The sequence below is a fragment of the Mesorhizobium sp. STM 4661 genome (assembly GCF_000359125.1).
In the GTDB taxonomy this organism is placed as follows: domain Bacteria; phylum Pseudomonadota; class Alphaproteobacteria; order Rhizobiales; family Rhizobiaceae; genus Mesorhizobium.
Genome location: NZ_CAAF010000070.1, coordinates 56600 through 102046, shown reverse-complemented (window position 1 = coordinate 102046; position 45447 = coordinate 56600). Strand labels below are relative to the sequence as shown.

Here is a 45447-nt window from a genome sequence, read left to right as displayed (position 1 = left end):
TGATTGCAGGCCGGAGGGACAGCGCCCCCCTCTGTCCTGCCGGACATCTCCCCCACGAGGGGGGAGATTGGCAGTTTCAACGAGGCAGAACATGAGCGATTCCCGTGCCCGCGATATCCTGTCGCGACAGGCCGAACTCGAGAGCGAGCGCAGCCAGTATGAACATGTCTGGGAGGCCGTGTCCGAATTCTGCGACCCCGACGCGCCCGATGTCTGGAGCGGCCGTCGCGCCGGCGGCCCGGACTCGCAGGCCGAGCGGCAGGAGCGGCGCGGCGCCCGGGTCTACGCCAACACCATCAACTCGGCCGCCAACCGGCTGGCCGCGGGGCTGGAAAGCCTGATCATCCCGCAGTCGGAAAAGTGGCATGGCCTGACGACCGCCGAAATGAACGACGAGGAGAGCGACGAGGAAAAGGAATGGGCGGAAAGCCTGCGTGATTTCCTGTTTGCGCTGCGTTATTCCGCCAATTCCAACTTCGTGCCGGCAACGCAGGCCTGCCTGCGCAATGTCGTGCGCTACGGCCCGGCCTATCTCTATGCCGAGGAGGGGTTCGGCGGCACGCTGATCCGCTATGCCTCGATCCCCGTGGTCGAGGGTTTTCTCTCGCGCAATCGCTGGGGCCAGGTCGATATTTTCCACCGCCGCTATGAGCGCACCGCGCGGCAGGCGGCGCAATTGCTCGGCTATGAGAAGCTGCCGGCGCGCATCAAAATGCTGGTCGATGATCCCGCCAAATGCGAGACCAAGATCTCGGTGATCCAGTGCATCCAGCCGCGCGACGAGCGCAGGATGTATAGGCTGGGCGGTGCCTACCAATATCTCGATACGGCCTTCGCCTCCTATCACGTCATCGAGGACGAGGAGGTCATCGTCAGGGAAAGCGGTTTCCGCTCCTTCCCGGTGTCGACCTTCAACTGGCGCCGCTACGAGGGCGACCCCTATGGCATCTCGCCGACCATCGAGGCGCTGACCACGGTGCGCGAGGAAAACGCCGTGCGCCGCTCGGGGCTGAGGGCATTGCAGCAGGTCACCGATCCGGCGACCGCCTCGAAGGCCCGGCTCGACTATGTGCCGGTGCTCAATCCCGGCGAGAACTATCCCGGCCTGATCGACGACAATGGCCGGCCGCTGATCGCGCCGATCGCCACCGGGCAGAACCCGACCTATGCGTTCAACTACGCGGAGAGCCGGGCCGAGGAGATCCGCGACATGATGTTCGTCAATCTGTTCCAGACGCTGGTGCAGAACCCGCAGATGACGGCGACCGAAGCGCTGATCCGGCAGGAGGAAAAGGGCGCATTGCTCGGGCCGTCCGGCTCGATCATCCAGGCGGGTTTTGCCAGCAATCTCGACCGCGAGCTCGGCATTCTCGAGGACAAGGGGCTTTACGACGAGGACAGCCGCTTCCTGCCGCCGGCGAGCCTCGCCGGCAAGGCGGTGCGGCCGACCTTCACCGGCCCGCTCGACGTACTGCGCCGCTCGGCCGAGGCCCGCGACACCATCCAGGTGGTGACGACGGCCATGCAGATGGCGCAGTTCGATCCCGGCGTGATGGACAATATCGACGGCGACGAGGCGATCAAGATCGTGCAGAGCGCCGGCCGCAGCCCGCAGCGTATCTTTCGCCGGCAGGATGAAGTGGCCGGCATCCGCGATGCCCGTGCCAAGGCGCAACAGGCGCAGGCCGGCATGGCGGCGATCGCCACCGCCGGCAAGGCTGCCAAGGATGCGGTGCCGGCGGCGGTGCAGGCACGCGACAGCGGCTTGCTCGATGGCCTGCAAGGCATGCTGCAGGGCGGGCAGGCTGACATGCCGGGTGGTCCGGCTGTGCCGGGCGCCGGCGCATGAGCCGCAAACGCTTCGCCCATTCCGGGCAGGCCGGCGGTCCGGCCAAGGCACGGGAAGCGCTGACCAAGGCGTATCTGCGGGCGTTCTCAGGTCAGGATGGCGAGATGGTGCTGGCCGACCTCGCCGCAACGACCGGCTATTACCGCCGCCCGTCCTATGGCGAGTGGCTGGCCAGGACCAGGACGCCGAACGGCTTCGAACTGCACAGTGCGCTCAGCAATGCGCGGGCTGAGGTGGTGCAGCACATTATGGGGTTTTTGACGTTGGACGAGGCGCAACTGGCGGCGCTGGAGAAGGCGGCGCGGGCGGAGGGGTAGGGGACTTTAGGAGCGCCGGCCTCACCGTGGTCACGGCCCGCTCCGGCCCATCATTCATGCGAGTCCGCGAACCCGCCCAGCTCACAACAGGATCACAATAGGGTCGCTGAAGGCCCTGTTTAGCCAACGGCGCCGTCATTGGCGACCTCCCCAAAATTCATGACCCGGCGAAGGCGGCGGCACCCGGCCGGATCGCCGGCGCAGCGCCGCGATCTCCGGCGTGGCGCCACGGCAGGGAACAATTACATGGCGACCATTCCTCTCCAACTGGCCCAGCGCCGGCTCGATACCGGCACTGTGGTGCAATACCCCAACGGCTCGCCGATCGGCGCGGCGATGCAGGGTTTTGGCGACGAGCTTTCCGCTGTCGCCGAGCGCTACCAGCAGATGAAAGAGCAGCAGGAGGCTTTCGACGCCGAACTGGCGCGCCGCCGGTTCAACAGCCAGATCGCGCAGGCGGAAGATGAGGTGACGGCGACTGCGCCGGCCGACGGCGGCGGCCTGCATGAGGCCATGTACGGCCAGGTCGATCCGCGCAACGGGCAGGCGGTCAAGCCCGGTCTGTTCGACAAGCTGTTCGATGCTGCCCTGCCCAACATGCCCGAGAGCCAGCGCGCCAATTTTGCCAGGCAGAAGGAAGCGCTGCGCGCGGTTGGCGCGCGGCGCATGGCGGTGCGGCAATACCAGCGCCGCCAGGACTACGAGCAGGCGCAGGTCGACACGGTGCTTAAGACCAGCGCCATCGCCATCGGCAACGCCAACCCTGACGATCCCGTCACCTTCGAAGCGGCCCGCCAGGAAGGGCTCGACCTGATCGACAAGATGGGGCTCGACCCGGGGATCAGACAACAGAAGGTGAAGGACTGGTTCAACACCGCGGCCAAGGCACGCTTCGAGGCGCTGATCGCCAAGGACCCGCAGCGTGCCCTGGAGATGTTTGGTGTCGGGACGCCGGCGGAATCCTCCGGCGGAGATGCCGCCAGCGATACGACCCAAGCGGCAGGCAGCTTTGTCTCGGGCAGCTCAAAGGCAGCTGCCGGGAAAGATGACCGCGTTGGAAAGCGGACGCCTGATGAAATGCTGGCGCAGGCGTTCAGGGACGACCTTCCGGAACAGGAACAGGCAGCGCTGGTTCGACAGGCGGAGGCGGCCAAAACGGCTCAGCAGGTTGAGATTCGCACCAACATCGGTCTCGCCGAGCAGAACGCGCCGGACGCCATAGCACGGACCGGCGCCTATTCCGGCAAGATGCCTGGCCTGGATGCCTTCAGGATCGTCTATGGGCTCGACGAGGGCGACAAACGCTTCCGGGATTTCGACTGGCGGGCCGATGTCGGCAGGCAGGTTTTCGGCATGCGCACCATGCCGAACCAGGCGATCCATGCGGCACTTCGCGATGCCGATTCCGGGCCGAACGGTTCGCAGGAAGACCCGGCGCGCCGTGAGGCGACCGCCGCCGCGGTAGGGCTGGTCATGAATCACAGACGAGCCGATGCCGGGGGCTATGTCAGCGAAGTGTTCTCCAATGTCGCCGCCGCCTGGAAAGCCGTGATTGGTGGCGGACTTGAGGATCCAGACGGCTATGACAAGGACGCCTATGACAAAGCGATAGCCATGTCTGTCGCCGCACAGGAACAACTGGGTATCGAGAACATCCAGCCCGTACCGCTGTCCGTTATCCGTGATCTCTCCGATAATTATGACAGCCGCATTGCGTACCAGCAGGACAAAAATGCGAAGCTAGGCGCACTGCTTGCGGGAACGCCCGGCCCTGTCGCCCGGGCGACCGTGGCTCGGCAACTGGCCGATGCCGGTCTGGGCTGGATCATTCCAGATGCATCCGGGTACAAGGCCCCGTCGACACTTTCGGTGTTGGCATCAGAGGGGAAAGCCCTTGGCAAGGTAGCTGCCAATGCAGGCATCCGCGCAGTCGAACTCGCGGCCAAGGTGGTCACCATGGCTGCTGACGGCAATACCCAGGCAACGCTCAGCCCGCCTGATTTCTCGGGTGCTTACTACAAGCCGTCGAATCGTGTTGAAAATCTGATGATGCATCAGGGATATGATGCATTGGGCTGGTCGATACCGTGGCCGGCGTTTGGTCGAACTGTTGCCGCCGAGAAAGGGATTGCGCGAGCAGTTGAATCGGTCGGTTCTGGAGCGGCAGGGCGAACAGAACGATCCATCGGCAGTTCGGGAGCGGCAAATACTCCAACTTCCGAGGTCGCCCCCGGTCGGGTTGAGAAGATAGGTGCTGGCGAAGACACAGCGGCAGGCATACCGGTAAAGCCGCAGTCGGGGGATTTCTCCAAGCAGCCCACTGCCTCGCTTGATGATCTCTATTCAGTCTCGTCCAAATGGCAGGCAGATCTTGAGGGGGCTGGCCACGAAATTGCTGATTCCGTCGGCGCTGAGTTCGTGACGAAAGGCATCAAGAATAAGGGAGAAGCGGCTAAAAAGATTGGGCGTAAGGGCTACGAAGATGCGTCTGAACTGACTGACGTTGTCAGAGCCGGCTTCGTGGTCAAGACACCGGCGCAGGCCGATGAGATCGTTGCCGGTCTCGCGCAACGCTATGAAATTCTGGACGAAAAGTGGTTTGGGAAGAAAAATGATTACTTCGACCGAAAGGTAACGGTGCGCTTCGAGGACGGCACGCTGGGCGAAGTCCAAGTATGGGAACAGAATATGTACAAGGCCAAGTTCGAATTTGGCGGTCATGATCAGTACAAGCTTAGAAGAAGTCTAGAAGAAGGCAGCCCGGAACACATTGATCTTGAGGCGCAGGAGGCGGCGCTTTACGCTGCGGCCCGTCGTGATGCGGATCCAATCTGGAGGGAGGTGTTCGCCAGATTGAAAGATGGGTCAAAGTCGAAATAGTTGCGTCAATCCGCTCTACCGAACAATGCGCCGAAAATTTCCCACATTGGAGCCAGCAGCAGCCCCACCGTCCGCGCTCAGGAAATCATGGCCTGCGCTCGTCGTCGTCTCATTCTGGGCATGAAATATTTGGGTAGTCTGTGCTATACTGCAGAAACATCAATTCAGGGATTCAAATATGAGCACCGAATCAGATACGGCTAGTTTCGTTGATTGGGACCATCGCCCCGCAATTATTGGTATCGGAGGCGCATATGCCGTGCTTAAGCCCAATTCTCCCTGGGTCCGGGTTAGTTCTGCCGATGTCGCAAATTCCGCCAATGTGCTTCACGAACATGTATGGCGCGATCAGTTCAAAGAGAAGTACGGCGAACTAGACCCGCCCTTGGAACTCGCTAATACACGATCTGATGTTCGGTGGCATTGGCAGGACGGTCAGAAGTAAGGGCCGGCGCGACGCTTTTAGCTTAGGCGACCGATGTATCTGAGCGAAGACGAACGCTCACGCCCCAGCAATTTGCCGGGATGTTCGTGGACAACAACTTCGGGGATTGAGCGTTCGTCCCCGATTGGAATTACGGTGATGGCGTAGCTTATCCTGCCCGCCATTCACCCTTGGTTGGCTGAAAGATGGTGCCTTCGCTGCCGCGAGATGCACCGAAAATACCTCGCCGCCTAAATCTTGCTCAAATCCACGGTGATCCGCATCGGGCTGGTTTTGACGCCTGGCGGCCAACACCTCTGGATCGATTTCGTAAGTTGCTGGGCCGCTTTCGCCGCTGCTTCCGAATGAGGTCCGTAGGATACGACAGTAACCGACTTGACCTTGCCGGCCTTGTCCAATGTCACCTCGAAAATGGCTTTGACGTGATTGTCGACAGCGGCCACCGGCAAGACCAGGCAACCGCCGATCCGCTCGACACTGACAGCCTGTCTGGCGTGTGCGGAAACCGAGCAAACAACCAGCAGCGAAGTCATCAGGAATCGCATCGTCGCCCCCTTGGATAGCAGACGATAGCGTCTAACCGCGTTGAGGGTAAGGATCAAAACTATCGGGTAGATGATATCGCGCCGACGCTGAAACTGCGTCCCTCGCCCCGTTCACGGGGAGACGATGCCGGCAGGCAGGTGAGGAGCGGTGCCAGCATCTCGGAATGTCGCGCTGCCCGTCCTTCGGACCCCCTACCGGGACCTTCTCCCCGTGAACGGGGAGAAGGGGACTAACACTCAATAATCGCCGTTGTAGTAGCGGTCGTCGCAGGGCGCGGTGTAGATGCGGCCGTCGCGGTCCTGGTAGCGGCAGAGCTGTTCGCCACGGCGCTGCGGCGTGGTGGCGCTGCCGACGACCGCGCCCAAAAGGGCGCCGCTAGCGGCACCGATGACCGTGCTCTTGGTGTTGCCGCCGATGGCCTGGCCGACGAGAGCGCCGCCGGCGCCGCCGATCAGTGCGCCGGTTCCGGCCCGCTGCTGCCCCTCGGTCTGCGCGCACCCTGCCAGCGCGGCAGTCACGAGCACGGCGGCAATGGCTTTGTAGATGGTCATTTGCGGTACTCCTTTGAAGTCAATGAATTAATACACTGGCTGATTTTGCCAAGTGCGGTGGCAATGCGGCGGAACAGCGGCATCGGTTCTCACGAAATGAGACATGGTTTCTTCCGTCTTGACGATCGAAGCCTTCGGTTCCGAAAGAACGTGGTCAAACAAGACGATAGAGACGGGCTCGGTCGGAATGAATCAGGGGTCCGGCCGCAGCCGTCTTGCCCGATCTTAAACCTCTCAAAATTTCACAAGAATGGAGATACCAGATGACCCGAGGTCTTCCCCGGACGCTTGTCCGCGCCGCCGCTCGCGAGGCCGGCCTTGCCCCGCCCAAGCTCGGCCTGAAAGCCGTCACCACGGGGCAGGGCGGCGCCTTCCGCACCGTCTTTTCGTTCAATGCCATGCAGGTGCCGGTTGCCGATGCGCAGGCCTATGCCAGCCAGAAGCTTTTCGATTTCCTCGACGGCAAGGTGCGCATCAAGGGCGGCACCGCCAGATTGCAGTTCGCGGTGCTGACCACCCGCGCCTCGACCATCAACGACAATGCAGCACTGACCTGGTCGCTCGGCTCGGCGGTGGCGTCGAGTGCGACGCTGGCCTCCACCATGGTCAATGTGCTGGCTTCGACCGCCCGCACGCTGGACGGGGCGGGTGCCGCGCTATCAACCGCCTCGACAGCCGATGTCGCCCCGGCCGTGACTCTCGACGGGACGACGACGCCTGTCGATCTTTATCTCAACCTCGCCTTCGCCACCGGAACCGACATCGACGCCGACGGCACGCTTGCCGTGACCGGCACGATCACGCTGCTGTGGGAGAACTGGGGCGATAATATCTAGGCGCTAATCTCCCCCCTCGAGGGGGAGATGTCGCCGAAGGCGACAGAGGGGGTCGGTTCGTCCGGGCGTGACCTCCGGCGACAGATGAGGTCGGCGCTCCACGCGCGGCTACCCCCTCTGGCCTGCCGGCCATCTCCCCCTCGAGGGGGGAGATACCAGGCTTCGCCGCCGGTGCGCTCATCACCGGCCTTTAATTCTCAACACAAAGGAAATCTCACATGACAGATCTGGCAGACGCCGGGTCCGTGGCGGCGCACGTGCCGCCAGCGGGCAACCCAGTACGGCCACCGGCCAACGGGGACAATGGGTCCGCCCCGCCGGCCGCCAAGAGTTGGTTTGACGGTCTTTCCGAAGGCAACCGCAAGCTTGCTGAAGCCAAGGGCTGGACCAAGCCGGAGAACCTCGATCGGGTTTTCACATCCTATGCCGAGCTGGAGCGGCAACAGGGCGAGAGCCTGCGCGTTCCCGCTCCGGACGCACCTGGGGAAGACTGGGACAGGTTCCATGCCCGGCTGCCCGAGGCGATGCGTCCGCTGACATCGCCCGACAAGGTCGAGTACAGGCGCCCCGACGGGTTGCCCGAAAACTTCGCCTATTCGGACGAGCTCGCCGATGCGTCCAAGGCCTGGGCGGTCGAAGCCGGCGCCACGCCGAAGGTGGCGCAGGCCTATCACGACCGCTTCGTCGGCTACATGGCCGAGCAGGCCGCGCGCCAAGAGATCGCGCTTGCCCGCTCGGTGGAAGTCACTCACGACGATCTTGTGAGGGACTGGGGGCCGACCGACAGCGACGGCTTTCGCCAGAAGCTGGAAGTCGCCAACCGGGCGATGAAGAAGCTCGGCCTGGTCGATGCCTACAAGGCGAAGGGCATCCTTCTGCCTGACGGGGCCTTGACCGATCCGCGGATCGCCAAGGCGTTCCACGCCATTGGCGAGGCGATGTTCAGGGAGGACACGATCGATGCCGACGGCGCGCCAAGGGGGCAAAATCCCTTCAAGCGCAACGCCGCCGGCGAACGCAACATTTCGGCGATTTCAGCCCTCGTCAAGAGCGACCCCGCCCGCGCCCGGCGGCTGGCACGCGAGGCCGGCGAAAACCCCGACCTCTGGATGTCCAACAACCCCCTGTAGTCCGTTTGGAAACTCTACTCCGGCGGCCATCTGGCTCGCCGGAGCGAGTTTCGAAACGGCTAAAAGTTCGCCGCCAATCAACCCCTGAAGGAAAGACAAAATGGCAGACGCCTATACCCGTATCGCGGACGCGATCGTACCGTCCGTTTATGCACAATACTCGTTCGAGGAGCATGTCCAGTCTCTCGAGATCTACCAGGCCGGGATCCTGTTTTCCGACCCGTCCATCGCTTCGAAACTTTCGATGGGCGGCCGCTCGGTCGACATGCCCGGCTGGAAGGATCTGGGCAACGACCCGTCCGAACCGGTCAATGACGACCCGGCCGATTCCATCGAGATGAAGAAGATCGGCTCGCGCCGCGAGGTTGCCGCCCGCAATGTCCGCGCCCAGGCCTGGGGCGTTCCCGACCTGACCTCGATCCTGGCCGGCGACGATCCGCAGAAGCTGATCGTGCGACGCCAGACGGAATATTGGCAGCGCGCCAACAAGCTGACGCTGCTCGGCATCCTGAAAGGCGTCGTCGCCGACAACATCGCCAATGATGGCGGCGATCTGGTGCGCACCACCGGCGCCTCCATCGTCGACACCGACATCATCGAGGCCGCCTATCTGATGGGCGACCGCGCCGACAAGTTCAAAACGATCTGGATGCACTCCAAGCAGATGAAGGCGCTGAAGCTCGCCGACCTTATCGACTATGTGCCGTCGTCGGAGCAGGGTGGGCCGCTGATCCCCTATTATATGGGGCTCAGGGCCGTCGTCGACGACGACATTCCGGTGGCGGCGGGCGTCTATACGGCGTTCATGTTCAAGGACAAGGCAATCCTGTGGAACGAGCTTCCGGTGAACACGGAAGGCGGGCCGCTGGAGTTCGACCGCAAGCCGCGCCAGGGCCATGGCGGCGGCGTCACCGAAATGGTCGGCCGCCGGCACTTCGTGCCGCATGTGCCGGGCACCCGCTTCCTCGACGCCTCCTCGGCCGGCGAATTCGCCACCGATGCGGAACTGGCGCAGGCGGCGAACTGGGACCGCACGGCCTCCAGCGTCAAGAACATGACGTTCATCGCACTGAGGACGACCGAGGCCTGAGCGGGCGAAAGCGGGCGGGGAGCTGTCGGCACTCCGCCCCGCGCATAGGCAGTTGCAATGCCTTTCAAAAAGAAAAAGGCGGACCCGAGGGACAGTGGGCCCGCCTTTGTTTACCGACCGGCGTCGGGGTTTGGACAAATGCCGGCAAACAAGTCGAAGCAATATCAGCAGGCGTTCGCTGGGCTTCGGTAAGTGACAGTGTGGACATGTTTGGCTCCCCTTTCAATTAGCTCGGTGGACCTAGGCCAGTCGATGTGGCGAATCCCAAACCCACTCGGCCGCCCGCTCCAGAGTGAAACGAACTTTGGAGTTTGCCACATTATTCCTGTTGCACATTGATCAATTGCCGGCACCGGCCAGTTACAGAGAACGGCGATGCTGCCTTGTCTGGCAAGGGGGAGGCAGCAATGAGTCTGAAGTACAAGGCCGTTCAGGGAACGCTTCGAAAGGTGGGCATCGTCATCAGCAAGAAGGGGGAAATCCACCGCATAAACTTCCTCAACGGTCCGGAAAACACCGCCTACTACACGACAAGCCTTCAGGAGGCGCTGGACAAGGGTTTGGCGATGGCGAGACGTGCCGAAGGGCCGCAATCAGGCGCCCCAGCCAAACCCAGGGAAAAGCGGCGGACTTCGACGGGCCCACGCGTCGGCTGATGCCGCAGCGGGCAATCCGCAAGCCATCGCCGCGTTGCCAGACAATGTTGTAAAACTCCAATAAATCAGATCGTTATCGTCTTCCCTTCTCGAATGGATAGCAGCGCGCCACCGCCCGTTTCCCGATAGCCGTCGGCGCCGTGACAGGTTCCGCGCACGAGATGTGCGTACCCTTCCGCCAAAGATAAATCACCAAATCCCGGCCGCTTCGAAGCGGCTTTTTGCCGTGGAGGCACCATGCCCTGCTTTGCCCGATCAACCGCGCCGACGGAGGCCTGACGCCATGGCCATCACTCCGCTCGACATTGCCAACATGGCGCTCGCCGTCCTCGACGAGGCGCCGATCGACTCGCTCGACCAGGACGTCAAGGCAGCGCGGCTGCTCAATCTGCATTTCGACCTGACGCGCGAAGCGGAATTGACCAAACATGCCTGGGTCTTCGCCATACTGTCGGCACCCGTCGCCGGCGCCGACACCGGCAGCAGTGCGGGCACCTTGAGCTTCGCCTATGAACTGCCCGTGGACTGCCTGCGGCCGCTGCCGCTGACGCACAATGGCGAGCCGGACGGCGTGCCGATCTCCTGGCGGCAGGAGGCCGGGCTGATCTATTCAGACCAGCCGGGTCCGCGCCTTATCCGCTACATCGCCAACCTCACCGATCCCAACGACTGGGACGCGCTGTTCACGGAGGTGCTGGTTGCAGCACTCGCCATCAAGATCGCACATCCGCTGACCCACAAGGCCGGCATGATCGATATTGCCCGCTCGGCCTATGACCGGGCGCTGGACGCCGCCTTCTCGGCAAACGCCATCCAGCGTGGCGGCCGGTTCTACACCGCCTCCTGGTCGCAGCAGCGCGGCGACTTTCGTTTTTGATTTCGCGTGTCCTTGTCCCGAAGCCGCTGCGCACGGGGAGACATGCTTTGAGGGCCTTTCGCTGATGACGACGCTCTATCCGGTCCAGGATGTCTTCACCCGTGGCGAGATCTCGCCACGCCTGCACGCGCGCGCCTCGCTCGATCTCTATCGGGCGGCGCTCGCCAAATGCGAGAATTTCGTAACGCTGCCGCATGGCGGCATCAGGAAGCGCGGCGGCACCATCTTCGTCGGCGAAGTGAAGAACGCGGCCAGAAAGACGCGCGGCATCCCGTTCATCTTTTCCTCCGAACAGGCCTACTGTCTGGAGTTCGGCGACCTCTATATCCGCGTCCATGCCTATGGCGCCCGGGTCGGCACGGTGGAGGTGGCATCGCCCTATCTGGAGGCGGATCTTTTTCAGCTCCAATACGTGCAGTCGGCCGATCAGATGTGGATCACCCACCGGAACCACCCACCGAAGGTGCTGACGCGCAGCGCGCATACGACATGGACGCTTGAGGATTTCGAATTCCTCGATGGTCCCTATGACAAGATCAACGATACCGCCACGACACTGACGCCGGCCGCCTATGGCGCGTTCGTCCCGAAGATGACCGGGCTGACGTCGCCGAGCGGAACGGTTTCTAGCGAGAATTCAACCGCGGACGCGTGGCGGCTCTTCGACAAGAACAGCAAGACCGACAGCGAACTGAGCGCAGGCACCGGGGCATGGGTGCAGTACCAGCAGGCCGGCGGCGCACAGAAAATCTGCAACGCCTATTGGGTACAGGCCATCGGCCGGAACAATTCGGCGCTGGACATGCCGACCCAGTGGGAGATCCAGGGATCGAATGACGGTTCGACCTGGACGACCATCGATACACGGCAGGGCGAAACAGGATGGAGCGCTTCCGAACGCCGGTTCTACGAGTTCTTCAACAAGACCCCGTTCGAATATCTGCGCATGGACATGGAAGGTGGCGGCGGGCCGGACAGTTCGCACACCCAATTGGCTGAATGGGCGCCCAACGAAGCCGGCGCCGGGCAGACGCCGTTCAATCTGACCGCGTCCTCCGTCGTCGGCATCAATGACGGCGCCGGCTTCCAGGCCAGCGATGTCGGGCGGACTATACGGCTCCTGGGCTCGGACGGCATATGGCGCTGGGCCAAGATCATCGCCCGGATGAACCCAACGCTCGTCACCATCCAGTTGTACGGCCACGCTCTGCCCGATCTCAACCCGATCACGCGCTGGCGGCTCGGCACTTTCGTCCCCGGCAAATATGTCGAGACCGGCTCGCTCTACGAGGAGCGGCTGGCCTTCAGCCGCAAATTCTCGGTCTACGCTTCGGCGACCGGCGACTTCGACAATTTCGCACTGGGCGAGAAGGACGACGATGCGCTGGAGTTCGTCCAGGCCGGCGGCGGGCAGGCCAACGACATCGTCTGGATCGCCGATTCCGACGGCGCGCTGCTGATCGGCACCTCGGGCGGCATCAGGGCGCTGTCCGGCTCCGGCATCGACGAGGCGCTGACGCCATCCTCGTTCAAGAACCGGCGCTCGCGCACCTTCGGCTGCGCCCGCATTCGCCCCGTCGATGCCGGGCAGTCATTCCTCTATGTCACACGCTCGCGCCGCTCGATCGCCGAGTTGACGCAGACCTCGGCCGGCAAGTTCTCGTCCGACGACATTGGCCAGATCTCGGAACACATCCCCAAGCAGGGCGTGGTCGAACTGGCCTTTCAGACCGATCCCGATCCGGTTCTGTGGTTCCCGCTCGAGAATGGCGAGCTCGGCGGCTACACCCACCAGCCAAGCCAAGAGGTGCGCGGCATGCATCGCCATCGCCTCGGCGGCGGCTTCGCCGGTTCAGGGTGGGCGATCGTCGAAAGCGTCGTCGTCACGCCCGGCCAGAATGGTGTCGACGACATCTGGTTGTTCGTCAAACGAACCATCGCCGGCGTGACGAAACGCATGATCGAGATCATGACACCGCCTTTCGAATATGGCGGCCTCGACGATGCCTTTCAGGTCGATTGCGGGCTCTCCTATTCGGGCGCCGCCGTCAACGTCGTTTCGGGGCTCGACCATCTCGACGGCGAGAGCGTCGACGCGCTGGCCGGCGGCAAGGTCTACAAGGGCCTCGTCGTGACCTCCGGCCAGGTGACGCTGCCCGGCTGCGCCATCGCCGCCAGATGGCGGGTCGGGCTTCCGTATCAGGCGCAAGCCGACACGCTGGAGCTCGATGTCGGCGGCCGCGACGGCTCCATCATCGGCCGCCGCAAGAAGGTGGCCAGGGTGATGATGTCGCTGCTCGAGACCGACACGACCGGGCTCGAAGTGCAGTCCCTCCTGCGGGGGCGCTGGGAGAAGGTGCGCATGCCCAGCATCGTCGCGCCCGACGGCAAGGCTGATCTCTTCACCGGCAATGTCGAGGTGCCGATCGACGACAGCTGGGAAGGGCAGGGCAGGGTGAGAATCCGCCACGTCAACCCGACGCCGTGTACGATCCGGGCGTTTACGCCGGTTTTTGATGCGGAGCCGTAGAGCGCCCCTGGCGTTTAGCGAAGCCCGTGGCGACAGTCGATCTCCCCCCTCGTGGGGGAGATGTCCGGCAGGACAGAGAGGGGCGCTGTCCCTCCGACCTATCCGCGTTATGCCTGCGTCTCACCGAACGGAAGCCTGACGACCACTGCTCGATTCCGAGCTGCTGTTCAGATTTTGAGAGCGGCTTTTCAGCAACTGAGGCCGGCGATCCTTCGCGCCCCCCTCTGCCCTGCCGGGCATCTCCCCCACGAGGGGGGAGATTGGCGGCGTCGCCGCCCCGCCCACCCATCACTCCCCAAAAGGAACCTACCCGTGACCCACTTCCATGCCGACGACCTCGGCAGGGCGCGGACGGCTGCCGATTTCGCGGCCGTCATCGCCTTGCTCGACACCGACCTCAACGACGCCATCGCCCGCAGGCACGAAGTGCAACGGGCCGAGGACCGCGCGATCTTCGGCGACGGCGATCTGGCCGCCGCGCGCGCCGCGCTCGATGACTGCAACGACGCAATCGCGCTGCTGGAAAAGACTGTCGACGCCGCCGACAAGCGCCGCATCGAGGCTGCCCGGAGCGAGGCCCGGGCCGACGTCGCGGCACTGGGCGAGGAGACAGCGGCCAAGGCCATCACTCTCGGCCAGCGCTGGCGCACTGTCCACCGGCTGGTCGAACAATTGCGCCAGGAATTGTTCGAAGCCGATGCCTTGAGCCGCGCCATTGCCACCGCCAACGGCCTGTTCGATGCCGCCGGCGTCATCGACCTGAAGGTCGCCCTGACCACCATCCGCCGCGCCGCAATGGCCGGCGCGCGAGCCGCCGCACCGGCCCGCCTCAGCCGCCCGGCGATCCAGGCCGACAGGCTTTTGCTCTCCTTCCTCAGTCCCGGCGGCGCGCTCGATCCGCGTCCGGCGCTCGGCGCGCCGGTCGAAGGCGTCAAGAGCAAATTCATTCCCGCCGGCGAGCGAGGCTGACCATGTGCACATTAGCTCTTCTCGGCACCGCTCTTTCAGTCGGCGGCGCGCTGCTCGAAGGCCAGCAGTCGAAGCAAATGGCCGACTATCAGGCCAAGGCCTATGAGCAGCAGGCGCAGGCCGACGCCCAGTCAGCCGCCTTCGACCAGAGCCAGGAGCGCCACAAGCAGGATCTGTTGCAGGCGCAGGCGCGCGCCCAGGCCGGCGCTTCCGGCGTCGGCATAGCAGGCTCGCCGGCTGAGGTGCTGGCCGCCAATGCCAGGCAGGGCCAGCTCGACCTCAAGGCGATCCAATACGGCTCGCAACTGCGCCAGAATAGTCTGGGCACGCAAGCCGCAATCTCGCGCTTTTCCGGCAAGCAGGCGGTGACGGCGAGCATCTTCAAGGCCGGCGGCAATCTCGTTGGCGGCCTCTCCAAAATCCACGACCCGACGAAGGCGCCGGCCCCAAGCGCGGCAGCCAGTGCGGTGCCAAGCCGGTCCGTGATCTTCGGCAGTTCGGCCCTCAGGGCGCCGTGGGCGGGGAACACCTAAATGGCGACCATCCCCCTCCAGCTTGCCCAGCGCTGTCATTCGTCCTTCCGCCAAGCCACGGCGGATGCGCTGACAGAGCTGGCAGACACGAACAACATCTTGGTCAACGGCCTATCCCTCGCCACCAACAGCACGGCGTCACAAACAGACGGCGTCCATCCTAACGCTGTTGGCTCGCCGGAATGGGCTACGGCTATTGCGCCACTGGTGAGCGTTTGATCTCAATGAGTCTTGCTGGATTGCCGGCAACAACTGCGAAAGGCGCAACATCTTTCGTCACCACGGAAGCCGCGCCAACGACTGCTCCCTTGCCTATCGTGACGCCCTTAAGGATCGTCACACCCATGCCGATCCATGCGTTGTCGTCGATGGTCACCGGAGCGATGCCGATGTCTGTCCAATCCTTTTTGCCGTGACGCCAGTCGGCAACATCTTTCGCTCGCTGCTTCCAGTCTAGGGAATGCGAATTGTGGTCGACGATCGTCACACCCCAAGAGATCACAACATCGTTGCCGATGGATACACGCTCGGCTGCGACGAGGTGGCTCTTTCCGATGTAGCAGTCCCGCCCAATCGTGATCTGCGCGCCTGGCCGGTCGAATGAGAAGTAGCAGTTGATTATCCCATTCTCGCCGATGGTGTGGCGGCCGAGGCGGGCTGTGCGGACACTCCGAAGGCTGATCTTCGTGCCGGATCCAGCATTGATGCCGAGCAGACGAAAAAGGGAAGGCGGAACGAACGGCATCAGTGAAAAACCGGCGAGCGTTTGACCAAAACCAGCCCCTCAGTGTTTGGCAGTGTCGGATGAGAGGCGATGAAAGATGCTGGAGGCCAGCAAGCTTCAATCTCCTCAAAAATGCCGTCCGCGCTGCCGCAAACTGGGCAACGATTGTCCGCTCCAAAGTCATCCAAGCGGGTGATTACCCCGCAAGGCGGATTTTCCTTGAGATGACGCCTTGCCGCGACAAACTCCAGACTATCCACGGGTGCAGCTGAGGGGAATACAAAATCGGGAGGCGGCGGAAATACCTTTGCGGCGACGCCAATCAACAGGCGTTTGATCAGAGGCGTGGATGGAGGGAAACCGGCAGGCGGCGTTAGCTTTGCCGCGACCCTGAACAAGAACTGTCTAATCGATCCCACGTCGAAATTTCCCTTCCTGTTCCCTCAGGGTCATTTGTGGCAAGGTAAGGCGTTTTGCAAGTCTGTCGCACTAGACTAAGGGCGGTGCGGTGTGGCAGATGGGCCGCGCGGAAACACCTTGGGGCACAAAAATTGCATCGATCGCTTAAGCCGGCCATCGGCATTATGAGGGCTGCCCTCGGAAGAACGCGGGCAGACCGGGAAGCAGAGTTGATAGCCCAGCTCACTAGGTCCGGACAGCGTTCAATCATCTTGCTGGGTGACAGCCTGGTAGCGGCATCTCAAGCTCAAATCGGTGCCCCTGATGTTGCTATGGCGGCGGTGGGAAGGTCGCGCATCGCAGATGTTCTCGCGATCGTCAGCCGCATCAAATCGCATGGCGTATGGGACAAGGTCGGCGGCCTCATAGTCGGCGCAGGAATCAATGATTCGGAATGGCGTGAGGGCGACGATCTCCAGTCGAGGACGATCTATTTCAGGTCCGTGTTGGATGCCCTGATACGCGCCAGCCTCGACATCCCGCTTGCGATCCTGACGATCACTGAACCGGACAAGCAAGGAGCGCATGTCGATCGTTTCAGCCGGGATCTGATCGAGCGCCAGAACACAGAAATCCGCGCCGTGAGTAGCCGGGCAATCGTGTTCGATATGGACAAAGAATTCAGGACGTCGATGGCGAAAGCCGGGCTAGAGGTGTCGGTCGGCTTTTCAGATGGGGTCCATATCTCCGAGATCGGCTATCAGCACTGGAGGCCTTTGCTAGTCGAATGCGTCGAGACGGTTCGCGCTATATCTCGACAAAAGGCAGATGTTTGACTGCGTCCCATTGCTGCTGCGGCGTGGTGCCTGACCACTTCGCCCGCAGTTCGGACGGCCTCCATGCGGTCTTTGGGTCAAGTTTCCCGGTCTTGGTGAAAAACGCATTGACGCCGCCATCAGATACCGCAGCAAGGCCGTATCCCTTGGTTGCGCAAAGCTTCGCCATCGCTGTCAGAGAAGCACCGTGATACCAAGCGGTCGAATGCTTTCTATGGCGGTCGAAAACAGGGTCGTAAACCACGGAGATCGAGCGGTCCAAGAAGCTCGGGTTATATTCTATCGAGATCACTGAAGGTTCGATATCCAGCAGCTTTTCGAGGAACCAGTAATCATTGCCGTCGATATCGATGGAGAGAACGCCAACCTTGGAGAAGGCCTTCCGGATGAAGTCTAGATTTTCCAAGTCAAGGAAGCGTTCCTCAATGCGGATGTTGGATGGCAGCACCGCCCGTGCATCGGCAATCTGCTGGCTGTTGGCATCAATCAGCAGTCCCTTGAATGAGCCCATCAGTGCCGCGCAATTGAACTGGATCGGATGAAACCCGAATTCAATGAAGGTCTTCGGCGCGTCGGTCTCCTTTGCCAATTGCAGAAGTATCTGCCCTTCGTCAGATTGGCCACCGATGCCCTTGGCGATCAATGATCGGTAATACATGCGACGCAGGGGTGTAATTTTCTTGATCAGTCTGCCGAGCATCCGGTGTCCCATTCTTTGAGGTGGGTTGGTCCCTACCACGAGTTCATGACGCACGGAAGGCGCGGTTGTTTCGACAACCGCTAGACGTGGTTCGCGGAAAATGGCACGGTCGCTAAAAGCGTTGCAGGGACCGTTCTATGGCTAACGCCGACAGCATCATTGCGATTTATGACGACTACTACACCGATGGAAAGGTCGCCGCGAAACGGGAGATCGCGTCGAAGCAATCGGTGGGTCACATCGAGGCTATCATCGGGCAGCAGCGATTCGAAACGATACTTGACATTGGGGCAGGAGAAGGCGCCGTGCTCGACAAACTGAACAAAAACGGCCTCGGTAAAACCCTCGGAGCGGTCGAGATCTCGACAAGCGGCGTCGAGGCGATCAAAGCCCGGAAGATCGCAAACCTAGCCAACCTGGATATCTTCGACGGCTACCACATCCCGCACCCAGACAAGTCGTTCGATCTCGGCCTTGCAATCCATGTCGTGGAGCACGTCGAGCATGAGCGAATGTTCTTGATGGAGGCTGCTCGGGTCTGCAAGAAGCTCTATATCGAGATACCCCTTGAGCATACGCGAAATCTCAGCAAGGCAATCCGCATGTCCGGACCCTACGGGCACATCAATTTCTACACCCCATTAACTTTCGAAAACTTGCTGAAGACATCCGGCCTCAAAGTTGAAAAGCTGATGACGTTCGCCCACGATCTCGCTTATGAACAGCACCTAGCTGGACCGTCGAAAGGATGGTTGAAATATAAGCTGCGAACTGAATTCCTCAGGTTCGCACCTAAGACCGCGACGCGCAGCATGGCATATATGGCCGGCGCGCTATGCTCATCCAAATAATCGGAGGCTTGATGAAAGAGCTGCGCCACCAGGTCGAGGAGTATTTCTCAGGCCCCGGTTTTTGGCCGTTCTTCATCATGATGGTAATGCTGTTTTTACCCTCACTCCTTGCCATCGCCATGCTGCCTTGGCTTTAAGTCTTAGCCCAACGCAACGCTATTCAATATTTCCCATGAAATAACCATCGATCGCATCGAGCCGCTGTCGCATGAACTGGCCATTCGAAGGCAAGTGGTTCGCGGCCTGGAAATCCGGACCTCGCGAAGGTGGATAAACGACCGTGGCGGGCGCGTTTGTGTTCCCTTCGCCCGCGTTTATGCGCGATTTGCCAGAGCAAAGGAAACGATCAAATGGCAACCATTCCCCTCCAGCTTGCGCAACGCCGGCTCGATAGCGGCAATGTGGTTTCTTATCCGCAGGGCTCGCCGGTCGGCGCCGCAATGCAAGGTTTCGGTGACGAGCTTTCCGCCGTCGCTAAGCGCTATCGGCAGCAGAGAGAGCAGCAGGATGCATTCGACGCCGACATCATCGGTCGGAAGCTGAACGCTCAAATCGCCCAGGCAGAAAACGAGGCGGAAAACAACGCGCCAGCCGATGGCAGCGGCCTGCACGACGCGATGTACGGTCGGGTCGATCCGCGCACCGGCCAGCTCGTCAAGCCCGGCCTTTTCGACGAACTCTTCGACAGCACCTTGTTGAACGTGCCCGAGGGCCAGCGCGCCAATTTCGCCAAACAGAAGGAAGTCCTTCGCTCGACCGGCTCTGTGCGGATGGCCGTCAGGCAGCAGGCGCGCCGCGATGACTACGAGCAGAGCCAGTGGGCCGAGGTGCAGGCCGCTTACCTCGGCATCATCGCGCAGAGCGATCCAGCTGACACCAGCGCGTTCGAGGCGATCCGGCAGAGCGGCCTCGGCCTCATCGGCAAGATGGGTAATCCGGTCGCAAGGCAGGCGGCCGAAGCTGATTGGCGCAGCAAAACGGCGAAGGCGATCGTCCAGGCAGGAATCGCAAAGGGCGCAGGCAAAAACTACTGAGCCTCCGCGATCATCACCAAAATCTTTTTAGCCTCGCGTTCGCGGGACTTTTTTATGGAGCGAGCCTTATGGCCCGACCTGCAACTGCCGCCGTTCGTCTGTTGTCCGGCGAGCGTGACCCCGTGCGCCTCGCGACCACGGCCAGCATTGCCCTCTACGGCCTGCAGACCGTCGACAGCGTGGCGGCTCAGGTTGGCGACCGCGTGCTGGTCAAGGATCAGACGAATGCCACGCAGAACGGCATCTATACGGTGACCGAAGGCCACTGGTATCGCGCCGCCGACGCTCGCAGCGCCAGCACTATGCAGAAGGGCACGACAGTGTACGTGCAGCAGGGCAGGGTGTCGGCCCGCTTCGTCTATGTCTTCGAAACATGTGATCCGGTGATCGGCGCCGATCCCATCATGCTCGCCTTCTGCCTCTCCGATAACACGCTGGGCGATATTGTGGGCGAGGCGAACGGCGGCGATGGCGCAACGCTAAAACCACGCCCCACTATTCAATGTTCCCCATGAAATAGCCATCGACCGCATCGAGCCTCAGTCGCATGAGCTGACCGTTCGAGCGCAAGTGGTTCGCGGCCTGGAAAATCCGCGCGTTGCGCAGGTGGAGAAACGACCGTGGCGGGCTCCCGGGTTCCGACTCCTCGCCAGCCTTGGGGTACATGTCGGCGAAATCCATCATGGCGCGGCCCAGAACGTCCTGCAGGTCGGCGGGGTCGCTCGACCCTTGTATCGAGGCGCTGCGCATCTGCCGGCTGAGTTCCTCAAAATACTTCCTGCCGCTGATCATGGTGCCGGCGATGACAGTGCCGCGTATGAACAGCGTCATGCCGATTTCCAGATTGCCCTCGGCAAACTTCACCAATGTACTGAGATAGGCGTCGCGAGGGTACGGCTCGGCCGGGTCTTCCCGCGCGTCCTTTACGCTGTGTTTCATTTTTCTCCCCCTCAGAGATCAGCATTCAGCCGTGGCGCAAGAAATCCAGGTCTGGCGCTGCCGGTCAGCAAAGCCTGGAAATCACTCGCCCAATACGACCCCGGACGCAATGATTTGCGCGGTCAGCCTGGTAAGCTTTTCGTGTTTCACCAGCGTCGGCTTTTTATAGATGCGTTTCATGGCAGGGCTCCGCGGGGTTCCACCAACACACCGAACGCGCTCGCTGCGGTTGTGTTCCCTTCGCCCCGGCTATTATGCGGCATTTGCCCGAAGCAAAAAAGGCCCGACCCGGCGCGAACCGAGACGGGCAGGTTCTGGAGTAGCTGGGGTGAGCCCAGCATGGGTCAACGGGTGGCGAAGTGTTTGGTTGCTTCGACAGCGGCCGCTTTGCCGGCCACCGGCGCGACGTCCTGTCGGGTAAGATTGCACCCTGGTTTGGCCAAGCGGGAGGTGGCGGCGTGCGACCCGGCGGAAACAGAAGCGCTGGACCTCCAGCCGAACAAGAGCGCCTGGACCGGACGGTCCATACGTCATTAAGCGTGGCGTGCAATCGGAAAAGAAAGCTTTCGGACCGAGTCGCTATTGGAGATCGCAAGAGCCGGAGGTTGCAATTCTCCCGCCTGAACGGGTAACCTTCATAGCTTCGACACACTCGTGTGGCGAATTCGAAATCGCATGGGTTTCGGCAGCGCAGGGAGCGAGTTCCGGGTTCAAACCATGCTGACGCATCCGACTTTTCAGATGAAGGATTGACTGTATCTTGTTGCGCGCAGACTCTCTTCCATTGATGGCAAGGGCCATTTTTCTGATCATGCTGGCTTTTGTCCTTCTGCTCGCCCTCTCGCCGGTGCGGTTCTTGCAGGAGTTCGGCATGGCCTTCACGTCCGATCACGACAAGCTCAACCACGCCGCCGCCTTTGCCGTGCTGACGGCTCTGGGAAGCCTCGGCTGGCCGGAACACAAGGCAAGGCTGATTGTCCTTCTCGCGCTTACCGGCGCCGCGATCGAGCTCCTCCAGGGCATGCAATTGATAGGGCGCGATATGAGTATGTTCGACTGGTTTGCCGATTGTGCCGGCATGGCATGCGGCTTGACGGTCGCAGGCTGGACAAAGAGGCTCGCTGGCGGATTGCCGTAATCGCGGCGTCAAGGTTCAGCGTCGCGTGGCAAGCGCTTCAGTGAAGATGGAGCGAAACCGGAACAATTCCGCTTCTGCAATGTGACTTGCATCCGCAAACATGGATCGTCCATCCAGAACATAATTGCATTTGCTTGCATCGCACAGCACCGTGTCCGGACGGGCGAAGCCGATATCGCGGCGCGTTTGGAAATGCTGGACGACCGCCCCGTACTGCCGTTGGAACTCGCCTGCCGGCAGATATGTCAATTTTTCCAGGGGCCGGCCGAAAGCGAGGTCACGGCTCAGCTCGGAAGGAAGATCCCATCCGGGGTAGGCGATCGGGCCAATCAAAACGACTTTCTTGCCAAATCCCCGCAGGCGACCGATCAGATCGTCGAGCCCGCGGACGAGTTCCACGTCATCCCGATTGTCGAGCCTTTTTCCGTCGGCATCGACCAGCCCCTTCTCAGCATGTGCCCAGGTCAAACCGAGAATGACGGTCTTGGCTTTCGAAAGCTTGCCGAGTTCGCGAAGATTGCCGGCGGCCACATCGATACAACCGCGCGAGATGTTGACGGACACCGTCGGCAGACAGCCATTCGCCGGAACCAGAAGGCCGTTCAAGCCTCTCTCGGCCAATATGGACTCCCATACAGGCGCGTACATTTGCGCATGCGAATTTCCCAACAGAACAACATCCGCGTCAGCAGGATCGCGAGAGGGAAGGTTCAGCACGCAGGCGCGCGACTCGCCCAAGCGCAGGTAATTTTGGACCGGGCAACGATAGTTGGTTCCGACAGCCGCGTTGATGGCCGCGGCTTCACCGCTCATTCGGCCGGGCAGCCCGTTCGACCAGATCAGCACCGACGCAAGCGCCGCGAGCACGCCGGCGCCGCCGGCGGCGGCGAGACACACGGTTCGTACCGGCATGGCCCGACAACGCCGCATGTCCGCTTTGAAGTAGAACCCACATTTTTCCAGCCTCGCTTGCCCGAGGCTTTTTCATGGAGCAATCCCTCATGGCCCGACCTGCAACTGCCGCCGTTCGACTTCTGACCGGCGAACGCGAACCCGTGCGTCTGGCGACCACGGCCAACGTCATCCTCAATGGCCTGCAGACCATTGACGGCGTGCCGGCCGAGGCCGGTGACCGGGTGCTGGCCAAGGATCAGGTCGATCCGACGCAAAACGGCATCTATACGGCGAGCGAGGGCGAATGGTTCCGCGCCGCCGACGCCCGCACCGCCCGCACCCTGCAGAAGGGGACGACGGTCCACACCCAGGTCGGGTCGATCAACGCCGACCGGGTGTTTGAATTCACTGTCAATGAACCGGTCGTGGGCATCGATGCCATCGCCATTGCCGCATTCGTGCCACCCGATATCTCGGACGTGGTCGATGAGGTCGAAGCGCTGCGCGATGAAACGCAGGTGCTGAAGGATGCCGCCGAGGTCAGTGCCGGCCAGGCAGCGGCCAGCGCGTCCGCCTCTGCCGCCAATGCCGGACAAACCGCCGCCGATGTCGTCACCACGGCGGCCAATCTGGCCAGCGCCCAGGCCGCGCGCGATGCTTCGCTGTACGGCAAGGGCATCTTCCCGACGATCGCGGCGGCGATCGGCCCTGGCGTCATCGGCAGTGGTGCGATCACCGGGGGATCAGGAGGCACGGACGGCACTTTCGATTTGGCGTTTGCGGGCGGTACCGGTTCGGGCGCCGCTGGCCGCTTCGTGGTGGCAGGCGGCGCGCTGACGCAGATCATCATCACGGCTCCCGGTTCCTATACGGTGGCGCCGAGCTTCAGCTTCGCGGCGTCGGCGGGATTGACGGGCGCAAGCGCTGCCGTGGTTTTGGGCCGGAACGTCGATGTCGGCGAGTATTTCTGGACCGAAGTGTCGGCCGGCATCATGGGCATGTACCGCGTGGCGGCCGGGCCGGTTGCGGTCGACACGGGTGTACGCGCGTCGGCGGCGGAAGTCATCGCCTTGATCGGATCGCGGACGGTTGGGCCGGTCCCGATCACTGGTTCTGTTGGCGGCACGGCTGTCGGCAACAACAGCGTCTATTACTGGCCCACCACGCTGGCGGCGGTCGATGAATACCTATCGAGCCTGGAGCTGGGCTTCGGCGCTGCTGCTGGCACAATTCAGATAATCTGCTCTCACGTCGAAGGCGACGGGACGCTAAGTGCTGTTTCGGAACAGACCATCTCGGTACCGGCCGGCCCTTCCTCTGTCGTTTCTGGCCTCTCGATCCTTAAGCCAGCAGGCAGCGTCATGGGCCTCAAGCGCGGGGCGGGCACTTGGTACTATCTTGCTGGCACCATCCCAAATGGTGAAAGTGAGTGGTTCACGGCGTCAGTCCCCACGTCGCATACCGCCAAGACCATCGCCACTACGAATGGCCCGCAATGGAAACCGACCTTTACAGGCGAAGTCGGGGTCAAGGCCCGTGCCGCCTATGAGACATCGAACGATCTGCTCGATGTTGTCGGTACGGAGACGTTGGTCGGTTGGCCTAATCTCGTAAACACCGGCACGAACACCCCTGCCAACTACAGCGTCATTGTGCAAGCGCCTCAGCCAGTCGATGGGTTCATAACGCAGGTCGATGTCGGCGCGGCCGGGACTGGAGCCTCAAGGATCCATGTCGTTGAATATTTGGGTGGCCTGACCATCAACGTCATAAGCACTCACGACATCACGCTGTCCAATGGTGTTTTGCCAATCCCGCTCAGCATTCCCATCATGGCAGGCCAGTATCCTGCGATCTCTGGCGGCCTCTACAAATATCAGCCGGGCGCCAACCCAGAAGGCATCCGAGCATGGGTGAGGTCGGGCGTGCTTTCGAACGGTGCCGTTGTCATCGATCAGGCGACGCACCGCTTTGAAGTGGCTTTCACAATCAAGACAGGTCTGCTTGCCCAAGCGGCCCTTGCTCTCGGCGGCGGTGCGCAGAACACTGGCATGGGCCTGCTTGACGATGCAGACCCTAATGGCGTCGTTGATGCGACTGCGATCTTCGCGACGGCTGCGGCCGCCCATCCAAATCCCTATGCGCCGCCAGGCAGTTTCGCGCTCACTACCATTTCCGCTACTGGCAATGGGTTCTATGGTCCGGGCAAGCCGAAGGTGAACGGGGTTACTTTCTTCATCCCCGAACGGCCTTCGCTCAACAATCTCTATGATGCTTTCCGGGCCGAGCTTGCCGAGCACATCGCCAACAACGATGTGCTCGCCCCGATCGGCGACAGCAAGGACCATTGGGCCTTTGCCAGCACAGGCGATACGCACTGGTTCAACCTCGTGACGCGCTTCGCAAATCTGGGCATTGCGGCGGACGAGCCTATCATGACGGCCTTGCGGCCAAGCTCTACCTATACGCCGGATTTCTATGGATTGACGACCAGCGGCTCCGTTTCGACAGGATCGCGAGGGCCACTCGGCGAAAGCCTTATCCTTGCGGATGGGGCGTCAATGATCTGCGCGCCGAAAGCATACGAACAGGTCGATGTCTTTTTCACACAAGAGCCTGGCTCTGGGTCGCTGGCCTTCGCCTACAACGGCGGCGCGGTTTACAAGACGGTCAACGCGGCTGGCGTGCTGGCACTCGACCAATACACCGGGCCATCCCTGACGGGGCAGGTTGCAAGCGGCACCTATACGATCACCGCGGTCGGCGGGCCAGTCGAAATCACCGGCCTTGTGCGGCTTGGCGTCAAGGTGGCCGGCAGCCGCCCCCGGCTGCGCACGGCGCGGTTCGCACATGGCAGCTATGCTTTCTCCTCGTTCAACACCGCTCGCTTGACTTCTGCCATGGCGCAGGCATCGGCCTTCGGCGGCAAGCTGGTGCCGATCATCCCGCTCGGCATCAACGACAGCTTCGGCACGCCGCCTGCGTCGATTATCACCAACATGAACTCTGTCCTCAATACCCTTGAGGCGGGCGGTTGCCCACGCATGTTCGCCATGCCGCCAACTCGCCCGTCGGGCGGCTGGGATGGTAGCTATACCGGCGGCCGAACATACGACGCCGCGAACGGTGCTATCCGGCAAACGTACCGGGCGCGCAGCAGCGTCGCATTGTTCCCCTTGGACGGCTTCGACTGGTTGGCCGCTGGCTTCACTCAGGACGGGCTTCACAACAACGACAACGGCGAGTACCGCAAAGCGCTTGTGCTCATCGCCGGCGTCGCGGCAGGACGGAGGTAAGCGATGCCAATGATAATAATGCACAAGGGCGACGTCGTCACTGAGCTTCAGGACGGAGAGGAATGGCAGGTGGTCGGCGACAAGATCCTGATCACCAAGCCAAGCGACCCAAAGCACAGCCGGGAAATCCCTGTGCCTGACGGCGACGTTGAAGGTCTTGTAGAGGTTTGGCTAGGTGGGGCTTAGTCTGCGCTGGACGCGGTTCGCGGGCTATGGCACGGTTCCCAAAGAGGAGCCCGACACAATGACCAACGCCGGCAGCATCATCGATATCTATGACGACTATTACACTGATGGGAAAGTCGCGGCGAAACGCGAGATAGCCTCGAAGCAATCAGTCGGCCACATCGAGGCGATCATCGAAGGCGAAAGGTTCGAAAGGATTCTCGACATAGGCGCAGGCGAAGGCGCCGTGTTGGACAAGCTCAACAAGAAGGGTCTTGGGAAGACGCTTGGAGCGGTTGAAATTTCGACCAGCGGCGTCGAGGCGATCAGGGCCAGAAAGATCGCCAATCTCGCCAGCCTCGATGTCTTTGACGGCTACCATATCCCGCACCCCGACAAATCGTTCGATCTCGGTCTCGCCATCCATGTCGTTGAGCACGTCGAGCACGAACGGATGTTCTTGCGGGAGGCCGCGAGGGTTTGCAAGAAGCTCTATGTCGAGGTGCCGCTGGAGCATACGCGAAATCTTCCCAAGGCGATCCGAATGTCCGGCCCATACGGGCACATCAACTTCTACACGCCGCTGACTTTTGACAACTTGCTGAAGACTTCCAACCTCACGGTCGAAAGATTGATGACGTTCGCTCACGATCTCGCATATGAACAGCATCTGGCCGGCAAGTCCAAAGGCTGGGTAAAATACAAACTGCGAACCGAATTCCTCAGGTTCGCGCCAAAGACTGCCGTTCGCAGCATGGCGTACATGGCTGGAGCCCTGTGCAGCGCTAAATAACTCTCTGTTGATCTGTAGGACCGTGGATCAGTCTCGCCGGATTGCCGGCAACCGTAGTGAAGGGTGCCACGTCTTTTGTCACGACAGACCCGGCACCAACTACTGCGCCCTTGCCGATCGTAACACCTTTAAGGATGATGACACCGAGCCCAATAAAAGCATGGTCCTGGATGGTGACCGGTGCGATGCCGATGCCAGACCAGTCTTTTTTGCCATGGTTCCAGCCGGCAACGTCGTGTGCTCGCTGTTCCCAATCAAGCGAATGAGAATTGTGATCTACGATCGTCGTTCCCCACGAGACCATCACGTCATTCCCGATGGTTATGCGGTCAGCGGCGACCAAATGGCTTTTGCCAATGTAGCTGCGGTCGCCGATCGTGATCTGCGCCTCGGGCCGGTCATATGAAAAATAACAGTTGAGATTTGAGCCTTCGCCGATCTCGTGACGGCCATTGCGGGCAGTACGCACGCTCCTCAGGCTCATCTTTGTGCCGGCGCCAGCCTTGATGCCAGCCAGACGGTAAAGGAATGGCGGAACAAAAGGCATGGATCAAATTTGCCCAAATGGTGCCAGCGGCGGCCGTTCGTCGATAACTTCTGGTCCGCCGATGAACCTGAAATGCCGCCGATATTGGTGTCCACAGACTTCGTCGTATGCTTTCCTAGCTTCGTTTGGGTTGTCGGTGTCCATGACCACAAGAGGGATCATGCGTTCGTCTATCAACTGCACTGAATATCGGAAGCGTGTTGGCGCTATCGGTAAATCTGCCATCACCATGTCCTCGGTTTTGCTCGCCACCATTTGCGGCAAGCGATACAGCTTTGCAAGCGCTACTGCGCCGCGATCATCGCTTTGAAGATCGCCTCGACCCGGTCACGCTCAGTCCCTTTCTTGGCGCCGCGCATCGCATAAATGCCAGCGTCTATCATCTGATATCATCTGATCGGATAAAGTCTCGATGTCGGTGGCGTAGACATAGTCGCGCCGCATGCCGATATCGACTTGCCGCACACAGCCATGGTTGACCCGGATCGGCCGGTGGTCTGCCGGCCATTTGGCTGCCGGACTGGCCTTTGCGGATTCAGAAACTTAGATGTCCTTGTGCGTCCAAGGGACGCGCCCGCCTCCAAGCTGGCAGGCGCCACGGCTAGCGATGGCTGTCCTGAGGCTTGCCGTGAGAACCCTGCTGGCTATTCGACCACCAGACAAAATACAGCGAGCCCATCTTCATGACAGGCACGCGTCGGTCGCGCTCCCGACCGCGTAACTCGCGGTAGGTTTTCATCTTCAGCGTGCCGCCCGGCAACTTGATACGCACTGCCATCGGTTCAACTCCCGTTGTGCAACGCAGCAATAGTGTGCATTGCAGCAATTAAAGACCTTCCCTCGCGGAAGAGTCAACATCTGGCCATTGACTATTTCTGGGTCGATCCACGGTACAGCCGTCGGATAACGGTTTTATGATCGAGGGGTACAACGGTTGCCGTACCGGGATCGTCCGGCGCGGTCAGCCCAACGGCTGGTCGTTGACTGGGCGGCGACGATTCCACCACCAGATAAGATATAGCGAGCCCACCTTCAGCACCGGTACGCGACGCTCACGCTCGCGGTCCCGCAACTCCCGGTATACCTTCACCTTCAAGGTGCCGCCCGGTAAACTGATACGCACCGCCATCGGCCCAACCTCATTGTGCAATGCAGCGACAAAAAGCTTCCGTGGCGGAAGAGTCAACGGCCGGGCGTTGACTATTTCTGGGACTGTTTCTGGAACAGCGTCCTTGAGCGTGCGAAGGACGCGCGGTGCCAAGATCGAGGCGCAGTCATTCTGTCCTGGTCCGCCCAGGATCTTTCATGACCGCGGGTTTTGGATCACCGTTCCGGCGGGCGCTTGGATGGGCGATCCGACATGCTGCTTGGCCACCATATGATGAAGTGATCTCCGATCTGCCAGACCGGAACTTCGCGCTTCTGCTCACGGCGACGCAGCTCGTCCTTTTTCTTGATCTTCAGAGTTCCCCCCGGAAGCCTGATCCTTATCGTCACGTGCCCTCCCGCACCTTGTGTCCCACAAGGTACGAACGATTTGCCGGAGCAGTTTCATCCCGGCTAAGCGATTTCCATCGAGGCGAGGGCACGGATGGAGCGATATTCAAACGGCCAATGCCGTCATTTGAAGAAATCCGCCATGCCCTGAATGGCCAGGAACGCATAGAGGATCGGCCCGGCGACCAGCCCGCAATAGAGGCAGAGGATCGCCGCCAGCGTCACCAGCAGCGGCTTGTCGCGGCCGACCGCGCATAGTTCCCTTTTCACCGTCCAGCGCGCCGCGGCCATTGCCGTTTCTTCGTCTTCCGACATGTGCAGATCCCCTGCGCTCATTTCACACGATCGCTTGCAAACATCAACTGCCCGTGGCCAGGCGGAAAGGAACTGTCATGAACACCGCTTTCAAGGGTGCCGCGAAGCGTCTGGACGACCTCGATTTGCCCAGGCTTGGTGCGCTGATCGGCGTCGGCGAGGACGAGATCCACGCCTTTCTCGATGTCGAGACCAGCGGCCACGGCTTCGATGCGCAGGATCGACCGATCATCCTGTTCGAGCCGCATGTTTTTTTCCGCAATCTGTCGGGGGCGGCACGGGCGCGAGCCGTCGCCGCCGGCCTCGCCTACCCGAAGTGGGGCGAAAACCCCTATCCCAGGGATAGCTATCCCAGACTCAAGGCCGCTTGCGCGATCGACGAGACAGCGGCGCTGAAATCGGCGTCGTGGGGCCTCGGCCAGGTTCTCGGCGAAAATTTCGAGGCAGCCGGCTTCCTCACCGTGCAGGCCATGGTCGAAGCCATGATGGAAGACGAGGCGCTGCAGCTTGAAGCGGCTGTCAATTTCATCGCCGAGAAACGGCTCGCCGACAAATTGCGCAATCACGATTGGGCCGGTTTCGCCAAGGGCTACAACGGCGCGTCCTACAGGAAGAACGCCTACGACACCCGCCTTGCCGACGCCTATCGCAAATGGTCGCGCATCAAGGACACGCCTTGGCCGCCCGCGGCCTCTCCCGCGGTTCCCCAGCCAGCACCTATCCCGGCCCCTCAGTCGCCAAAGCCCGCCGCGCCGCCCGTAGCGGCTCCCGTGCCTATGGCAAAGCAAGGCTTCTGGACCGCGCTCCTCAATCTCATCCTCAAACTGTTCGGAAGGAAATGAACCATGGCTCGCTATTCGAAATTCATCGTCGCAGTCGCCGGCATTGGCGTGCTGATCGGCCTTCAGCAGTTTCGGGTCGAGATCCCCGGCCTCGGTGATGTGGTGCGAGACCTGATCGTCGGTGCCCTTGTGGCCGGCGGCGTTTATCGCATCCCGAACCAGGGCGCGTGACATGGAAGGCCGGGTTGAACTGATCACCGCCTACCTCCGCCAATCCTGGCCGCCGCTCGTCGTCGGCGCGGTCGCCGGCTTAATCCTTGGGCTGCTGTTATGAGCGCGCTCCTCGCAATCCTGTCGGCGCTTGCCGGCAACGAGACGATCATGGCGATCTTCGCCGCGCTCGCCGGCGGCATCGGGCTCTACGTTGCCGGCGGGGTCGACCGGGCGAGAAAGGATGCGGCGAGGCAAGCTGCGGAAAAACTCGCCGCCGCCGAGGACCGCCTCGAAATGGACCGCGAGGCGACCGATGCCGAGCGCTCGGCGCGCGACCTGCCGGACGAAGCGGCGCGGCGGGAGGCGATGCGATGGGCAAGGCGCTGATGATCGGCCTGCTGGTTGGGGGCTTGTTGCTCGCCGGATGCACGACGCCGGGTTCGGTCGGCAATCCGCGCCAGGTCTGGTGCGACCATAACCAGCCGCGACGCTCGTCCGCTTCCGTCGTCGCGGCGATGACGCGGCCCGAGCTCGACGAGATGAATGCCTACAACGGGAAGGGCGCCAGATGGTGCGGGTGGACGCCATGATGCAGGAGCTTCTCGATACGCTCGGCATCAAGGCGCCTGTGCTGGTCGCCGGCCTTTCCGGCGGCATTTTGCGGGCCTTGTCGCGCCACCGCTACAAAGTCCGCGAGATGGTGGCGTCGCCGATCTGCGGCGCGCTGGCGGCGGCATATCTCACGCTCCCCGTAGTGCATTATTTCCGCGCCACGGGCCTGCCTGTTCCGGGCGACGACACCACGACGCTGGCCGCGGCGTTCCTGATCGGCGTCTCGGCGATGTGGATCTCGGACATCGTGTTCGAGGTGATGGTGCGGCGGTTCAAGCCGAGGAGGGAGGAGTGAAATCGTGCCCGGCGGAAGTCTAACGCATGTCGCGTATGAAGGAATTCATGCGATGGGATTGTTTCTTTGCATGTCGCCGTCGCAAATTCACTGCGTATTTTTTGCATGACGGCATTAAGATTCGCTGCTTGAGTAAACCTCATGGCAATTGGCAACGGCCTATTGACAGAGCTGGATCCAAAAGCCAATTTTACGATGTAACGAGGAGAGGGCTCATGAAGAAAACCTACGAAAAGCCGACGCTCGTCAAGAAGGGCAAGCTCGCGGCAATTGCCGCCGCGGTGGTGTCAAGTGAACCGGAAGTACCGCCGCCGGCGGAGTGAAATCCATTTTTTTGAAAGCCCGCCACACCGAGAGGTGTGGCGGGCTTTTTCGTTTTTGGCGCTCGGTTCGACGATCAAGGTCACGAGTTTGTTGCTCCACCGTCAACCTTGCGGAACCACGAGGGACGGTGCGAGTTAGGCACGATGAATCTCATGGATGCCGCTCATGCCGACTCGCCCAATCGTCTTGACAGCCGCCGGAGCGATCCTGTTTGCCGTCACAAGCATGGCTTACGCCCGCCCGGACACCCGCACCATGACGTGCGAGCAGACGCAGCTTCTGATCCAGAGCCGTCACGCGGTCGTGCTGACCACTGGCCGCAACACCTGTGACCGATATGTCCGTCAATTCTGCAACGAATGCGGCTGGCCGGAGGTGCCAACCGCCGCCTATGTCAGGACACGTGACGGCCAGTGCCTGGTCCATCGCTGCGAGGAACCGGTCTTCGATTTGCCGGATTGAGAAGCATTCGGCTTCGCGTCGGATGCTCTAAGTCGCTTCGACGCGCCTTCGGGCGACATATGCTAAAATCCGAAGAATTGCCGGCCGATCATATATCCAAGGGCAACGACCGCCAGGGGAAACAAAGCCGGCGCCAGCCGGCTCAGGAGAGAGCGGTTCACCGTTTCCCTGGGAATGTTCCTCTGCGCATTTCCGAGATTCTTGGTCATGGTCCGGAATAGTAGCAATCGCTGATTAACGATTCGCCAATGGCAATGTCCGCCCATAAATTGGCCAGTTTTCTTCTTGAGTGGGCTATTTGAAGGTGGCAGCAACAACAACAGCCTGTCCGACACGCTCGATCCTTGCGACGGCGTGCTGCAGCCGCCACCGACAGGCGATCAAGGTATGGCCGCGCCACCGCCGGACGAAGGCAGGACCCCGGTGATCAAGCCCGGCGAGGTGCCCGTGCAGTCGCCCAAGCAGTAGGCATCGTTTGCCTCTAAAATCGCCGGCTTCAATGCGGATGTCGCGTGGTCCTGGGGCGTATGCTCCTTGCGCTCTTGGCTTCACGCAGCGCTGTCACCGGATCGACGCCGGTCCACATCAGGCCGGTCGCCTCGGCGAAGCTGATGAATGCCCGCCGCGCCTGGTCGGCGGTCAAGTGCCCGGCGCGCGCCGCGTTGCAAGCCCGGACGGCCGTCTCGTAGATCGGACCGCGCCGCGCCGGAGACCATTCCTTTAGAAAATTCTGCATTTCAGCAAGTGACGCGATTTCGCGCTTGAAGCCGGCACCGACGGCAATTGCCACAGGGGCGTCGAACAGCGTGTCATCCATATTGGACCTCCCACATATTGGACCTCCCAGACAGGATCTCAGCGCCCTTCAATGCAGATCTGGCCAATACGGTTCCCGAGGAAGCCGATAGCGGCGGCCGGCAAATCCAATGATCAATTAGTCTCGGCTTACGGAACAAGAGAGATGCCCCGGCGTTTGCTCACAGGGTTCGCTCTTCCCGGCAGTGATGCTCTCAAAAGTCATGAATGGCGAGCCCTGCCAACAGCAACAGGAGAAGATGATGAAAATCCACCTTGCCCCTGCAGCTGCAGGGTTTGCTCTGCTGGCCGGCATAGGCGTGGCCGCCGCGGATCAGGTGATTGTCACACCCGAACAGCAGACCATTATTCGCGAACATGTGAAAAAGAATCCGCTGGCGTCGGTTAGCCTGCTGGGCGTGGAACTCAATGTCGGTTCCGCTCTGCCCGACACGGTCGAGCTCCAGCCGATCCCTGACGTGCAGTACAGATATGTGGTCGTCGACAATCGTACCGTGCTGGTCGACCCCGGCACCCGTAGAGTTGTGCAGGTCATAGACTGACCTCACCCGCCGCTCTCTCCGGAAGATAAAAGAGAGAGAGCGGCGGGCTGCCTCTGCCTGCAGGAGTGTGTGGCTTGTCTCGGGAATGAAGGAGCTATTTCCATGTTGCCGCATGTCGATTCACCCAATGTGGTCGCGGTTGTCGACAAATTGCTTGTCGAACGGGGAACTGGCCTGTTGTCGATGAAGGAGGTGATTGCAGCGGTGCGTGAGCGAACCGGAACAGAGCGCTCGGACGCGGATCTTGCGGGGCTGATCAAGAAGAAGGCGGCGTTGCTTGGCGTCGCGGTTCTATCGGACAAAGGCTGAGGCCGCCCCAAGACGCCGATCGAAATTTCAGCTAAAACAGTTGTTGCTCACGGATTTGAATCGAACCGACGGAGGCAACAGTGACGGACGAGAGGCAGGAACGCATTCGCAGGCGGGCACACGCGATCTGGGAACAGGCCGGCCGGCCCGATGGCGCGCATCAGCAGCACTGGGACCAGGCCGCCGCAGAGATCGACGGCGGGGACAGCACGCCGAAAGCGAAAGCGGCGTCCAAGAAGTCCGTTGCCGCCAAGGGCGGCAAGCCCAAGGACAGCAAGCCAAAGAAGGCGTCAACCTAGCATTCGGCACCTGGGGACATCCGATAGACGGCAGCCATTGCTGCGTTCTGCTGTCGGAATGCTGAAACATATGACGCTTCTGCCGCGGACGGAGTTCGGTCCGTGCCGCGGCAGAAGCGTGAATTGCCGGAATCCGAGTTGATCTCGGCTACTTGCCGCAATGGTTGTCGTTGACGGTCGGTGAGACCGTGCCGGCAACCCTGTTCGACGCGTCGGGTTGCGCGCCTTGCGGGTTCACCGGACAGTTTTGATCGGCATTCGAATTCCAGTTGTCGGGCGCGCCGATGATGCTGTTGGTGATCCCAAAGTCGACAGCATTAGGATCCGCGGAATTGGGATCGGCCGGGTCGATGACGACGCTTTTGTCGCTGTCAGTCCCAGCGGTGTTGCCGCCCGGTCCGTCGGCGTTCTGGGCCATGGTCGAAGCTCGGGGGTAATGAAGGTTCCCCATAAAATTCCGACCAGGAACTGCCATTCGTGATCGGTGCGCCTGCGACAAAGGCATCAGAAACAACACCGATGGCCGTCCATGCCGGGAACTGAAACCACTCACGTGCATTTCAGCAGTCATAGCAATCCGTTGGAAATCGAGCGGGCGGGGGAATATGTGAACGTCATTCAAAAAGCGGGGGGTGGGATTCCAGGGGTGCCCTCTGTCGATTTGATGCAGGCGCTGCCTGTCGCCGTCTACACCACCGACAAACAGGGCCGGATCACTTTCTTCAACGAAGCCGCGGCAGATCTGTGGGGGCACCGTCCCGTCATCGGCCGGGATCAGTGGTGCGGTTCATGGAAACTTCGCCATCTTGATGGAAGGGCAATGGCGCATGGCGAATGCCCGATGGCCGTTGCCTTGCTTGAAGAACGTGATGTTCGCTGGGGCCAGGCGATCGCCGAGCGGCCGGATGGCCAGCTCATCCCATTCAGCGCGCATCCGGTCCTGCTTCGCGACGAAGCGGGCGACGTCGTGGGCGCCATCAACACACTGCTCGATCTGCGCACGCAGACAATGGCCGATGAAGCCCGCATTCGACTTGCCGCCATTGTCGAGTCAACGATGGATGCCATCGTTTCGAAGGACATCAATGGCATCATCACCAGTTGGAACGATGCGGCGGAACACCTTTTCGGCTACACGCCTGCCGAAGCGATCGGCCGGCCGGTGACCATCCTCATTCCGCCCGGCCATCTCGAGGAGGAAGCCTCGATCATCAGCCGCATCCGCGCCGGCGAGCGCGTGCCGACCTACGAGACGATCCGCCTTCGCAAGGACGGCGCGCTCATTCCGGTGTCGCTCTCCGTCTCGCCGATCCGCGACGGCATCGGTCGGATCATCGGCGCCTCGAAGATCGCGCGCGACATCAGTTCTTCCAAGGAGAGCGAGCGGCGCATCCGTCTGCTCATGCGCGAAGTCAATCATCGCGTCAAGAATCAGTACTCGGTCATCATTTCGATGATCCGCGAGACCAGCAAGCTGACGAGCACTCCGGAGGCATTCCTGGGACAGGTGCGAGAACGCATTACGGCGCTTTCGGAATCCCACGATCTTCTGGTCAACGCCGAATGGCGCGGCGCGACGGTCGACGAACTCGTGCAGGCACAGCTCAAGGCGTTCGCGGTGCAATCCCGCGTGTCGATGACCGGACCGGCGGTCATACTCCAGCCGAACGCCGTGCAATATCTTGGCATTGCCTTCCACGAACTGGCCACCAATTCGGCCAAGTACGGAGCGCTGTCCCACCACGGCGGACAGGTCGAAATCGAGTGGGATGTGACAATCGCCGCCGACGGCGCCGACACCTTTCGCCTGATCTGGCGTGAGTTGGGCGGGCCGACCGTGGATGCGATCGCGCGACGTGGTTTCGGAACCGTCGTCCTCAAACGGGTCGCGCCCCAGGCGCTCAGCGGCACCGGATGGTTGGAGTTCGACAGGCAAGGCGTCGTCTGGACACTGGAAGCGCCATTGCGCGCTGTCGAAATATCTCTCGCCGACATTGCCGTCGGTTGAAGAATGAAATCCGGCTCGCCTTGATGGCGGCTGCCGACAAGACTGGTCGGCGCGGTTCTTGGCTAGTGCGGGCTGGATTGCCTGGCGACTTGCGGAAAATCGCCTCGTTTTCAGAATCTCCGCGGTTCAGCAGCCGATTGGGGCCATGATTAACCCGTCGGCAATGGTTGCGTGCAACGGTCAACCCCGAGGGACCACCGGGGGTATAGGCCTTGCTCATCTCAAAAAGTGATGTTCTGCCGTCGGCAGGACAGAATGCGATCTTGTCGGAGGCGCGCAAGCGCGAAATCCTGACGGATGTGCGCGAAGCGCTGTTTCGCAGCATTGCCTTGCTTGTCGCGGGCTTCTTCGTCTATCGCGGCGCCTATCATCTCGTGGTCGATCCGACCCGCCTCAACGTGCTGTTACTGACGATTTCCGAGACGTTGACCTTCATCTGGCTGCTTTTGTCGCGCCGGCCGCTGGTTCGCGACTGGAATCCGCTGACCGTGGTCGTGGCGCTGGTCGCCAGTTTTGGTTCCGGTCTCATCATACTGGAACAGGGCGTGCCCATCATCCCGCTCTATATCGCCGCGCCGCTGCAGTTCCTGGCGCTATGGTTCGTCATCTGGGGAAAGATGTCGCTGGGGCGGTCCTTCGCCATCCTGCCGGCAAACCGCGGCGTGGTCACCGGGGGTGCCTATCGATGGGTGCGGCATCCGATCTATTCCGGCTATCTTATGGGTCACATTCTTTTCCTGCTGTCGAGCTTCTCGCTCTATAATTTCACCGCCTATGCCTTGATCACCGTGCTCCAGCTGCACCGCATCCTGCGCGAGGAAGCCATCCTTGCGACGACGTCGGAATACCAGGGTTACATGCAGCGTGTTCGCTACAGGCTGTTTCCCCGGATATTCTAAAACTTCCGCGGAGCTCGTCTGTCAACATGGAAGAGTTTCAGAAAATTTTACTCTAAAATTCTTCGGTGTATTTCCCCATTGTGCACTATTGCTCCAAACAATTTTTCCGTAAAAGAAACTAGTAACCTCTCTCCAGCGTAGTAAGTCATGCAGCCTGCGATATTCTTGGTTGCTTTATGCAACTGCAACAAGGAGAGTGTTATGACTTTCAAGATCAAAACAATCACCGGCGTGTTGGCAGGTGGTGCGGTCATTTTCATGCTTTCGATACCGGCCGATGCCGGGGGCATTGGCGTCGGCGTTGGCGCCTCCGTTGGCGGCAGCGGCGGCGTCAAAGCCGGTGCCGGCGCATCGGTAGGCGGCAGGGGCGGCATCAATGCCGGCCTCGGCGCATCGGTTGGCGGTAGCGGCGGCATCAAAGCCGGTGCCGGCGCATCGGTGGGCGGCAGTGGCGGCATCAATGCCGGCCTCGGCGCATCGGTTGGCGGTAGCGGCGGCATCAAAGCCGGTGCCGGCGCATCGGTGGGCGGCAGTAATGGCATCACCGCCGGTGCCGGAGCAAAGATCGGGAACGGCGTCGCCGCCGGTGCCGGCGTCGGTGTCGGCAACGGCATCAATGTTGGTATCGGCGTGGGTATCGGCGGTATCAATCCGTCCAACCCCTCCAACCCGTCCAACCCCAGCAACCCGTCCAATCCAAGCAATCCAAGCAACCCATCCAATCCGAGCAATCCTAGCGTGCCCGGGGTCGTCGCCAACATGTCGAGCGGCCAGTTGACGAGAATGAAGAAGCGCTGCGTCGACGTGCTCGGCAGCGAAGGCACTTATGATCGTGACCTGCGCCAACTGTGCCTGCTGATCGCGCGCCGCTGATCAGATGCCATCCTGAAGGAAGTGTCGAACCAGCCGCGAGGCTTCGTCCAACACTCTCCTGGCCTCCGGTTCGTCGGAAAGCCCGCCACGCAGGTGGCGGGCTTTTTGTGTTTTGATGCACTCCTGCTTCGGCGACAAGGGCATCGGTCCCGGCATTGACATGGCTATTATTGCGCGATATTGAACAGGACTATACAGGTTCACTGAACAGGTATTCCATGGCGCGCCGCGTGGCTCTGTCATCTCCCGGAACGGGCAAGCCCGAACAGATCGCGACTGTTCTCGAACATGAGATCCGTTCCGGCGTGCTCGGTTTCGGCGACCGCCTGCAGAGTGAGAACGAGCTCGTCCAGCGCTTCTCCGTCAGCCGCAACACCGTCCGCAAGGGTCTCGAGGAATTGTCGAGCCGCGGGCTGATCACCACCAAGGTCGGCATTGGCTCGTTCGTCACCTTCGACGGCATGCCGGTCGACGACGCGGTCGGCTGGTCGCGCGCGCTCGCCAATGCCGGCGCCAATGCCGACACGCGCACGCTCAGGCTCGAAGTCATGCAGGATGCCGAACTCGCCGCCAGGCTCGGCGTCGACAGTCCCTTCTTCATCGCCGTCGACCGGGTGCGCACCAACGCCGATGACGGCCATGCTATCTCGATCGAGCGCAGCCGGCTGCCGCTGTCGCCCGAGCTGGAGGACGTGCCGCTGCGCGGCTTGCGCGAAGGCTCGCTGCACCAAACGCTGCGCGGTGCGGGGCTTGTTCCAGATCACGGCGAGGAATGGGTCGATATCGAGATGCTGAGCGCTGAGGACGCCGCCATTCTCGATTGCGCTCCCGGCGCGCCATTTCTACGGACGCGACGCTTGACCCGCGCCGCCGACGGCCGAGCCATCGAATATGTGACCAGCCTGCTTAATCCGGCGCATTTCGCCCTTCACTTGGAGTTCTGAAGATGGGGAGTTCTGAAGATGCGGGAGTTCTGAGGATGGGCGCGTTATGAGCATGATGGATGCGGCCGAGACGATCGACCGGGCGATGGGCGCGCTCATCGGCGGTGCGCTCGGCGATGCGCTTGGCATGCCAACGCAGCTCCTGTCGCCAGCCCGCATCGCCGAGCTTTACGGCCATGTCGAGGATTTCGTCGCGCCCGTCGCCGATCATCCGGTATCGAGGGGGCTGCTGGCTGGCACGATCACTGACGACACCGAACAGGCGCTGCTGCTCGGCCGCATCCTGATTGTTTCAGGCGATCGGTTCGACCACACGCGCTGGGTCAACGCGCTGCTCGACTGGGAGCGCGACGTCAAGGCGCGCGGCAGCTACGATCTGCTCGGTCCGTCGACCAAGCGCGCCATCGACGCCATCAATGAAGGCGTGCCGGCCGAGGAAGCGGGAAGTGGTGGCGACACCAATGGCGCGGCCATGCGCATCGCCCCGGTCGGCATCATGATGCCATTGGAGCCGCTCGACGCGCTGGTCGCCAAGGTTGCCGAAACCTGCCGCGCAACGCACAACACCTCGATTGCGATCGCCTCGGCCGCCGCAGTTGCGGCCGCCGTCAGCTGCGGCGTCGCCGGCGGCGACTGGCGGTCCGCCTCGGACAGTGCTGTTGCGGCAGCCAGGCGTGGCGCGGCACTCGGCCATTGGGTCACCGGCGGCGACATTGCCGCGCGCATCGACTGGGCGAGGGTCCTCGTTCGCGGCAGGCCCGTCGCCGACGGCATCCGGCTGATCACCGATCTCGTCGGCACGGGCGTTGCCAGCCAGGAATCGGTTCCGGCAGCCTTTGCTGTGCTCGAGATCGCCGGTGGCGATCCCTGGCAGGCCGCCATCATCAGCTCCAATCTCGGCGGCGACACCGACACGATCGGCGCTGTCGCCGCCGGCATGGCCGGCGCCTGCACCGGCTTTTCCCGGCTGCCGCAACAGCATATCGTCAGGCTCAAGGGCCTCGACATCGAGCAGGTGCGCGCGCTGGCCACTGATCTCGTCGCGGCACGGGTGGCCAAAGCCGGTTCCGGAAAGGATGCCGCGGCATGAGCGGGCGTCTCGTCCATATCGGCAGCGCGGTGGTCGACTATGTCTACCGCATCGACGCCTTGCCGGCGCCCGGCACGGAGAAGACAGCATCCAGCTTTGCCCAGGTTGCCGGTGGCGGCTTCAACATGATGATCGCAGCCGGCCGCACCGGCATGAAGGTCGTCTTCGGCGGCCAGCTCGGCAGCGGACCCAATGGCGATTTCCTGCGTGCTGCCTTCGCTGCCGAAGGCATCACGACACTGACGCCGGCGTCACCCGTGATGGACAGCGGCAATTGCGTCGCTATGATCAGCGGCGATGCCGAGCGCACTTTCGTCTCGTGGCCCGGCGCCGAGAGCGTGCTCAGCCTCGACATGATGGCGCCGGTCCGGGTTGCGCCGGGCGACTGGGTTTTCACTTCCGGCTATACGCTGAGCTATCCCGGCAGCCGCGACGCGCTGACCGATTGGATCGAGGCGCTGCCGGCGAATATTCCCTTCGTCTTCGACCCGACGCCGGTCATATCAGAGATTCCGCGCCCGATCCTTGAGCGGGTGCTTGCACGCACCACATGGCTGAGCTGCAACACTACGGAAGCGGCCGAGATCGCCGGTCCTGGCGACATCGAGGCCATCGCGGCGCGGCTTCTGCCCGACCACTGCCCGAAGGCGGCGGGCGTGGTCATCCGCGCCGGCGCAAAGGGCTGCTTCGTGCGGTTGGCCGGCGGCGGCGCGCAGGCCGTGCCCGGCTTCAAGGTGGCGGCAATAGACACCAACGGCGCCGGCGACACTCATATCGGCGCCTTCGTCAGCGCGCTGTCGCGCGGTGTGCCGCCCTTCGAGGCGGCTCGTTATGCCAATGCGGCGGCGGCGCTGTCGGTCACTCGCCATGGCGGGTCCTCGGCGCCGACGGATGTAGAAATCAAGACATTCCTGAGCCACATCGCCGGTTCGTCGACCGGAGCCGACGGCCGGAACCGGAAGGCCCATGCCTGACTGCCTGAAAACCTGACAAGCCCGGGAACCGGGCAAGCTAAAAGAGAGGAACGAACATGCGCATGCCCAAACTGACTGCATTGCTGACGGCGACCGCCGTCTTCACCTCCGTGTTCACGCTGGCCGCCACTGCCGCCGAAGTGCATGTGCTGAACTGGAAGGGCTACGGCGCCGATGAGCCGTGGGCGATCGCCGCCTTCGAAAAGGCGACCGGCAACAAGGTCGTCAACGACTTCTTCAATTCCGAACAGGAAATGCTGACCAAGCTGCGGACCAATCCCGGCCTCTACGACGTCGTCATGATCAACGCTGCCTTCAACGACCAGGCGATGGCGGAAAAGCTGATCCAGCCGATCGATACGTCCAAGCTGCCCAACTATGCCGATATCAGCCCGGACAAGGCGGGATCGCCGATGCTCGATCATGACGGCAAGGTCTATGGCGTGCCATGGGTGTGGGGCCTGACGGCGCTGGCGATCAACGAGAAATCCTTCGACAAGCCGCCGACCAGCATCACCGAAATGTGGAACGAGGCGCACAAGGGCCGCGTGGTCATTCGTGACGACGCTGTCGAAGCGGTCCAATTCGGCGCGATTGCCACCGGCCAGAACATCAACGATATCAAGGATATGGAAGCGGTCAAGGCGAAGCTGACCTCGCTGATGCCGCAGATCAAGACTTTTTGGAGCTCGGAGAACGATTGGAACCAGATGGTGGCTTCCAACCAGATCGACATCGGCACCTATTGGAGCGGCTCGGCCGACCGCGCCAAGACGCATTTCAAGCTGCCGGTCTCGCTGGTCATCCCGCAGGAAGGCGCCGTTGCCTGGCTCGACGCCTTTTCCATTCCGGTCGGCTCCAAGAATGTCGCCGGCGCCGAGGCCTTCATCAACTACATGATCGATCCGACATTCTATGTCGAATGGGTCACCAAGGTCGGCGCGCCGGTGTCGGCCAACACCAAGGCGGTGGAGGCCCTTCCCGAGGACGCCTTCAACCGCAAGGTGATGGGCGATCCTGATGTCGCCAAGCGCATCCAGTTCCAGGCGCCGATCACCGACGCCCAACGCGAAGCCTATCTGGCGCTGTGGCAGCAGCTTAAGGTCGACGTGAAGTAACGGCAGGCTTTTTCGGGAGGCGGGACATGGCCGGGCAGGTCGCGATCGGTTCGCGGAGCGGATTGCGATCGGCCTTGCCGTTGCTTCTTCCTGCTTATTTATGGCTGACGGTGGCGATCTTCCTGCCGCTGTCGGCCATGGTCTTCTTCTCGTTCATGACGGAGCTGCCGCTGTCGGGCAAGGCGTGGGCGTTCACGCTGGACAACTACACGGCCTTCTTCTCGCAAGGCCTTTACCTGACGTTGCTGCTGGCCTCGCTCAGGCTCGGCCTGGAGGTGACGCTGTGGTGCATCGTCATCGGCTATCCCGCGGCCTATGTGCTGGCCAAGGTGCTGAAGGGGCGCAGCCGCGAGGCGATCTTCCTGCTCGTCATCCTGCCGTTCTGGTCGAACGGGCTGGTGCGTATCTTCTCCTGGGCGATGGTGCTGCGCGAAGGCGGTATTCTCGATACGGCGCTCAACGCCGTGCTGCCGTTCAAGATCAACATCGACCTGATGTATTCCTATCCGGCGGTGATCATCGGCCTGGTGCACTCCTACGTGCCCTACATGGTGCTGACCTGCTATCTCACGCTGCAGGCCATCGACGATTCACTGATCGAGGCAGGGCGCTCGCTCGGCGCCTCGCGGTTGCAAATGCTGAAGCGGGTGATCATCCCGCTCTCGATGCCGGGGCTGGTCGCCGGCGCGGCACTCATCTTCGTGCCTGTCGTCGGCTCCTTCATGGAACCGCGCATTCTCGGCGGCCGCACCGGTACCTTCTACGGCACCGTCATCGAGGACCAGTTCGTCGCCGTGTTCAACTGGCCGCTCGGCGCGGCACTTTCCTTCATCCTGCTGGCCGTCGTGCTGGCTATTTTGGCGCTGGCCGCACCGGTGCTGCGGAGAGCCGCGTGATGGCGACGACGCGCATTCTCGAATGGATCGGCCGGCTCTACATCGGGCTGCTGCTCGCCTTCCTCTATCTGCCCATCATCATCATGGCGCTGATGTCGTTCAACGCCTCGCCCTTCTACCAGTTGCCCTTCGAGTGGACGACCGAGTGGTATGCCTCGCTGTGGCAGAACGACCAACTGATCTCGGCGACATGGAACAGCCTCGAAATCGCGATCATCACCACCGTCATTAGCGTTGTGCTTGGTTCGGCGGCATCGCTGGCGCTCTACCGCTACGACTTCCCAGGCAAGAAATTCCTGCAGGCGCTGTTGTTTCCGCCGATCGCCATTCCGTGGTTGATCACCGGCACGGCGATGCTGATCTTCTTCTTCGGCGTCGGCATCGGGCGTGGCCTGTTTGCCATCCTGCTCGGCCATGTCGCCTTGGCGCTGCCCTATGTCATCGTCGTCGTCTCGGCCCGGCTGCAGACCTTCGCACCGGAACTGGAAGAAGCGGCGCGCTCGCTCGGCGCCAACCAGTGGCAGGTGACGCGGCGCGTGACCTTGCCTTGGATCATGCCGGGCGTCATCGCCGGCGGGCTTTTCGCCTTCGCCGTGTCGTTCGACCAGTTCGTGGTTTCCTACTTCCTGTCGACGCCTGGCCAGACGACGCTGCCCGTCGAAATCTACGCGGCGATCCGCAAGGGTTTTACGCCGGAGATCAACGCGGTCTCGACCATCATCATCGTCGTGTCGATGGCGCTGATGCTGCTCACGGCACGCTTCTTCAAATTCGGCGGAGAGAAATAATGGCCGGCGTGCAAGTATCGAACGTGTCGCGCAGTTTTGGAGCGCACAAGGCGCTGGACGATGTCTCGATCGATTTCGCCGATGGCGGTTTCTACGCGCTGCTCGGGCCGTCGGGCAGCGGCAAGACCACGTTGCTCAGGCAGATCGCCGGCTTCGATTTTCCCGACTCCGGCCGCATCGCGATCGGCGGCGAAAGCGTCGAGCGGGTGCCGGTGGAGAAGCGGCGCATCGGCATGGTGTTCCAGAACTATGCGCTGTTCCCCAACATGAGCGTCGCCGACAATGTCGCCTTCGGGCTGTCGGTGCGCGGCGAAGCCAAGGCGGTGATTGCCGCCGAGGTGCAGCGCGCTCTTGACCTCGTGCAACTCGGCAAGCTCGGCGGTCGTCGGCCGCACCAATTGTCCGGCGGCCAGCGCCAACGCGTCGCGCTGGCGCGCGCCATCGTCACCAAGCCGCGCGTGCTTTTGCTCGACGAGCCATTGGGTGCGCTCGACAAGGCGCTGCGCGTCGACATGCAGATCGAGTTGAAACGCATCCAGCGCGAGATCGGCATTACCACCATCTTCGTCACCCACGACCAGGAAGAGGCGCTGACGATGAGCGACCGCATCGGCATATTGCGCGACGGCCGGCTGGTGCAGGAGGGGCCGCCGGAGGAGATCTACGACAGCCCGAAGAGCGAGTTCGCCGCGACCTTCCTCGGCGATGCCAATATCTTGCGCGGCGACAGCACAGGCAACGGCATCCGACTGGCCGACGGCACGACGATCGCCGCCGGGGCTGGCGTGTCGCTCGCCGCAGGGACCAAGGCGAGCTGCGCCGTGCGACCCGAACGCATCCGCATCGCCACCGATGCCGGAAGTACGGTCCAGGCCAATGGCAATGTGCTGCGTGGCCAGGTCTCCAAGCGCATCTTCGCCGGCAACAACAGCACCTATTTCGTCGAACGCGACGGCCAGACGCTCAAGGTCATCGTGCAGAACACCGGCATCGAGCGGCTGGCGGAAGGGCAGGATGTGATGCTCAGCTGGTCGCCAGAGAGCACGGTGCTGATCGCTGCGAGCTGAGGTCAGGCTGCCGGACTTGCCAGCCGGTCCGCAATCGGGGAGAGCTTTGTCGTGCGGAAAGCGAAACAGCCGATGACACTTGAACTGAGTGCGCGAGACCAGTCGATGCTGCAGGGCGAGCAGGGGCCGGCCGCGGCTGCCGCGATGAAGATACTGGCCGCCTTTTCGAAGGCGGTCGGCGCGCCGAAGCTGCTCGACATTGCCGGTGCTCATATCGATGGCTGTCTTTATCACGGCCAGGCCAGCCTTGATTTCGTCGAAAGGCTGGTCGAGGGCGGCGGCCACGTCCAGGTGCCGACGACGCTGAATGTCGGCTCCTTCGATCTCATCCATCCCGGATTGGTGAAGATGCCGCCGTCGCAAGAGGCGCCGGCGCGGCGCCTGATGAAGGCGCATCTGGAACTAAGCTGCCAGGCGACCTTCACCTGCGCGCCATACCAGACGCGGTTCCGGCCCAGCTTTGGCGAGCAGATCGCCTGGGGTGAGTCCAACGCCATCGTCTTTGCCAATTCGGTGATCGGGGCGCGGACCAACCGTTATGGCGATTTCATCGATTTGTGCTGCGCGATGACCGGACGCGCGCCGGCATGGGGCCTGCATTTAAGGGAAAACCGGCGTGGCCAGGTCCTGTTCGAGTTGATCGATTCTGACCTAGAACCGAGCGACAGTCTGTTCGTCGCCGTCGGGCTGATCATCGGGCAAGCGAGTGGCGATCGCATCCCGGTGATCTCGGGCTTGCCAAGACCGCGCGACGAGGACCAGCTAAAGGCGCTTGGCGCCGCCGCGGCGACGACCGGCG

57 protein-coding genes (1 of these 57 running past the window's edge) are annotated in these 45447 nt (G+C 61.8%); 43 read left to right on the top strand and 14 right to left on the bottom strand.

Features of this window, described 5'->3' with window-relative positions; all coding sequences use genetic code 11:
* Positions 1-91: 91 nt before the first annotated feature.
* The 3 genes from MESS4_RS23975 to MESS4_RS34730 all read left to right on the top strand — a co-directional run bounded on the left by MESS4_RS23975 (position 92) and on the right by MESS4_RS34730 (position 5046).
* Entirely contained in the window at positions 92-1849 is a 1758-nt protein-coding gene (locus MESS4_RS23975; protein WP_006336590.1) for a portal protein, read from the top strand.
* On the top strand, positions 1846-2166 hold the full coding sequence (locus MESS4_RS23970) for a hypothetical protein (RefSeq protein ID WP_006336589.1): 321 nt from the start codon (positions 1846-1848) through the stop codon (positions 2164-2166). The genes MESS4_RS23975 and MESS4_RS23970 overlap by 4 nt, the downstream gene beginning before the upstream one ends.
* 246 nt (positions 2167-2412) lie before the next feature.
* Positions 2413-5046 (top strand): hypothetical protein, encoded by a 2634-nt coding sequence (locus tag MESS4_RS34730; RefSeq protein WP_006336583.1) that lies wholly within the window; start codon positions 2413-2415, stop codon positions 5044-5046.
* 675 nt (positions 5047-5721) lie between these two features.
* On the opposite strand, the gene MESS4_RS23960 is transcribed toward MESS4_RS34730, so the two are convergent.
* Positions 5722-6036 carry a hypothetical protein gene (locus MESS4_RS23960; protein WP_006336575.1) on the bottom strand — a complete coding sequence of 105 codons (315 nt, stop codon included), beginning with the start codon at positions 6034-6036 and terminating at the stop codon, positions 5722-5724.
* 237 nt (positions 6037-6273) lie between these two features.
* Positions 6274-6588, bottom strand: coding sequence for a YMGG-like glycine zipper-containing protein (locus MESS4_RS23955; RefSeq protein ID WP_006336573.1), 315 nt, complete (start codon positions 6586-6588; stop codon positions 6274-6276).
* A 263-nt stretch (positions 6589-6851) separates the two neighbouring features.
* On the opposite strand from MESS4_RS23955, the gene MESS4_RS23950 reads away from it, so the two are divergent.
* The 9 genes from MESS4_RS23950 to MESS4_RS33685 all read left to right on the top strand — a co-directional run bounded on the left by MESS4_RS23950 (position 6852) and on the right by MESS4_RS33685 (position 15428).
* A complete protein-coding gene (locus tag MESS4_RS23950) occupies positions 6852-7424 on the top strand; it encodes a hypothetical protein (RefSeq protein WP_006336571.1) in 573 nt (190 codons plus the stop codon).
* A 218-nt stretch (positions 7425-7642) separates the two neighbouring features.
* A complete protein-coding gene (locus tag MESS4_RS23945) occupies positions 7643-8554 on the top strand; it encodes a hypothetical protein (protein WP_006336568.1) in 912 nt (303 codons plus the stop codon).
* A gap of 100 nt (positions 8555-8654) precedes the next feature.
* Entirely contained in the window at positions 8655-9644 is a 990-nt protein-coding gene (locus MESS4_RS23940) for a hypothetical protein (protein WP_006336566.1), read from the top strand.
* Positions 9645-10051: 407 nt separating this feature from the next.
* Positions 10052-10300 carry a hypothetical protein gene (locus MESS4_RS23935; RefSeq protein ID WP_006336565.1) on the top strand — a complete coding sequence of 83 codons (249 nt, stop codon included), beginning with the start codon at positions 10052-10054 and terminating at the stop codon, positions 10298-10300.
* A gap of 283 nt (positions 10301-10583) precedes the next feature.
* On the top strand, positions 10584-11177 hold the full coding sequence (locus tag MESS4_RS23930) for a hypothetical protein (RefSeq protein ID WP_006336563.1): 594 nt from the start codon (positions 10584-10586) through the stop codon (positions 11175-11177).
* 64 nt (positions 11178-11241) lie between these two features.
* The gene (locus MESS4_RS23925) at positions 11242-13707 is read left to right on the top strand and encodes a hypothetical protein (RefSeq protein WP_006336562.1); all 2466 of its coding nucleotides are present in this window, start codon (positions 11242-11244) and stop codon (positions 13705-13707) included.
* A gap of 312 nt (positions 13708-14019) precedes the next feature.
* Positions 14020-14676 carry a hypothetical protein gene (locus MESS4_RS23920; RefSeq protein ID WP_006336561.1) on the top strand — a complete coding sequence of 219 codons (657 nt, stop codon included), beginning with the start codon at positions 14020-14022 and terminating at the stop codon, positions 14674-14676.
* Positions 14677-14678: 2 nt separating this feature from the next.
* Positions 14679-15209, top strand: coding sequence for a hypothetical protein (locus MESS4_RS23915; protein WP_006336560.1), 531 nt, complete (start codon positions 14679-14681; stop codon positions 15207-15209).
* Entirely contained in the window at positions 15210-15428 is a 219-nt protein-coding gene (locus MESS4_RS33685; RefSeq protein ID WP_006336559.1) for a hypothetical protein, read from the top strand.
* Here the strand turns inward: MESS4_RS33685 and MESS4_RS23910 are convergent.
* Positions 15403-15954 (bottom strand): acyltransferase, encoded by a 552-nt coding sequence (locus MESS4_RS23910; RefSeq protein ID WP_006336558.1) that lies wholly within the window; start codon positions 15952-15954, stop codon positions 15403-15405. The two genes, MESS4_RS33685 and MESS4_RS23910, sit on opposite strands and share 26 nt — an antisense overlap.
* A 608-nt stretch (positions 15955-16562) precedes the next feature.
* On the opposite strand from MESS4_RS23910, the gene MESS4_RS23905 reads away from it, so the two are divergent.
* Positions 16563-17168, top strand: a complete 606-nt coding sequence (locus tag MESS4_RS23905; RefSeq protein ID WP_006336556.1) for an SGNH/GDSL hydrolase family protein — start codon at positions 16563-16565, stop codon at positions 17166-17168.
* Here the strand turns inward: MESS4_RS23905 and MESS4_RS23900 are convergent.
* A complete protein-coding gene (locus MESS4_RS23900; protein WP_006336555.1) occupies positions 17140-17868 on the bottom strand; it encodes a hypothetical protein in 729 nt (242 codons plus the stop codon). The two genes, MESS4_RS23905 and MESS4_RS23900, sit on opposite strands and share 29 nt — an antisense overlap.
* A gap of 137 nt (positions 17869-18005) precedes the next feature.
* Between MESS4_RS23900 and MESS4_RS23895 the strand changes: the two genes are divergently transcribed.
* The 4 genes from MESS4_RS23895 (at position 18006) to MESS4_RS31275 (ending at position 20268) form a co-directional block, all read left to right on the top strand.
* Entirely contained in the window at positions 18006-18719 is a 714-nt protein-coding gene (locus MESS4_RS23895) for a class I SAM-dependent methyltransferase (protein WP_006336551.1), read from the top strand.
* A gap of 11 nt (positions 18720-18730) precedes the next feature.
* A complete protein-coding gene (locus MESS4_RS35040; RefSeq protein WP_006336549.1) occupies positions 18731-18856 on the top strand; it encodes a hypothetical protein in 126 nt (41 codons plus the stop codon).
* A 213-nt stretch (positions 18857-19069) separates the two neighbouring features.
* Positions 19070-19753 carry a hypothetical protein gene (locus MESS4_RS23890; protein WP_006336545.1) on the top strand — a complete coding sequence of 228 codons (684 nt, stop codon included), beginning with the start codon at positions 19070-19072 and terminating at the stop codon, positions 19751-19753.
* Positions 19754-19821: 68 nt separating this feature from the next.
* Positions 19822-20268 (top strand): hypothetical protein, encoded by a 447-nt coding sequence (locus MESS4_RS31275; RefSeq protein WP_006336543.1) that lies wholly within the window; start codon positions 19822-19824, stop codon positions 20266-20268.
* On the opposite strand, the gene MESS4_RS23880 is transcribed toward MESS4_RS31275, so the two are convergent.
* A complete protein-coding gene (locus MESS4_RS23880; protein WP_006336541.1) occupies positions 20249-20692 on the bottom strand; it encodes a hypothetical protein in 444 nt (147 codons plus the stop codon). The genes MESS4_RS31275 and MESS4_RS23880 overlap by 20 nt on opposite strands.
* Positions 20693-20773: 81 nt before the next feature.
* On the bottom strand, positions 20774-20872 hold the full coding sequence (locus MESS4_RS34080) for a putative RiPP precursor (protein ID WP_198292795.1): 99 nt from the start codon (positions 20870-20872) through the stop codon (positions 20774-20776).
* 691 nt (positions 20873-21563) lie between these two features.
* On the opposite strand from MESS4_RS34080, the gene MESS4_RS23870 reads away from it, so the two are divergent.
* Positions 21564-21830: a hypothetical protein gene (locus tag MESS4_RS23870; protein ID WP_244441196.1), complete on the top strand. Its 267-nt coding sequence runs from the start codon at positions 21564-21566 to the stop codon at positions 21828-21830.
* Between the two features lie 15 nt (positions 21831-21845).
* On the opposite strand, the gene MESS4_RS23865 is transcribed toward MESS4_RS23870, so the two are convergent.
* Positions 21846-22742 (bottom strand): SGNH hydrolase domain-containing protein, encoded by an 897-nt coding sequence (locus tag MESS4_RS23865; RefSeq protein ID WP_006336523.1) that lies wholly within the window; start codon positions 22740-22742, stop codon positions 21846-21848.
* Positions 22743-22831: 89 nt separating this feature from the next.
* Between MESS4_RS23865 and MESS4_RS31270 the strand changes: the two genes are divergently transcribed.
* Genes MESS4_RS31270 through MESS4_RS23855 form a run of 3 tightly spaced genes read left to right on the top strand, consistent with a single transcriptional unit; the run spans position 22832 to position 26978 of the window.
* Positions 22832-26020 carry a hypothetical protein gene (locus tag MESS4_RS31270; RefSeq protein ID WP_006336522.1) on the top strand — a complete coding sequence of 1063 codons (3189 nt, stop codon included), beginning with the start codon at positions 22832-22834 and terminating at the stop codon, positions 26018-26020.
* 3 nt (positions 26021-26023) lie between these two features.
* Positions 26024-26206 carry a hypothetical protein gene (locus MESS4_RS33680; protein ID WP_157385649.1) on the top strand — a complete coding sequence of 61 codons (183 nt, stop codon included), beginning with the start codon at positions 26024-26026 and terminating at the stop codon, positions 26204-26206.
* 58 nt (positions 26207-26264) lie between these two features.
* The gene (locus MESS4_RS23855) at positions 26265-26978 is read left to right on the top strand and encodes a class I SAM-dependent methyltransferase (RefSeq protein WP_036241969.1); all 714 of its coding nucleotides are present in this window, start codon (positions 26265-26267) and stop codon (positions 26976-26978) included.
* Here MESS4_RS23855 and MESS4_RS35035 read toward each other — a convergent pair.
* The 5 genes from MESS4_RS35035 to MESS4_RS23840 form a co-directional block, all read right to left on the bottom strand.
* Positions 26971-27525 (bottom strand): acyltransferase, encoded by a 555-nt coding sequence (locus tag MESS4_RS35035; RefSeq protein WP_006336519.1) that lies wholly within the window; start codon positions 27523-27525, stop codon positions 26971-26973. The genes MESS4_RS23855 and MESS4_RS35035 overlap by 8 nt on opposite strands.
* Positions 27526-27528: 3 nt before the next feature.
* On the bottom strand, positions 27529-27750 hold the full coding sequence (locus tag MESS4_RS23845) for a hypothetical protein (RefSeq protein WP_157385648.1): 222 nt from the start codon (positions 27748-27750) through the stop codon (positions 27529-27531).
* A gap of 376 nt (positions 27751-28126) precedes the next feature.
* Positions 28127-28303 carry a hypothetical protein gene (locus MESS4_RS34075; RefSeq protein WP_006336516.1) on the bottom strand — a complete coding sequence of 59 codons (177 nt, stop codon included), beginning with the start codon at positions 28301-28303 and terminating at the stop codon, positions 28127-28129.
* A gap of 183 nt (positions 28304-28486) precedes the next feature.
* Positions 28487-28654, bottom strand: a complete 168-nt coding sequence (locus MESS4_RS34070; RefSeq protein WP_006336515.1) for a hypothetical protein — start codon at positions 28652-28654, stop codon at positions 28487-28489.
* A gap of 491 nt (positions 28655-29145) precedes the next feature.
* Positions 29146-29337, bottom strand: coding sequence for a hypothetical protein (locus MESS4_RS23840; RefSeq protein WP_006336509.1), 192 nt, complete (start codon positions 29335-29337; stop codon positions 29146-29148).
* 77 nt (positions 29338-29414) lie between these two features.
* Between MESS4_RS23840 and MESS4_RS23835 the strand changes: the two genes are divergently transcribed.
* From MESS4_RS23835 to MESS4_RS23810, 8 genes are all read left to right on the top strand, one after another.
* On the top strand, positions 29415-30179 hold the full coding sequence (locus tag MESS4_RS23835; RefSeq protein ID WP_006336507.1) for an N-acetylmuramidase family protein: 765 nt from the start codon (positions 29415-29417) through the stop codon (positions 30177-30179).
* Between the two features lie 3 nt (positions 30180-30182).
* Entirely contained in the window at positions 30183-30350 is a 168-nt protein-coding gene (locus MESS4_RS34065; RefSeq protein WP_006336504.1) for a hypothetical protein, read from the top strand.
* A gap of 99 nt (positions 30351-30449) precedes the next feature.
* Complete coding sequence (locus MESS4_RS23830) at positions 30450-30719, top strand: hypothetical protein (RefSeq protein ID WP_006336503.1); 270 nt, start codon at positions 30450-30452, stop codon at positions 30717-30719.
* Positions 30704-30922 (top strand): hypothetical protein, encoded by a 219-nt coding sequence (locus MESS4_RS23825; protein ID WP_006336502.1) that lies wholly within the window; start codon positions 30704-30706, stop codon positions 30920-30922. Before MESS4_RS23830 ends, MESS4_RS23825 begins: the two co-directional genes overlap by 16 nt.
* Complete coding sequence (locus tag MESS4_RS23820) at positions 30901-31239, top strand: hypothetical protein (protein WP_006336501.1); 339 nt, start codon at positions 30901-30903, stop codon at positions 31237-31239. The genes MESS4_RS23825 and MESS4_RS23820 overlap by 22 nt, the downstream gene beginning before the upstream one ends.
* A gap of 215 nt (positions 31240-31454) precedes the next feature.
* Positions 31455-31562: a hypothetical protein gene (locus tag MESS4_RS32600; protein WP_006336500.1), complete on the top strand. Its 108-nt coding sequence runs from the start codon at positions 31455-31457 to the stop codon at positions 31560-31562.
* A 166-nt stretch (positions 31563-31728) separates the two neighbouring features.
* Positions 31729-32025, top strand: a complete 297-nt coding sequence (locus tag MESS4_RS23815; protein ID WP_006336499.1) for a hypothetical protein — start codon at positions 31729-31731, stop codon at positions 32023-32025.
* Positions 32026-32310: 285 nt separating this feature from the next.
* Positions 32311-32493, top strand: coding sequence for a hypothetical protein (locus MESS4_RS23810; RefSeq protein ID WP_006336497.1), 183 nt, complete (start codon positions 32311-32313; stop codon positions 32491-32493).
* Between the two features lie 28 nt (positions 32494-32521).
* Here MESS4_RS23810 and MESS4_RS23805 read toward each other — a convergent pair whose 3' ends face one another.
* Positions 32522-32842 carry a DUF982 domain-containing protein gene (locus MESS4_RS23805; RefSeq protein WP_006336496.1) on the bottom strand — a complete coding sequence of 107 codons (321 nt, stop codon included), beginning with the start codon at positions 32840-32842 and terminating at the stop codon, positions 32522-32524.
* A gap of 241 nt (positions 32843-33083) precedes the next feature.
* On the opposite strand from MESS4_RS23805, the gene MESS4_RS23800 reads away from it, so the two are divergent.
* The 3 genes from MESS4_RS23800 (at position 33084) to MESS4_RS23790 (ending at position 33991) form a co-directional block, all read left to right on the top strand.
* Complete coding sequence (locus MESS4_RS23800; RefSeq protein ID WP_006336494.1) at positions 33084-33383, top strand: DUF1236 domain-containing protein; 300 nt, start codon at positions 33084-33086, stop codon at positions 33381-33383.
* Between the two features lie 102 nt (positions 33384-33485).
* The gene (locus MESS4_RS23795; protein ID WP_006336485.1) at positions 33486-33692 is read left to right on the top strand and encodes a hypothetical protein; all 207 of its coding nucleotides are present in this window, start codon (positions 33486-33488) and stop codon (positions 33690-33692) included.
* 80 nt (positions 33693-33772) lie between these two features.
* The gene (locus MESS4_RS23790) at positions 33773-33991 is read left to right on the top strand and encodes a DUF2934 domain-containing protein (RefSeq protein WP_006336484.1); all 219 of its coding nucleotides are present in this window, start codon (positions 33773-33775) and stop codon (positions 33989-33991) included.
* A gap of 148 nt (positions 33992-34139) precedes the next feature.
* Here MESS4_RS23790 and MESS4_RS23785 read toward each other — a convergent pair whose 3' ends face one another.
* Positions 34140-34409 carry a hypothetical protein gene (locus MESS4_RS23785; protein WP_006336483.1) on the bottom strand — a complete coding sequence of 90 codons (270 nt, stop codon included), beginning with the start codon at positions 34407-34409 and terminating at the stop codon, positions 34140-34142.
* Between the two features lie 228 nt (positions 34410-34637).
* On the opposite strand from MESS4_RS23785, the gene MESS4_RS23780 reads away from it, so the two are divergent.
* The 11 genes from MESS4_RS23780 to MESS4_RS23730 all read left to right on the top strand — a co-directional run.
* A complete protein-coding gene (locus MESS4_RS23780; protein WP_244441195.1) occupies positions 34638-35999 on the top strand; it encodes a PAS domain S-box protein in 1362 nt (453 codons plus the stop codon).
* 263 nt (positions 36000-36262) lie between these two features.
* On the top strand, positions 36263-36898 hold the full coding sequence (locus MESS4_RS23775; RefSeq protein WP_006336481.1) for an isoprenylcysteine carboxylmethyltransferase family protein: 636 nt from the start codon (positions 36263-36265) through the stop codon (positions 36896-36898).
* 201 nt (positions 36899-37099) lie between these two features.
* Entirely contained in the window at positions 37100-37771 is a 672-nt protein-coding gene (locus MESS4_RS23770; RefSeq protein WP_006336480.1) for a hypothetical protein, read from the top strand.
* A 218-nt stretch (positions 37772-37989) separates the two neighbouring features.
* Positions 37990-38715, top strand: a complete 726-nt coding sequence (locus MESS4_RS23765) for a GntR family transcriptional regulator (protein ID WP_006336479.1) — start codon at positions 37990-37992, stop codon at positions 38713-38715.
* 52 nt (positions 38716-38767) lie between these two features.
* On the top strand, positions 38768-39805 hold the full coding sequence (locus MESS4_RS23760; protein WP_081609838.1) for an ADP-ribosylglycohydrolase family protein: 1038 nt from the start codon (positions 38768-38770) through the stop codon (positions 39803-39805).
* A complete protein-coding gene (locus MESS4_RS23755) occupies positions 39802-40779 on the top strand; it encodes a PfkB family carbohydrate kinase (protein ID WP_006336475.1) in 978 nt (325 codons plus the stop codon). The genes MESS4_RS23760 and MESS4_RS23755 overlap by 4 nt, the downstream gene beginning before the upstream one ends.
* Before the next feature lie 56 nt (positions 40780-40835).
* The gene (locus tag MESS4_RS23750; protein ID WP_006336474.1) at positions 40836-41897 is read left to right on the top strand and encodes an ABC transporter substrate-binding protein; all 1062 of its coding nucleotides are present in this window, start codon (positions 40836-40838) and stop codon (positions 41895-41897) included.
* A 26-nt stretch (positions 41898-41923) separates the two neighbouring features.
* On the top strand, positions 41924-42793 hold the full coding sequence (locus tag MESS4_RS23745) for an ABC transporter permease (protein WP_006336473.1): 870 nt from the start codon (positions 41924-41926) through the stop codon (positions 42791-42793).
* The gene (locus MESS4_RS23740; RefSeq protein WP_006336472.1) at positions 42793-43581 is read left to right on the top strand and encodes an ABC transporter permease; all 789 of its coding nucleotides are present in this window, start codon (positions 42793-42795) and stop codon (positions 43579-43581) included. The genes MESS4_RS23745 and MESS4_RS23740 overlap by 1 nt, the downstream gene beginning before the upstream one ends.
* On the top strand, positions 43581-44648 hold the full coding sequence (locus tag MESS4_RS23735; protein WP_006336471.1) for an ABC transporter ATP-binding protein: 1068 nt from the start codon (positions 43581-43583) through the stop codon (positions 44646-44648). Before MESS4_RS23740 ends, MESS4_RS23735 begins: the two co-directional genes overlap by 1 nt.
* Positions 44649-44720: 72 nt before the next feature.
* Positions 44721-45447: the 5' portion of an aconitase X gene (locus MESS4_RS23730; protein ID WP_036241952.1), read on the top strand. 524 nt of this gene lie beyond the right edge of the window; 727 of the gene's 1251 nt are visible here — the first part of the coding sequence; the start codon lies at positions 44721-44723; its stop codon lies beyond the right edge, outside the window.

Excerpts from the sequence above, each read along its gene's own strand:
- MESS4_RS23975 (WP_006336590.1), top strand. The coding sequence starts at position 92 with ATGAGCGATTCCCGTGCCCGCGATATCCTGTCGCGACAGGCCGAACTC.
- MESS4_RS23970 (WP_006336589.1), top strand. The coding sequence starts at position 1,846 with ATGAGCCGCAAACGCTTCGCCCATTCCGGGCAGGCCGGCGGTCCGGCC.
- MESS4_RS34730 (WP_006336583.1), top strand. The coding sequence starts at position 2,413 with ATGGCGACCATTCCTCTCCAACTGGCCCAGCGCCGGCTCGATACCGGC.
- MESS4_RS23960 (WP_006336575.1), bottom strand. The coding sequence starts at position 6,036 with ATGCGATTCCTGATGACTTCGCTGCTGGTTGTTTGCTCGGTTTCCGCA.
- MESS4_RS23955 (WP_006336573.1), bottom strand. The coding sequence starts at position 6,588 with ATGACCATCTACAAAGCCATTGCCGCCGTGCTCGTGACTGCCGCGCTG.
- MESS4_RS23950 (WP_006336571.1), top strand. The coding sequence starts at position 6,852 with ATGACCCGAGGTCTTCCCCGGACGCTTGTCCGCGCCGCCGCTCGCGAG.
- MESS4_RS23945 (WP_006336568.1), top strand. The coding sequence starts at position 7,643 with ATGACAGATCTGGCAGACGCCGGGTCCGTGGCGGCGCACGTGCCGCCA.
- MESS4_RS23940 (WP_006336566.1), top strand. The coding sequence starts at position 8,655 with ATGGCAGACGCCTATACCCGTATCGCGGACGCGATCGTACCGTCCGTT.
- MESS4_RS23935 (WP_006336565.1), top strand. The coding sequence starts at position 10,052 with ATGAGTCTGAAGTACAAGGCCGTTCAGGGAACGCTTCGAAAGGTGGGC.
- MESS4_RS23930 (WP_006336563.1), top strand. The coding sequence starts at position 10,584 with ATGGCCATCACTCCGCTCGACATTGCCAACATGGCGCTCGCCGTCCTC.
- MESS4_RS23925 (WP_006336562.1), top strand. The coding sequence starts at position 11,242 with ATGACGACGCTCTATCCGGTCCAGGATGTCTTCACCCGTGGCGAGATC.
- MESS4_RS23915 (WP_006336560.1), top strand. The coding sequence starts at position 14,679 with ATGTGCACATTAGCTCTTCTCGGCACCGCTCTTTCAGTCGGCGGCGCG.
- MESS4_RS33685 (WP_006336559.1), top strand. The coding sequence starts at position 15,210 with ATGGCGACCATCCCCCTCCAGCTTGCCCAGCGCTGTCATTCGTCCTTC.
- MESS4_RS23910 (WP_006336558.1), bottom strand. The coding sequence starts at position 15,954 with ATGCCGTTCGTTCCGCCTTCCCTTTTTCGTCTGCTCGGCATCAATGCT.
- MESS4_RS23900 (WP_006336555.1), bottom strand. The coding sequence starts at position 17,868 with ATGCTCGGCAGACTGATCAAGAAAATTACACCCCTGCGTCGCATGTAT.
- MESS4_RS23895 (WP_006336551.1), top strand. The coding sequence starts at position 18,006 with ATGGCTAACGCCGACAGCATCATTGCGATTTATGACGACTACTACACC.
- MESS4_RS35040 (WP_006336549.1), top strand. The coding sequence starts at position 18,731 with ATGAAAGAGCTGCGCCACCAGGTCGAGGAGTATTTCTCAGGCCCCGGT.
- MESS4_RS23890 (WP_006336545.1), top strand. The coding sequence starts at position 19,070 with ATGGCAACCATTCCCCTCCAGCTTGCGCAACGCCGGCTCGATAGCGGC.
- MESS4_RS31275 (WP_006336543.1), top strand. The coding sequence starts at position 19,822 with ATGGCCCGACCTGCAACTGCCGCCGTTCGTCTGTTGTCCGGCGAGCGT.
- MESS4_RS23880 (WP_006336541.1), bottom strand. The coding sequence starts at position 20,692 with ATGAAACACAGCGTAAAGGACGCGCGGGAAGACCCGGCCGAGCCGTAC.
- MESS4_RS34080 (WP_198292795.1), bottom strand. The coding sequence starts at position 20,872 with ATGAAACGCATCTATAAAAAGCCGACGCTGGTGAAACACGAAAAGCTT.
- MESS4_RS23870 (WP_244441196.1), top strand. The coding sequence starts at position 21,564 with ATGGCCTTCACGTCCGATCACGACAAGCTCAACCACGCCGCCGCCTTT.
- MESS4_RS23865 (WP_006336523.1), bottom strand. The coding sequence starts at position 22,742 with ATGCCGGTACGAACCGTGTGTCTCGCCGCCGCCGGCGGCGCCGGCGTG.
- MESS4_RS31270 (WP_006336522.1), top strand. The coding sequence starts at position 22,832 with ATGGCCCGACCTGCAACTGCCGCCGTTCGACTTCTGACCGGCGAACGC.
- MESS4_RS33680 (WP_157385649.1), top strand. The coding sequence starts at position 26,024 with ATGCCAATGATAATAATGCACAAGGGCGACGTCGTCACTGAGCTTCAG.
- MESS4_RS23855 (WP_036241969.1), top strand. The coding sequence starts at position 26,265 with ATGACCAACGCCGGCAGCATCATCGATATCTATGACGACTATTACACT.
- MESS4_RS35035 (WP_006336519.1), bottom strand. The coding sequence starts at position 27,525 with ATGCCTTTTGTTCCGCCATTCCTTTACCGTCTGGCTGGCATCAAGGCT.
- MESS4_RS23845 (WP_157385648.1), bottom strand. The coding sequence starts at position 27,750 with ATGGCAGATTTACCGATAGCGCCAACACGCTTCCGATATTCAGTGCAG.
- MESS4_RS34075 (WP_006336516.1), bottom strand. The coding sequence starts at position 28,303 with ATGGCAGTGCGTATCAAGTTGCCGGGCGGCACGCTGAAGATGAAAACC.
- MESS4_RS34070 (WP_006336515.1), bottom strand. The coding sequence starts at position 28,654 with ATGGCGGTGCGTATCAGTTTACCGGGCGGCACCTTGAAGGTGAAGGTA.
- MESS4_RS23840 (WP_006336509.1), bottom strand. The coding sequence starts at position 29,337 with ATGTCGGAAGACGAAGAAACGGCAATGGCCGCGGCGCGCTGGACGGTG.
- MESS4_RS23835 (WP_006336507.1), top strand. The coding sequence starts at position 29,415 with ATGAACACCGCTTTCAAGGGTGCCGCGAAGCGTCTGGACGACCTCGAT.
- MESS4_RS34065 (WP_006336504.1), top strand. The coding sequence starts at position 30,183 with ATGGCTCGCTATTCGAAATTCATCGTCGCAGTCGCCGGCATTGGCGTG.
- MESS4_RS23830 (WP_006336503.1), top strand. The coding sequence starts at position 30,450 with ATGAGCGCGCTCCTCGCAATCCTGTCGGCGCTTGCCGGCAACGAGACG.
- MESS4_RS23825 (WP_006336502.1), top strand. The coding sequence starts at position 30,704 with ATGGGCAAGGCGCTGATGATCGGCCTGCTGGTTGGGGGCTTGTTGCTC.
- MESS4_RS23820 (WP_006336501.1), top strand. The coding sequence starts at position 30,901 with ATGGTGCGGGTGGACGCCATGATGCAGGAGCTTCTCGATACGCTCGGC.
- MESS4_RS32600 (WP_006336500.1), top strand. The coding sequence starts at position 31,455 with ATGAAGAAAACCTACGAAAAGCCGACGCTCGTCAAGAAGGGCAAGCTC.
- MESS4_RS23815 (WP_006336499.1), top strand. The coding sequence starts at position 31,729 with ATGCCGACTCGCCCAATCGTCTTGACAGCCGCCGGAGCGATCCTGTTT.
- MESS4_RS23805 (WP_006336496.1), bottom strand. The coding sequence starts at position 32,842 with ATGGATGACACGCTGTTCGACGCCCCTGTGGCAATTGCCGTCGGTGCC.
- MESS4_RS23800 (WP_006336494.1), top strand. The coding sequence starts at position 33,084 with ATGAAAATCCACCTTGCCCCTGCAGCTGCAGGGTTTGCTCTGCTGGCC.
- MESS4_RS23795 (WP_006336485.1), top strand. The coding sequence starts at position 33,486 with ATGTTGCCGCATGTCGATTCACCCAATGTGGTCGCGGTTGTCGACAAA.
- MESS4_RS23785 (WP_006336483.1), bottom strand. The coding sequence starts at position 34,409 with ATGGCCCAGAACGCCGACGGACCGGGCGGCAACACCGCTGGGACTGAC.
- MESS4_RS23770 (WP_006336480.1), top strand. The coding sequence starts at position 37,100 with ATGACTTTCAAGATCAAAACAATCACCGGCGTGTTGGCAGGTGGTGCG.
- MESS4_RS23765 (WP_006336479.1), top strand. The coding sequence starts at position 37,990 with ATGGCGCGCCGCGTGGCTCTGTCATCTCCCGGAACGGGCAAGCCCGAA.
- MESS4_RS23760 (WP_081609838.1), top strand. The coding sequence starts at position 38,768 with ATGATGGATGCGGCCGAGACGATCGACCGGGCGATGGGCGCGCTCATC.
- MESS4_RS23755 (WP_006336475.1), top strand. The coding sequence starts at position 39,802 with ATGAGCGGGCGTCTCGTCCATATCGGCAGCGCGGTGGTCGACTATGTC.
- MESS4_RS23750 (WP_006336474.1), top strand. The coding sequence starts at position 40,836 with ATGCGCATGCCCAAACTGACTGCATTGCTGACGGCGACCGCCGTCTTC.
- MESS4_RS23745 (WP_006336473.1), top strand. The coding sequence starts at position 41,924 with ATGGCCGGGCAGGTCGCGATCGGTTCGCGGAGCGGATTGCGATCGGCC.
- MESS4_RS23740 (WP_006336472.1), top strand. The coding sequence starts at position 42,793 with ATGGCGACGACGCGCATTCTCGAATGGATCGGCCGGCTCTACATCGGG.
- MESS4_RS23735 (WP_006336471.1), top strand. The coding sequence starts at position 43,581 with ATGGCCGGCGTGCAAGTATCGAACGTGTCGCGCAGTTTTGGAGCGCAC.